This is a genomic window from Chlamydiota bacterium (assembly GCA_016178055.1).
In the GTDB taxonomy this organism is placed as follows: domain Bacteria; phylum Auribacterota; class JACPWU01; order JACPWU01; family JACPWU01; genus JACOUC01.
The window spans coordinates 1-50,578 of the sequence record JACOUC010000045.1 but is presented as its reverse complement, the minus strand read 5'-3'; the positions used below and the strand labels follow the sequence as shown (position 1 = coordinate 50,578).

The following is a 50,578-nucleotide window of genomic DNA, read 5'->3' as shown; positions in this document are numbered from 1 at the left end:
GAATATTTAAAATTTCTATCCGAATTAGAAAAGAAACTACCCAAAGAAGCAATGGCAGAAGTAATGAGGCATGTGTTGGAGCATCGATTAGGAAGAATGAGTGATGAGGAGCATTATCTTTATTTGAGACGATATCTAGAACCAAGACATGGAGAGAGGGTCTCCCCTCTTAATACCCCCTCTTTTTTTAAATTAGAAAAAGAGATTGAAAAGCTAGGGGATAGCGTAGAGCGTGCAACCTATCGAGGAAAAGCGAATGAGAAAGAAATTAAGAAACTTTTAAGGTTAGAAAAAGACTTTGCTCTCTTGAAAAGAATCATATCGATGGAGGGGAGTAGGGAAGACATTAATAAGCTCGAGGCTCGAAGCTCGACCCCAAGTCATCCGACGGGGCAGGGGCTCGAGGCAGAAGCAAAAACAAAACAAAAAGCAAAAACTGAAGAAGCGTTTACCTCGAGCCTCGAGCTTCGAGCCTCGAGCAAAGTATTATCCTCGAGCCTCGAGCTTCGAGCCTCGAGCAAAGTATTATCCTCGAGCCTTGAGCCTCGAGCTTCGAGCCAGAATATCTTTATCAATAACTTTCTCTCAAACCTTCAACGTATTGCAAAAGATCAAAATGTGGAATATGAACTTTCAGATTTCGGCAGCATCTTCGAAATTGCCCAAAAATTCTACGCAAAAGTTCTTGAACGGGAGCAGATCATCAGTGACAAATTGATAAAAGTTTTTGGGGAGAAGAAATTGAATGTTGGAGCATGCCTGATTGGAGGGTTTCACACCCAAGGGCTGAAAGATCGCCTCACTCAAGCTAAGATTGGTTACTGTGTGATTGCCCCTCATTTTGACCATCGCGATGATCGAAGCTCTTATTTTAGAAAGATGAAGGATTTTAATGAATTTCTTGCAGGCAATATTCGTGAAAATTTCATAGAGATGATGAAAAGATTAGGCCAAACGATGGTGGATTCAGCCTCCCTTGATGACAATCATTTTGATGAATGGATACGTCGAGCCCCCATTTTTCTATCCATTATTCAAGATTTGAGAATGAAATCAACTCCAGAGGGGAAACTACTAGGAGATCCTCAGTTGATGGATTTTGTTCGCAGAACCCGAAGTCTCCTTCTTCAAGGCGGCCTTACGGAAAAACTGACCCGAGGCTTTTTTAAAAAATCACTGGGAGAAAATAATGAAGATTTCGTTAAATTTATTGAGAAAAAAGATTCGAAGGACCCACCCTCTTTAAGCAAATTACTTCCCGCTACCGTCGGTCTCCATCAACAGATATCGGACTATGAAGCAGGAGTAACCTCTACGGCTACAGGAACCGGTTTTGCTCCAAATGCTGCTCCTGATGTTCGACCCGCTAGTGATAATGTAGCGATAGCCGCACTCGTTAGAAGTCGACGAATCTTTCAAATCGATATTGAATTGAGTTCGGATCCATTTAGGCAAGATCATAAGATAGGGCTAAGGGAAGTGGTGCAGACATCATCTGGGGTCGAACTGCAAGAGGCCCGAGCAAATAGTCATTTGGCTAGAATCATCAACTATCTTCGTAATCAAATTGTTTTTGATACGAGAGAAATTGAGGAAAGGTATCAGTCCAATACATCTTATACGATTCCCTCTATGCGTGTCATTGAGGGAGATGATGAGACGTTTGGAGTTCGAGACTCTGTGATTTGGATAGGCGAGGGCCTATTTAATCAGATTGCTGAAAAAGAACTTTCGTTACGTGAATTTTTTTCTTTGGATTCTTGGGAAGTTTTAGATTCAGAAGATGTTCGTCAGGAGATTGATCGGTTGAGAGGAAGAGCCCATTTAGAAAGAGACATGACCCCAAGACTTTTGGCGGCTTTGGAAAATGGCGAAGGCGTGGAGGGTCTAATTGAAGAAGATAAGAGTAAAGCTTCGGTCCTCTTAGCGAGAGTTGCGATGGGCCAATACGAAGCGAGCCCGCTTCAAATCGAGCGAGCCCGTTTCTCTGGAATCCCTCTTTTAATTGAAGCGATGGATTCTCGGATTTTGGGTGTAGGGCTTGAGCCTGATGATATTGAAAGGATTCGTGTCAACAGTCATGATTTTCAGGATTGGACTTCGGAAAGAAAACTTTTTTTCTTACGGACACTTGGTCCTGATTGTTCCAGACGATCTTTAGAAGGGGAAACATCTTTAAGAATTTTTCTAACAGATGAAGATTCTCAAGTTCGTACAGAAGGATTGAAAGTTCTAGAAGCATATTTTACCCGTTCTCTTAATAGAACCAACCGAAGGATGAGAATGAATCATCTTTATTATTTTCCATCTCCCCAGACCGTTCTCCTTTTATTGGATGGTCTTGAAGATTCTGATCCCGTGGTTAAGGAGAGAGCTATCAATCTCTTATGGCTCCTGGTGAAAAATGATCCATTTTATGTCATCGATGCTTTGGGTTTAAATTTTCTATCCTCTGCTGAGCAATTCAAAAGTAATAGGATGAATTCCATCGTCAGACTTCTAGCCTGGGATCCTTCTGAGATTGGGGTTACAAATGAAGCTAAAGTCGCTAGATTGAGGGCAAAGGCACGGGAATGTGCTGTTCTTCTTCTAGGCGAAATCGTTCGTTGGAGGGATGTACATGGTTCGCATTTGTTGCCTTCGGAAGATATTGAAAAAGTGGCAGATCTCTTTGTTGAAGAAATTCTCAAAAAAGATGATCATTTCTATCAGGCTCTCAGTGAGTATGCAAAACTCCAATTTCCGCATCGCATTGAAGAAGTGTTAACGGCCATAGAAGAACATTTTCCACAGTTATCTTCCATTCATCAAAGAGCTAGAGTCGTTTCCTTCTATGGTTCTATGGGAACTTGGGACGAGGTTTTTGAACCTATGAAAGCCAGGATTAATCAGTGGTTGAGGCCACTGATAGAATTAGGGAGAGCGGCAGAAGATGAAGAAATACAAGAAATTACCCTCGATGAAGGAACTCTAGTAAGGAAGGTCGATCCAGATCAGGATTTGTTTTTTAAAGAGCTTAGCGGGACTCTAAATGGAATTGGAGAAATAAATTTGCGTCAAGGCATGGAAGTCAGGATTGAAAATGGTTTTATCAATGGTCAAAAATTTTCCAAGTTAAGTGGACCTGTCAATCGAGATGGAAAGGCAGAGTATTCACTAAGGATTGGAGATTCGTTAGGGAGTGGTTTTTCGGGTTCCATTAATATTCAAATGGATGTTTCTGGAGGTCCTTTAAAAAGAGGAGAATCTCCTTCCTGGGATACACCTCTTCAAGGAACCATTTACAGTATAAGAATTTCCAGTATGAAAGATTTGAGGGCTCAAGATCGTGTTCATGTTCTGCGCCCCAGTGCAGTTATTATTCAGTCGGCTGTCGAAAATTTTAATTTTTCCTTAGAGACGGATGGCATTGATCTTATTCGTCCATTCTTGAGTTCTCTTCATCCTGGACTTCGAAGAAGTGCTATTGGGAGATTACGCACGAGTTTCTTGGAACAATACCCGGAATTTCGACGTGAAGTGATGGATCACGTTCTTGAACTTTGGCGTTCAGAAACCCATCCTCGTGTGTTAACCAGTCTTCTTTATCTGATCACGAATTGGGCCAGATGGATGGAGGGGGAGGACAGGGAGCAAGCCGGAAAATTATTGCGAGAGATGAGAGAGGAATATCGACGACGTCCAAAACAAGATATTCACGTCATGAATGAATTGAATAGTGAGGTTTTACTTCTTGAACCTGATGCAAAGGTCTATGCAAAGTTGTCGGAAGAGCCCATGTTGAAGCTCGCAGAAGAGCATGCAGAGCTTTTGCAAGAATTCATTGGTCACCTTAAAGATTATCTTCGAAGATATGACACCTTCATCGATACGACTGAAGATGAAGGGGTATTGGGTTTATCCACGTGTAATATTGTAAAAATGAATATTGGATTAAGAAACCTATTTGGCTTTGTAGGTACATTGAAGCATGAAGTGAGGCATCGTGCTGTAAAACTTACGAATGTTTCTTTGAAAAAGAATGAACTCTCTTCAAGAATTGAAGATGCACTCTGCGTCAAGGTTCTGGAGCGTCAAAGACTCTCTTTGACTTCTCCAAAAGATCAACAGTTTATAGATTTTAGAATTGCACAGACACGATCTAGCTTGGGGGGATTTGACAACGAAATTTATGGCCCGCTTTCTGATGAAATGAATCTTTTTCTGGAAAGAATTTTGAAGGTTGATGTTGGCCGTGAGGGCTGGATTGAGGAACTCAATCAAATTCTTCAAGAGGCTGAAGCTGTTATTGGTTTTTTTGTGCCGCCCGTAACGGAAAATGAAGTTACCTGGATGGATCAGGTGTTTTTAAGAGAGGAAATCGACTTAATCATTGCCTCGAGTCTGGACCCAGCCATGGTCCCTCTTTTTAAAACACTTGCTGAAGTATTAAAAGCCCATTTCAATAAATTTGCTCCTGAAATGGAACCATCTGAATCCCAAAGAGATCAGGTTCTAGCATTACAGACGATGATGATCAATTTTACAAGAATGCACATTCATCTAGAGGAGGATTTAAGAAATCGCTTGATGGAAATGGTCGCAAGTGAGCCGGCAAGAGGAGCAGTTTCTGAAGTTTTTCAACGAACCAGAACAGATGATACAGCGTGGAGCGGTGCGAAATTATGGGATGCTGCTTCAAAAGAATTGAGGAGTCATTCTTTAACTCCTGAAGAACGTGGCCAATTGCTTGTCAGACCCTTAGGGGTTTTTAGTGAACAATTAAGCCGATCAGACAATGGTTTTCGGGAGGTATCAGCCCATTTGCTTTCTAATCCTCGTTCTCAACTGTCATTGATCACCGCCACCATGCCCGGGACGTATCAATTAGTTGAAAAGATTTTCGAGTGGGTAGGGTTTGGTTTAGATGAGGCCAGCGATTTGTTGCGTAAATGGGGGCCAAAATTTGCCCCGGTTATTGAATTTTTTGGTTTACAGCTTATTTCTGAATGGTTGAGAGACGATATCGGTATCAAAGCAAAAATTTTTAAATCAGTTTTAATTTTTACTAGCTCGAATTTTGCTTTTTTTCTCTGCTCCATTATTCCAGGAATTGGAGGATATATTTATCTAGCCCTTTTTATTCATGCCTTTATTTTTGCGTGGCTGCATCGTGATGGAAAAAGGACACTCACAGATTTCGTTATTCTTTTCTTTGCAGATCTCGCGTTTAATATTCCCTTTATTTCTGTCATTCCAGGATTCAGTCGTAATATTTTTTCTGGATCCGGGGCTTTTTACTGGTCCATGATATTTCACTTCATATGGAACGGTGTTATTCAATGCTTGGAAAGTTTCTTTTATCATCGTGGGGATGAGGCTTCTTATCAACGGCTCATGCGCTTACGTGCGGTGATGGGAGATGAGAGTTCTCGGGTGGGTCAAATTCAATTTTTGAAGGAGAATGGACTGTCTAAAGCGTTTATTCCAATGACAGAGGAACTCGCTCAAGCGCTTTTAAAATATTTTAAGGCTGGTGGAGCATCGATCGCGGTCATGAATGGACCTCCTGGATTCACAGATTTGGTAGGCGTTGAAGGAGAAAATCTTGTTTTTAAAGTAGCAGGTAAGAGAGAGGAACGTTCTATTGTTGAAATTGTTCAGGGGAAGAGTCTCTTTGGTGTTCCTTTGGAATTTGTTGCTTCGAGTGTTTTAGATCGGTTGGTGAGCCAGCTGCAAGCTCGACTTACTGCGAAAAGTCAAAAAGGTCTTAAAAAGAAAAAAGAGGAAGAAAAAGTATTAAGGGAAGAGGAAGAAAGGAGGAGAAAAAAAGAACTCCGAAGAGAGAGTAAAGATGAGAGAATTACTAAGGTTATCGATAGAATAGAGCTTTTAATGGATACAGATTCATTTCAAGAATGGTATTTAAAGGTTGAAAAGCTTATTGAACCTTCGGTAAATCATTTAATTAACACTGTTCTTAAAAGAAGTCTTGCTTTTTTAAGAGTCTTAGATGTTAATTTCGTTAAAAGTACGCTTCGATATGGTTATCGCCATCGTCAAACGGCTGTAGAATTAGACCGATGGGATTCAACGGTTCAGGAAAAGCCTCAGCTTGAAAATGGGGGTCGTTCAGGTGATTTCTCTTCTGCTGAAACGGCGCATTTGCTCCAAATACTTCAGATATTTGACCATTTGATAGATCTTAATTTTGAAGCTTTGAAATTGATTTCGGGAGGACTTCAGACTACAAAAATACAGATTCGAAAGGCACTTGATCTGACGCGTGAAATGATCGTGTGCCTTGTTAAAATTGAAACAGGGGATACATCATTTCATCTTGCATCTGTTGATCCAAGAAAAGGTCCGTCGGATTTGCTTTTTAGCCGTTCAGTTGATCCAGATGTTATGAATAAGATGCAAGCATGGTTTCAGACATGGGATTTTTTGAATCAGGGTATTTATGAGCATATCCTTCAGTCTCGTTATATTCATACGGTTTCTCAAAAGGTTTTTCGGCGATGGTTAATGGATCTCTTCGATCTTCCGCCTGGAATCATTTCTCTTCAAGGATTGATTAATGATGTACATCAAAGAGCGATTCGAGCGATTGGAGAAGAGATAGATTCTTCTACTTATCGTCATAATTTTTCATTTAAGTATATGAAGGCGTTCAATATGCTTAACCTCACGGAGGGGACTCCAGAATATCGTCAGAGAATGGAAGATCGCATCTTGACTCTTTTGGATGAATCCATGCATGCCATGGGTCATTTGCAATCAGAGATTGGGGGAGGAGATACAGGCGCTGTGACTCTTCTGGTGATCAGAGGAAATGAATTTTGGCTTCATATTCCTATTTTCCAACATAGTGCACGCATGCATGTTAATTTAAATCCTCTGGCCGAGCGTGGAGAAATCAGACTCAATTATCAAGAGGGGGATGATGATGGAGGAAATCTAGCTCGTATTGATTTGTTTAGACGGATTCTTGAAGGTTTGGGTTTTAAGGTTTCTATACGCAGGGCCTCTTTTGAAGCTGTTCTAACGAAAGAGGAGGCTTCTTTTTCGGTAGAAAAAATGGAGCACTTGACAGTGCTGGTTCTGAGGATGATATTGCAAAGTTATAATCTCGATGTGGAGATTGGAAAAGTCTATCCCGTAGAAAATGAAGTAGGTCTTAATGATGCTCTTTCTAGAATGGCAGAAGTGTTTCGGGAAGAAGAAAGCCATCGATATTATGTGGGTAGTGATATGGATGATTTTGTGCAATCCACTCTGTTTTTGTCGGCCTATTTGAATGGGATAGGATCTGAAATGGAATTTTCAGGTGCCTTGCGCGACAAGCTCAATTATCAATTGGCATGTCTTGGATTGGCGCCTATTCCAAATCATGCTCACATGTCTCAGGTCGTTGTGGATCAGTATTACAATCAACCTTTGCTGCGGGCTTTTAAAGCGGGTTATGTCCAAATGGCTGATTTTATTTTGTTGGATCCTCGATCAGCCAAAAAAATGGCAGCCCGTTTTGCAAAACGCATTGTTGACCAAATAGATAAGGATCCTAAAGATGCAGTTGAAATGGGCTTGTTTTCAAGAGCGTTAGATGCTTATCTTGAATTTTACCCTGTTCTTTTGATGGGCCCTTATCTTGTTGAACAAGGACTGCTAAAATCTTTGCAGGGTGATGAATTTGTGATGATTCGTCTAAGGGATCCACAGACGAATGTTGTTTTATCTGCCTTGGCTTTTCGTGCCGTCTCCATTCCAAAGGATGGAACGATAGAGTGGACTTCTTCTAAACCTGTCTATTTAAATTCTCTTCATTTGGGCCGTATGACTGAAGAATTAAAATGGTCTATTTTGAAACCTGAAGAAGTCTCTCACCGTGAAATAGATGCAGTTTTGTCCTCTTTAACAAGTCGACCTCCTCCTGTACTGCTTCAAGACATGACCCCTATGGTTGTGATGGCAAGATCTATTCTTCCTTCTCGGTGGGGTCAAATTGTTTATCGTGATCAGGCTGATCAGGGAGGACGAGATTCCATTTTAGTTGTGCCATTCACGACCCCTTCAGATTTACCTTTGATAAAGAAAGTAGGGTCAATTGTGACAACCAATCCAAATGAGCTTTCCCATGCGGCTATTGTTGCACGAGAGCTGGGCACCCTGAGTGTAGCTGTTCAAGGGGAGTGGCGAGAAGGTAGGCTTTATCAGATTCGTTACGCTTGTCCTAGCAAAAATCATTCTACTGTGATCGTTAGAGGAAAAGAAGTTTCTGTTGCATGGGCCCTTTCAAGAGAGGAGATCCCCTGGGAAACAGGAGATCCCTTGTTGTTAGATGAGAATACAGGCTTCTATGTTCATATTTCTCAATACTCGCCTCAAATGTCGGTTTTAAATCAAATCGGCTCTTTACAACCTTCAGAAACTTTAATTCGGGGATGGTTGAAAAATCTTTTAAAGAATAAAAAAAATGAAGGCTTTCTTTTGATGTTGTATCTTTTAGATAGATCTTTAGACAAAACTTTGTGGCGGCTGATAGGAGAAACACTTGAAAAGGATTTAGAGGAATGGGGTCAAATTTCCGAGTGGGCAAGTATTTTTATGATGCAACATCGCAGTCAATGGCTTGGAAGAGTTTTTTATGAATTAAAAACGGCCCGTTCTCAAGAAGAATTTTTACTTAGATGGATTTCTTTTCTTCAAATAAGATTCTATATGGATGCCCTGGTATATGCCTTTATTGAAAATCCTTTTCCAGATGGAAATGAATCGGAACTTGTTCTTCTTGAGACTTTGGACCGATGGATGGATTTGGCTGTTCCTGCATCTGATGGAAAAATAGGATTAGGTGAGCCGAGAATTGAACACGCTCAAAGTCTAGATAAAGATGTTTTATTGTCAGAAGATATTCAATCTTCAAATCGTAACGTTTTGGGAGGAAAGGGGTTTCAGCTTTCGGAACTGGCTCATATTTCAGTGGAAGGTCAGATTTTGCCAACAGCCCCTTTTTTTATTGTGACTGCAAATGTGTTTTTAAAATTTTTAGAAGAGCAATTGTTGGGCCAAACTTTAGCCAGAACACTTCATTTGGGAAAATTGTCTGGACGTTCTTTGAAAGGGGTTCTATCAGAAATTCTGGGGAGCGAAAAATATGGAAAGGAATTATCCCAACGTTTAGCTTTGGCAAGAGAAGTGATTGAACGGACACAGTGGTCTGATTCTGAAGTGAGCGCTCAAAAGATTTTAGGGGCTTTTGATCATGTCATTGGAGAGGGTTCTTTGGCTGCTGTGCGTTCATCTCATGAGAATGAAGATGCCTCTATGCAATCTCATGCGGGACTTTATCGAACCGAACTGGGTGTTTCTCAGAGAGATCTTCTTTCAAATATTCAAAGAGTTTGGGCCTCTGCATTGAATGAAGAGGCCTTTGTGTATCAAGGAAGAAATTTGATATTGCCAGAGACGCTTCTTTCCCATCTTCAAATGGGTGTGGTAATACAGACCATGATCGCTGCAGATGCCTCAGGAGTGCTTTTTACCCAGGATCCTAATCAGCCTGAGAAACCTGGAGCGCTTGTCCGAGCCACTTATGGTCTAGGGGTAGGGGTTGTTGGAGGAGAGATTCCAGTAGATTCTTATCGCTTGAATCTTGAAACGGGGGAGCTTTCCCAAACAGCCCAGATTGCTCAAAAAAATCAAGCTTTTTACCTTCAGTCTTCAGGAGGTGTTGAAAATCGAGATGTTCCCATTTCCCAGCGGCATACATCTTCTTTGACTCAACAGCATCTTTTTCAATTAGCAAGAATGGCCCGTGCGATTAGAAATTATTTTAATCAAGAAATGGATATTGAATTTGCTGTTGTAGGAGACAAGGTTTTTATTCTCCAGGCAAGACCCATTACTTCATCTGTTCGTTCTCCCTTGCTGGGGCATCAGACTTTTAAAGATGAAAAGCTTTTGGACACTTTGCCCCTGAGCCCATGGTTTGAGCTTTTAGAGCGATATCCTTCATTTCAAATATTAATGTCTCCTTTAAGAAAGGCTGTTTGGAAAAAGGCTAAACATGTTCAAGCAGAGAGTGGAACATTTTTTGCAATTCGTGAAGGTGAAATCATTGTTGATGAAGACTGGCTTAATGAAATATCAGGTCAATCTCCTCATGAAAGCTTGGCTGTTGTTTCGCAATGCTTGAATTTAATCATTGCTTATCAAGTAGGGTCCTATTTGAAGGACGATGAAATCTTGAGGAATGTTCAAGCTTCATTGATGAAAAAATTTATTCTCTATGAGGAGCTTCGGAGAGGAAAAGGTCCCCTCAGAGTCCTTTGCGTGTGCTTGGGTAATTCTCATCGCAGTCCAACGATTCAGTATAGTCTTGAACATCAAAAGAGCATAGATCCTACCTTATCATCTTTAGAGATTTCATCAGCAGGCGTCTCAACGGGTGGGTCCAGGGATGGAAGTTCTCTAGAAGAAGAAATCATTAACATTGCTCATTCCATAGGCCTGGGCTCTTATTTTGTTCAACATAGACGTCAGCCTGTTACAAATGAGAGTATTCGTGACGCGGACTTGGTTATTGCGGCAGATGAGGGTATTTTGCAGGATTTGGAAAAAAAATATGCTGCTCATCCATCTAAAATACTCTTGTGGGGTGAAACGACAAATGCTCTTCCGGCTATTCTTTCACCAGATCTTGTTGATCCTGCAAGTGTTACTGACAAAATGACCCTTGTGATGCGGATGATAGATCGGCATATCAAGGAAGGATTCATTCCAGATCTTAAAGCGATTTTGGAAACGAGAAACGGTCATTTCTCTGGTAGCAAAGGTTTAGTGATGGCCGGGGAGCCGAATGAAGGGATGGTTTCATCCTTCGGGTCGTGTTTCTCTGAAAGTAGGCGTCGAACGCTAGAAGATGTTGTTCGGGACTCATCTTATACCGTTGACCATGTTCTTTTTGAATTAGGTCAAGCCCTGGAAGAATATCGAATGTCTTATCCAAAGCTTTATGGAAAAGAAATGGAACAGCATCAACTTCAAATGCTGATAGAAGAAGTCAGTGGGTTAATCGAAAAGGAAAGGGGAGAAGAGGTAAGAGGTATTGGGAGACGACTGGTGATAATTCAGACTTGCGCTGAAGTGGGTATCCCTATGGAAAAATTGAGAGAAATGAAGGAAGCTGCAAAAAATTTTGATGTTCATCAGACAGGGGTTGATTTTGAAGAGCATACAGTTCGAGAGGGAGATGAAGGAAAATCCGTTACGATAGATTCAGGTGTGTTAGAAGCGGTAGATGCTCAGACCTTGGGTTTGTCTGCTATTCTCTTCAATAGAAATGCTGCTGAAAAAACGTTTACAACAATGGAATTTATTGAAAACGCTATTGCTTATCCTGCCTTTGTCGAAAAATTAAGGAGAATGAAAAAAGGATTTATGGATCAAGTAAGCGGGTGGCTTGATAAGGATAATCGCCCTGTTTATTTCCCAGTGAGCTTGAAAATGTTGGAGGATCCAGATCGGGCTTTGGAAGTAATAAGAACTAAAAAAATATTGGAACAAAAATATAAAAATAAAGTGAAATTTATTTTCTTTGATGTGATAGGTAAAGATCGGTCTTTAACTTTACGGGAAGAGGCCAGAAAAAAATATGGTCTTGAAGAAAAAGATATTTTAGATGTTTCATCAGGAGAAGGGGAAGTTGGGGAACGTCTCATCGCTGCTATTAAAAGTTTTCATGAAAGGCTTTATTCAGGGCAATCTCTTGATATGACTCAGCAAATATTTGTTATTGGACATGAAGAGGATTGGGACCTTTATGGCCCTTATTTAAGGAGACCAGAGATTGGAGTTCATGCCGTCTATGGTGATAAAAATTTTGAGTTTGAACAGTTGCTCATGACGGTTTTATATTCTATGGATCGAGACGATTTTCTTCTAGCCATAAGAAATATTGGGATTTCTGATGGAGAGGCCCAAGCTTTATTAGATCAAAATGGAAGAGTCGTTCCACCTAAAGGATTTAAACCGGTCCGAAATAATTTTGAGAGTATCCGCCAAACTTTAGAAGTGACTGCAAATAGCATGTAAGCTTTTACCTAAGCGATTTTTTGATGATGAAGTGGAGTGTAATTCGGAAAGATCAATGTCCCTGGATGATTTATTTAGAAGGATTTTTTCCGGTGCAAAATTGGTCAATGGCGACTCGATCATTTTCAGAAATCTCGATATATTGAACAGCAATGTTATAGATTCCAGCTTTAAGCGCAGGTTCAACGCGGACGACACGACCTTTTAAATGAATGGGATCTTTGATATGAGGAAGAGAAAGATCGAACTCTATTTCTGAATTAACTGCAATGAGATCAGCGGATCGAAATAAAAGACCTCCCGCACTTAAATCGAGGGTGAGCGCAACTTCTTTTTTAGGAATCAGTTTCCCTAAAACTTTATATTCGATAAAATAACGTTCATCCTCTCCAAAGTAGCGTCTAAAATGTTTTCTACGTTCCTCAAAGCCCATGGGTTAATTATACTTGAAAAAAAGATATTTGAGGGTTTTAAATGCTCAATTTTGTGTTATATATTAGGAAGGAAAGGGTTAGAGATAAAATGAATAAAATTTTACGTTTCAAAGCTATTTTTTTTGATGCAGGGGGGACTTTAGTGGAGCCCTATCTATCCGTAGGAGAGATTTATTCTGAAGTGGCGGGTAAATATGGATGTAAGATAAGTTCAAAAGAAGTTGAGCAGAAATTTAGAGAAGAATGGGAAAAAAAAGATCATCTCACCACCTTTCGTGCTACCGAAGGTGGGGCCGGCTTTGCCGGACTGAACCATGGGGTTAACGAAAGGGGGTGGGACCATCATAAAGAGGGAGAGCATCATCCTCAAGAGCGGGAATGGTGGTATAAGTTGGTTTGGGATGTTTTTGAAACGTTTGGGGGTATCAAAAAATTCGATGTTTTTTTTGATGAGCTCCATGATCTTTTTGCACGGCCTCAAGTGTGGCGTGTTTTTCCAGAAGTAGAAGGGGTTCTGAAAAAATTGAAAGATCATGGATTTTTTCTTGGCATTGTTTCCAATTGGGATGAACGTTTGATTCCTTTATGTGAAAGACTAGGATTTGGGAAAATCTTTGATTTTATTCTCGCTTCGGGTTTAGTCGGTTCTTCAAAACCTCATGCTGGAATTTTTAAAGAGGCGTTAAGACGTTCAGGAGTCGAGCCTCATGAGGCCTTGCATGTGGGGGACAGCATCAAGGATGATGTCCAGGGGCCTACTCGACTTGGAATTCGAGCCGTTTTACTTGACCGTACAGGTCAGCGTAAATTTCCGATCCCTACGGTAAATTCTCTTTCTGAGTTGATACCACTGGTGTTGGGATAATCCTCTCTTATAGGGACGGTTCGTTCCTTCAATTGCAAAAAAATTGACTCATGTTAATATTACCTGTATTATAACTACGTGGTAATTAGATAATTAGGAGTCGTTACAGGTGGCCATTAGAAGTTTTAAAAATAAAAGGACAGAAGACCTCAACTATGGCCGACTCTCTAAAGATGCTTTAAGGCTATTGCCTCAATATTTGCATAAGAAGGCCCAAATTAAGTTAGCCCGTTTAGGCGCTGCTAGCAATATTAGGGATTTACGAGAGCTTAGAGGAAATAGGTTTGAATTCCTGAAAGGGGATAGACAGGGTTCTTGTAGTATTCGCATCAATGATCAGTATAGAATTTGCTTTAAGTGGATTGAAGAAAATGCGGATGATGTCGAAATTATTGACTATCACCGTTAGTTAAAAAAATGGAGGAGTTATGCCGGGTAAAACTTATCCTGTTACACCGATTCATCCAGGAGAGATTCTTCAAGATGAATTAGATGAGCTTGGACTGACCCAGGCCAGTTTAGCAGCACATATTGGGGTTTTGCCAAAAACAATTAATGAAATTTGCCGCGGGAAGCGTGGCATTAGTGCTGAAATGGCTTTCAAACTCTCTAAAGCGCTTGGAGGAAGTCCCCAGTTTTGGCTTAATACGCAAAATAATTGGGAATTGAGTCAAGTTGATGTAAGGGAAATTTCACATATTCATCCTCTTGCAGCTTAAACCCTAAAACCGAAATTGACTTTCTTTTTCAATTTCCTATCTCTGTTCTTGAAAATTACTTCTCCCTTGTTAATCCCCCTCTTTTTTTGTATTCTCTTTAAACTTTGAACTGTATTTTTTGAACTGTTTTTATGGAGTAAGAATATGCGCTTTGAAGTAACCCCTCAAGGATTTAAGCAGGATGGGAAACCTTTTTTTCTCATTTCTGGAGAAATGCATTATTTCCGAGTCAAGAAAAAGGATTGGCCAAGGCATTTGGAAAAAATGAAAAAGGTCCATTTAGATACCGTGACCACCTATATTCCATGGTCGTGGCATGAGGCGAAAGAGGGGATTTTTGATTTAGAAGGCAAGACAAAACCAGAAAAAGATATTGTTGGATTTATTGATCTTTGTCATGAGAATGGGCTTAAGGTGGTTGTGAAACCCGGCCCTTATATTTTGGCAGAGTATCAGGATCAAGGCATTCCTCGATGGTTGTTAGCCCGTCACCCTGAAATTCAAGTCGAGGATTCTCAAGGCAGGATCAATATGCCCTTTGTGTGTTCTTTTATGCATCCGATTTTTTTGGAATATGCGGCCAAATGGTTTGACCAGATTATTCCTGCCATTGCCCAGCGTCAGTCTTCTAAAAATGGGCCCATCTCGATGCTGCAAATTTGTAATGAGGTGGGCCTTCAGCATTGGTTGGCCGGCTGCGGGGATTATAATCCTGTAACCCTCAAATATTATGATCAATTTCTAGAGGGAAAATACCGTTCGATTAATATTCTCAATCAACTTTATTCAAAAAATTATTCTTCTTTTGATCAAGTCATTCCTCCTTCGGGTAATACGGAATGCCCGCAAGACATTGCCCGCTATCGTGACTGGCATACATTTCACCGTGAGTACTATTACATTTACTTGAAGTATCTGATGGATGATCTTAAGATACGTGGGATTACAGTTCCTTTTTATGAAAATGTTCCGGGGTGGGTTTATGGTCGGGCCAACGAATTTCCAGTTTGCATTACCCTATATTCTGAAGTGGTCGCCAAATGCCCAGATCTTCTTTTAGGATTAGATCATATTCCTGAAAATGTCGATTTTAGGAATTTTCATGATGCAGCCGTTATCTCTGAAATGACACGCTCTTTGCAAAATCGGTCCATGCCTCTTTATTCTGCAGAATTTCAGGCCGGATCACGAGAGCATTGTGTCAGGACCTATCCCAATGAGCTTGAACTTTTTTACAAGGCGGCTCTTTCCTATGGAACCCAGGGCTGGAATTATTACATGTTTTCTCAAGGGAAGAATCCTCCTGGGGAAGGGGTTTATGGCCCGATGTTTTATTGGGACACCCCTTTGGATGTGAAAGGAAAAGAAAATCCGCTTTATGATGTTGTTTCAAGGATTAATGGCTGGATTCGGGCCAATGAAGAAAATTTTCTTCCTTCTAAAAAGCATTCGTCGGTAGGAGTGGCTTTTTATAAACCCTATTATGAGACAGAATTTTTCTATCCTCTTTTTCTCAAAGATAAATATTTTAGACCCGAAAAAGTAGGTCTCACCTATGATTTTAAATGGGTACGGGACGCGTTTTATTTCGATGGATTGATCAAGGTTCTTTACGCTCTTAATTTTAATCCAGAGTTACCTGATTTAGAGGTTCAGTCCGTGGACGAACTTTTAGAGTACAAGCAGCTGTGGGTTCTTGCGATCGAACTCATGGATCCCAAGACTCAAGAGAAACTCTTAGATTTTGTGCGTCGGGGTGGACGAGCTATTTTTTATCCCAGTTTACCTAAATTTGATTTAGAGGGACGACCTTGCGATATCTTGAAAAAAGGCTTAGGTATCGAAGGGGATTCGATTTTTTGCCCGACAGAATCCAAAGTCCAGTTTTTTGATCATGAACTCGTTAATTCTTTTCCTGTGATGACGGTTTTTAACGGTGATGATGCTTCAGTCGTCGCCAAAGTTGGAAATAAGGTTTGTGGGTTTGAAAAGAATATCGGGAAGGGACGAGCGATTATTTTAGGAACACTTCCAAATTATCAAATTGCAGAGCATATGGACGTGTTTAAAGCATTTTTAGAACGAGATGGGCTTTTACCTCAAGTGGTTTCTAATGATCCCAATGTGAATTTTCAAATTCGTAAAGGTCCTCATGGCTCTTTTCTCTTTGTTCTTAATTTTCACCCCATCGAAAAAGAGATTGTGATAGATCTTTTAATTGATGGGAAAAAGATGAAACTTCCTTCACAGAGAAGGTTAGTGATTGGCCCAACATCGGGATTAATTCTTCCTTTTGATTGGGAGCTTTCTCAAGGGATCAAAATTATTTACGCAACTTCTGAACTTGTAGGGCAAGCGATAGAAGGCTCTAGGGTTAAACTCCAGATGAGGGGGCCGCAAGGAACGCGAGGTGAAATCGTTTTACAATTGGAAAAAGCTCCACAAAGAGTTTTGGTGAATGGAAAAGAAGTGGAATTTAAAAAAACTGAAGAAGGTTTTCTTGTTCAATATCGTCATGGTGCAAAAGAAATTTCCTTGGAGGTGGTGGGATGAAGAAAATAACAGAAAAAAAACTTTTTAAGAATGACTATGGCTATTTTAGCGAAGATGGAAAAGAGTATGTCATTACCAGGCCCGATACCCCGAGGCCTTGGGTCAATGTGATGAGCAATGGTCGCTACGGTGTGATTGTCTCTCAGACCGGGGGCGGCTACAGCTGGATGGACAATGCTCAGATCAATCGGATTACTCGATGGGAACAGGATTTAATTCGGGATGAATGGGGAAAATTTATTTTTTTAAGAGATGATGAAAAAGGAACAGGTGGATCTTTAACCTGGAAACCAACCTGTTCAAAATTTTCATCTTTTGAGTGCCGTCATGGGGTTGGCTTCACAACTTTGGAAGCGGTGTGGCAGGGAATTCGCGGAAAAATGACCCTCTTTGTTCCTCCGAATGAAACACATGAAATTTGGACTTTAGAGTTAGAAAATCTTGGGAAAAAGCAGAGGAAAATATCGGTTTTTACCTTTTTTGAATGGCTTTTGGGCCGGTGGCCGGATAGTCACCGGGAATTTCACCGTTTGTTTATTGAAACTCAGTATGATGAAAAGCTTCAAGGCATTTTTGCTGAAAAAAGATTTTGGGATATCCCAAATCAGAAAGGTCAGCTTTGGAATAATAGTTATTCCTATGTGGCCTTCCATGCTTGCAGCCGTAAACCTTCTGGTTTTGAATGTGATAAAGAAGAGTTTGTTGGGAAGTATGGAGCCATTGCTCATCCGAAGGCAGTTAAGGAGGGGAAATTAGGGAATCACGATGGCAAGTGGAATGATTCCGTTGCAAGTCTTCATCTTAAATTTAATTTGAAACCTGGAAAGGCAGAGTCTTGTGTATTTGTCACAGGTTTGGCGGAAAATAAAGAAAGCGTTCGTAAAAAAGTTTTGGCATTTTCTGATCCCGCAAAGGCGGCTCAGGCTTTTAAAGCGACTCAAGAATTTTGGAAAGAAACTTTGTCGGGTTTAGAAGTTGAAACACCGGATCCGGCTCTCAATATCATGACCAACACCTGGCTGAAATATCAGGCCATTTCAGGCCGGATTTGGGGGCGTACCGGTTATTATCAGGGGGGAGGGGCCTATGGTTTTCGGGATCAATTACAAGATAGTCATATTTTTCTTCCCTTAAACTCAGATCGTACAGCGGCTCAAATCAAACTTCATGCGGAACATCAATATGCCGATGGAACTGTTCAACACTGGTGGCAAAATTTGGCGCCTGAGGCCAGCGGTTCCCATCACTCCGATAATCTTCTCTGGCTTCCGTTTGTTTTAGTGAATTATCTAAAAGAGACGGCGCATTTTTCTATTCTCCACGAACAAGCCTCTTTCCTGAAAAATGAGGGAAGCGCTTCCATCTATGAGCATGCTAAGCGAGCCATTCTAAAATCACTTTCTCGTAAAAGCCCGCGTGGCATTCCTTTGATTTTGGAAGGGGATTGGAATGATGGGCTGAATGCCTGCGGCCGTGATGGGAAAGGAGAATCGGTTTGGCTGGGACATTTTTTATATGGAATTTTAAATGAATTTTCTTTTGTAGCTATGAAAGAAAACGACCTTGAATTTGTAGCATTGATGAAAAACGAAGCTCAAACTTTAAAGCAAGCCATCAATGAAGTGGGCTGGGATGGTGAGTGGTACTGGCGTGCAACGACTGATTCCGGAAAGGTTTTAGGAAGCCATGAATGTAAAGAAGGAAAGATTTTTATCAATGCCCAGACTTGGTCTTTGATTAATGGAGTTGCCGAAGGCGAGAGGGCAAAGCTCGTTAAGAAAATGATGGAAAAATATCTTTATAAAAATTATGGTCCGATTCTTTTTTATCCTGCTTATAAAAGTCCGGACATCGAAGTAGGATATCTTACGCGTTATCCAGCAGGGATGCGTGAGAATGGAGGACTTTATACCCATGCGGGAGTTTGGGGGATTTGGGCTGAATGTGAGATGAAAGATGCCGCCAAGGCCTATGAAACCTATCAGCGGGTCAATCCCATTTACCGAGGAGAAAATCCGGATCTTTATTGGTCTGAGCCCTATGTTCTTCCTGGAAATGTGGATGGTCCTGAGTCTCCGAATTATGGCCGGGGAGGATGGAGTTGGTATACAGGATCTGCGGCTTGGTGTTACCGAATTACAGGTGAGTGGATTTTAGGGGTTCGTCCGGATTACAATGGTTTGGTCATTGATCCCTGTATTCCTAAAAAATGGGATGGGTTTAAGATGACTCGCCGTTTTCGTGGCGATATCTACCAAATTGAGGTCAAAAATCCCAAACATGTTTCAGGGGGCATTTGGGAAATCAAGGTGGATGGATTCTCCATTAAGGGGAATGTTGTTCAGCCCGTGGGAGATGGAAAGGCACATAGTGTGGAAGTGATGATGGGAAAGTTATCTGGGGAGAAAGTAAAGTCTCAAAAAGCAGCTTTTGCCAGTGCATTCTAGCGGAAAACTTGTTATCATCACAGTGTATGCAAATGCGTGAGGTCTAAATATGAAGTGTGAACTTTGTGGCAAATCAGACGTACGCCTTTTGAATGTTGCTCGGACCTATGGTAAGGGAAAAGATCTTTTTATTATTGATCATATTCCAGTTATTTCATGTTTTTATTGTGGTGAAAGTTATCTTGATGCACATACCCTTCATGAAATTGAAAGAATAAAACTTCATAAGAAAAGTTTTTCGGTGAAGCGAACTGTTCCAGTCGCTCATTTCGCTTAATGTCAGTCTACCTCAATCGCATTGAAGCTGTTGTCCCTCCCTATGAAGGGCACGACGAATCGATTGGGTTTCTGTCAAAATTTGTCGCATCTTCCGATCAATATAAAAAATTTATTGCCATCGCAAATCGTTTAGGGATCGATCGGCGATATACCGTTCTCAAACATTTTTTTTCTGAGAATGGTATTCCCTCCGAAGCCTTTTATCATTCCAACCGATTTCCTTCAACTCAGGAAAGGATGGAACGCTATCAAAAAGAAGCTTTTCCACTCGCGGCTCAAGCCATCATCCCTCTTCAGACCCAAGAACTTTCTTCGGTGACACATCTCATTGTTACTTCCTGTACGGGGTTTTATGCTCCGGGTGTGGATGTTGATATTATCCAAAGATTAGGACTTCGTACGACTGTTCATCGAACTTTTATTGGTTATATGGGATGTTTTGCTGCGATCTCGGGGTTGAAGCTTGCTCGGGACATTGTGCGGGCCCAGCCAGAATCAAAAGTTCTGATGGTTAATCTTGAGCTTTGTACGTTACATTGGAGACGTGATCATGTTCCTTTTGATCAACTTATTTCTTTTCTTCTTTTTGCAGATGGATGTGCAGCCAGCCTTATTAGTTCTGAACCTGTTGGATTAAAGCTAAAGGAATTTTATTCTGTCATTATTCCCGAGAGTCTTTCTTTGATGCGCTGGACCATTGGGAATGATGGATTTTTTATGAGTTTAGATTCTCAACTGCCTTCTTTTATTTCTCAAGGAATTCGAAATGAAAAGAAAAAGATTTTAAATGGATTTTCTGTGAATGATTTTAATTTTTGTGCCATTCACCCCGGAGGAAGAACCATTCTAGAAGCGGTACAATCTGAGCTCGATTTAGAAGATTCTAAAATGAAACCGTCCTATGAAATATTGAGAAACTATGGGAACATGTCTTCTCCAACGATTATGTTTATTTTGAGAAAATTTTTGGAAGATTCTTCGTCTAAAGGTTTAGGATGTGGTATGGCTTTTGGACCGGGGTTAACCATTGAAAGTTTCTTGTTTGAAAAGTAAATGATGAGAGGTATCTCGAAAAGAGGTTGGTTAGATGAAAAAGAGTTTTGAACCTGAATGGATGGATCATTCAACTTCAAAAATGGATGTGGAGGGAAGCTTAAAAGATCTTCGCTGGATCAATCGCTATTTGGGCGGATATAAAACAATTCTTAAAAATATTGAAGAACAAGTTCGAAAACGAAAGATCAAAGAACTATCCATTTTAGATATTGCAACAGGTTCGGGCGATATTCCGATTGAAATGGTTCTTTGGGCTCGAAAACAGGGGATTACAACCAGTATCAAGGCTATTGATAAAAATCCTCAGATGATAGAAATTGCTCAGGGTAGGAGCATTTCTTATCCAGAAATTTCGTATGAAGTCGGAAATGTCTTTAATCTTCCTTATCAAGACGAGACATTTGATTTTTGTACGACATCCCTCTTTTTACATCATCTGGGTTCAAAGGATTGGCTTCCTTTTTTAAGAGAAATGTTGAGATTGGCTAAAAGAGCAGTTCTCGTGAATGACTTAATTCGGGCGTGGATTCCATATTATGGTTTTAAGTTTTTGGCGAGAGCGTTTAGATTCCATCCCATGACACGTCACGACGGGGCTGTTTCAGTGTTGAGGGCTTTTACAATCGATGAGATTGAGAAGCTTATTCGAGAAGGGGATTTTAAAGGGTGCGAAATTAGAAGGCATTTTCCTTATCGGTTTTGTTTAGTTTTAAATAAATGGGGTGAGGGGTCATTAATTTGAAAATCTAAAAATCAAATATCAAAAATCAAAATGACATATTAAAATTAAAAATATATCTGAGTCATTGCTTTAAGAATCATTTTAGATTTTGATTTGTCATTTTGCACTTTGCATTTTGATTTTTAAATTTATTTGGGTTGGTATCTACCCGTGAGTTACAACAAGGACTTCCAGATGAATAGTCACTCTAAACGCTACGACACCATTGTCATTGGTGCTGGACCTGCGGGAAGTTCAGCTGCAATTTTTTTAAGAAGGCAGGGTCAGTCCGTATTAATTTTAGAAAAATCAATTTTCCCTCGTGATAAAGTTTGTGGTGAGTTTATCAGTCCTCGTGCTTGGAAAATTTTCGAAGAGCTTGGAATAGGGGAACGGCTGCGTGAAAGTGGCTATCATCCTGTTCGTGAAGCTGTCCTTTATAGTTCATCTGGAAAGGCTATTGAAATTAAGTTTCAACCTGAACATGGATTGGCTTTGAGTCGAGCCAAGCTTGATCATCTTTTGCTTCGTCATGCACAATCCTTGGGAGTGGAGGTTGAAGAAGGGGTTCTCGTTTCCCACCGTGAAAAAACTCTAGACAGTTGGTTGGTTAGAAGTGTGGTTAAAGGTTCGCAGACGCTTCAAACTCTTGAGGCAAAGAGAGTGATTTTGGCGAGTGGAAGGCCTAGACAACCTGATTCAAAAAAACAAAAGCACCGTATGTTTGGAGTCAAGGCCCATTATGATTTGCTTCAAAATTTGAACGAGACGCTAGAACTTTATTTTCTAGATGTGGGTTATGGTGGACTTGTCGAGATTGAAGATGAAAAAGTAAATGTCTGTTTTCTTTTGGATATGAATCGAGTTCCTGTAGACTTAATTCCAAAAAGACCTGATGATTTTATGCAGTGGGTTTTTGACCGCCATCCTATCCTCAAAGAAAAAATGAAAAATGCTGTCCGCATCAATCCACTATTAACAACCCCACCCCTTCCTTTAGGGTTAAAGATGGAGGAACATCAGGAAAATGAGATTTGTATTGGGGATGCGTTGGGGGTGATAGATCCTTTTTTTGGAGAGGGGATTACCCTGGCTTTAGAGGCAGGGTGGCTGCTATCCCAATCTTCACAAGATCGGGCCTTTTATCGAGCGATCCACAAAAATTTCAAAACCCGATTTTTGCTCGGTCGTACGATGAGATTCTTTAGCTTTCATCCTTATTTGTTAAATGGACTTTCTTGGTGCCTATCCAAGATGGGCCCTATTCCTCAAGTTTTATTTCGCTTGGCACATCGATATTAAGTATTTTCTACCCCGCTGCAAAAACTTGCCAATCTTCTCTGTAGGGCGTTGTATTCAGAGTAGGGGGTGGAAGTTGTATTTTCTAAAAGTTTGTAAAGCGCATGACTAGGGCTCTCTTGAATGCCTTTTGGAATATCTGGAATATTAAATCCTAGAAAATGAAGACGGGGAGCGGCCATAAAAATTAGGAGCGCATGGACAGTACTGTAATTGCCTTCAGAAATATCCTTGAGCCCTTTACTGACCAACTCCCAGCCGGGAATATTTTTAAAATCACTTTTTTTCATGAAGAGAATCCTTAAACTAATTAGGGCTTAAGAATTTTTATCAATTTGGCAAAGACATTTTTAACCTGCTTTTTCATAGAAAGTTGCGTATTGATCTAAAACCTTTCGAATCAGTTTTTGATATTTTGTATGGTGGCGATTAGCTTCATGTTTAAAAAATTTGACACTTAATTCGCTTAAGGAGATAGTCACTTTAACATTTCTGTCAGGTAGGACAAGAGCTGATGGAGGAGGCAAAAAATCTCTTATTCTTGACAATTTTCCTAATGGCAGGACTCGATCAATTTTATTTTTGTTCATAATAGATTCTCCCTTTTCTCCATTTTCCTGCGCCAATGATTCGAATGAGATTTTCTCGATAAGTAAATCGAACCGTAAGAATACTCTTATCGACTTTCCCAATACAAAAGTATCTTTCTTCTTTAAGACTATGTTTTGAATCTACAAATATTTTTCTCTTAGGATCTTTGAAAGCTTTTGCCGCAGTAGAAAAGTTGATTTTGTGTTTTACTATATTAACGGCTTCCTTATCAGCATCCCAAATAAAACTGCCTGAAATGACATTCACAGAAAAACATCCTAAGTTTAAATATTAAAATCAATAGTATTATACATATAAAAATAAATTTTTTAAATAATTTTAACTTTTCAAAACCAAAAGTCTCAGTTCTGTCATTTCTTCAATGGCATATTTCAAGCCTTCACGGCCAAATCCGGAGAGTTTGGTTCCGCCGTAGGGCATGTGGTCAAGCCGGAAAGTGGGGACTTCATTGACCATGAGGGCTCCGACCTCGATATTTTCATAAGCATGAAGAATACGCCCGATATTTTGAGTAAAAATGCCAGCCTGGAGGCCGTAGGGGGTATCGTTCACAGCCCGAACAGCATCCTCAAAATGAGTATAACAAAAAATATTGACGAGGGGAGCGAAGGCCTCTTTATCACAAACCTTTGTCCCTTTGGGCACATTTTCAAGAACGGTGGGTTCAACAAAACTTCCAGTCCTTTTTCCTCCTGCTAAAAGTTTTGCACCTGCATGGATAGCTTCTTCGATCCATTCTTGGGCTCGAATGGCTTGATTTTCCCTGATCATAGGGCCCATATCCGTAGCTTCATCCATCGGGTTACCCGCTTTTAGTTTTTTAACGCCTTCAAGAAATTTTCCGACAAATCGATCGTAAATTTTTTCATGAATATAAATCCTTTGAACCGATATACACACTTGACCTGCATAGGCAAAAGCTCCCCTGAGAGAGCGACTTACTGCAAGCTCAAGATCCGTGTCTTCATGGATAATCACACCGGCATTTCCACCCAATTCAAGCGTGATTCTCTTGTGGCCACATCGTTTTTTTAAATCCCATCCAACGTCGGGGCTTCCGGTGAAGCTGATCATTTTTATGCGCACGTCAGTGACAAGTGCTTCACATTCTTCATGGAGAGATGGAATGACGCTGATCATTCCTGGAAGGGAGCTACACTCTTCAATGATTTGACCTAAAAGAAGACCACTGATGGGGGTCATCATGGATGGTTTTAAAATGACTGGATTTCCAACGGCAAGTGCAGGGGCAATTTTATGGGCTGCCAAATTAAGAGGATAATTAAAAGGGGTCATCGCTGTGAGGGGTCCTATGGGAAACCGCTTTAAAATTCCCAATCGACCTTCAGTATCTCTGCGAAGATCCATGGGAATTAATTCTCCCGGAATCCGTTTAGCCTCTTCTGCGGCAATCTCAAAAGTCATGACCACCCGATCCACTTCCATTCGACAGTCTCGAATGGGTTTGCCATTTTCTTCAACAATGGTGCAAGCGAGCTCTTCTTTTTTTTGAGCGATTTTCTCAGCGATCGCTTTTAAAATTCTTGCACGCTCGTAAGAGGGAAGGAGTCTAGATTTTTTAAAAGTCTCAACAGCACTTTCTATGGCTTTTTCAATATCTGATTTTTGGGCAAGAAAAACAGATCCGACAACTTCGCCATTAAAAGGATTGATCACCTCTTGCTTTTGGGTGGAGGTACAGGGTTTTCCTGCAATGAGAAAGGGATAGGTTTTCATAATTTCAAAAATCAAATATCAAAGACCAAAATGACAATGTAAAATCTAAAAATAAAACCACCCGCAAAAAATTTATTTTTTGTTTTTAATTTCGACTTTTGATTTGTCATTTTGATATGTCATTTTGATTTTTGACTTTTGATATTTGATTTTTCACCCTTCATATTTTTCCAACACGGCACTTCCTGAGACCCCACCTGCTGCACAGGCTGCTGCCAGCCCCAATTTACCCTTAGGAGATGCTTTTAATTCGTATCCAAGATTCAGAAGAATTCTTGTTCCTGATGCGGCGAGGGGATGCCCGAGGGCAATAGACCCTCCATAAGGGTTCACTTGACCCGCTTTCCATTTTTCTTGCCAGTGATGCCCAAATTTATTTTGTCCGACTTTAAAAATGGCCAGACATCCAGCTGCGAACGCCTCATGAAGCTCTAGGATGTCTAGCTTGTCAAAAGAGACTTTAGCCCTCTCAAGGGCCTTTTCTGTCGCAAATGTCGGTCCCACGCCCATGAGGGCTGGATTGACGCCTGTAAAGCCCCAACTTTTGAGTTCTGCAATAATATCGAGTCCAAGCTCCTTTGCTTTTGTATCTGTGGTCACAATCACTGCTGCAGCTCCGTCGCTTCGAGGGCAGGAGTTAAAGGCTGTAATCGTTCCGTGAGTTTTTCCATCGATATATTTTTTCCCTCTAATTTCATGGCCATAACTTGCCCAAAAATTTTTGAAGGGATAGGCCTCATTGTCAAACAGGGCAGGGGCCTTTTTAGCTTTTTCAGGGTCGAGAACAAAATTTTCTCGCTGTAGAGGATTCTCATCCTCGCTTAAAAGGACGGTTCCATTTTTAATCACTGGAGAAACATAGGGTTTAAAAACCCCTTTTCGAATACCTTCAATGGCCCGCCTGTAACTTTCAACGGCATAATGATCCTGCTCGTCCCTTGAAATATCATACAATTGGGCGAGGATTTCAGCGGTCTCAGCCATGATCATTCCTTTGACGGGGTCTCTTAATCCTTCTAGCATGCAGTCCCCAATCTCAATATGAGGATCTTCTAAAAGGGTATTCCAATTTTTCTTTACATCGTTGAGTGTTTTTAATCCACGATATCTTCGAGCCCCTCGAATGGTATAGGGGAAGGAACTCATGCTTTCTGTTCCTCCGGCGATAAACAGTTCTCCTTCTCCAACCAGAATTTGGCGGGCAGCCGAGGCAACGGCTTCAATTCCTGAAACACAATTGACATGAAGTGTGAAGGCCACAGACTGCTCTGACATTCCTGCATTTAAGGCACAAACTCGTGCAATGTTGGGGGCATTACTTAATTGTCCCACCCAACCCATTAAAACCCCGTCAACAAGTTTGGGATCAATTTTTGCTTTTTCTATGACTGAACGAATCGCCATTGTTCCCATTTCATCGGGCCTTAAATCCGCCAAGCTCTTATTGATATGACCAATGGGGGTTCTCATGCCACAGGCTAGTACAATTCGCTTTTTGATGATTTCCATGGTCGTCTCCTTAAAAACACAGTTTAAAGTTAAAAGTTAAAAGTTTAAAGTTCAAAAAAGCAAAACTCAAACGCAAGCCAAGGTTTTTTGAACTTTGAACTTTGAGCTTTGAACTTTGAACTGTGTTTCATGGTTCTCCATCCACTATTTTCCCTTCCGTGAGCTTTTTTGCAAAGGGCAAAATCTTTCCAAAAAACTTCTTGCGCTCAAGTTGTGCAATCAACACCTTCAATCGCGGCAGCACATTCCACGTAGCAATCTCGCCTCGCCGGATACATTCTTGGGCCTTTGAGAAATGCGCCCAACTGATATGTCCCACTTCAGGTTCAATGATAATATCGGCAGGGGAAATCTTCATTTTGCTCAGCTCATAGGCCTTAATGTTTTCCGCCTGAACTACAATATCAATCAAATTTCTAAATTTCTTTCGCTTTTTTACTTCTTTCCCTACATCAACAGCAATCACAATATCCATTCCCATGTCTTTTGCAACCTTGACCGGAATCGGTTCAATAATTCCTCCATCGGCCAGGAGTCGTCCATAGAGTTCAACAGGCTCCAGGGTTCCAGGAATGGCAGCGCTTGCAAGAATGGCTTCTTTTAATTTTCCATGTCCCAAAATAATTTTTTCCCCTGAATAAAGATCTGTGGCCAGGGCTACAAAGGGAATTTTGCAGGCATCAAAGCTCTCTTCGCCGACGAGCTCATGAATCAATTTTTCAACCAGAACAGAGTCAACAATCCACTTCTTGCTAGATCTTATTTTCCATAAGTAAATCTCTCGCAAGAAATTGGCAAGTCTCTTAAGACCTATATGGCGGGTATCCTCTTCGGTTTTGAGAAAAGTGGACTCCAGACGAAAGAGGGCTTCCTTTTCCAAAAATCCAAACAGTTTTTCTTCTAAGGTCTTGTGATTTGGATAAATAGCAAAAGTGCCTCCAATGATGGCTCCCATACTGGTTCCGGCGATTAAATGAAGGGGAATCTTGGCTTCTTGGAGTGCTTTTAAAACACCAATATGAGCCAAACCCCTTGCACCCCCGCCGCCCAGAGCAAGGCCGATTTTAATCTTTGTCGGTTTCTCATGAACATGCATAAGACCCATATCCAATATACTTCATACTTTAAGTCCCTGCAAATGAAATGGATGCATTTTTGGACTTGATTCCATGGGGATTGAGGTTCTATAGTGTCGCTCATGACAAAGCTAGAAAACATATCCATCGTTCTTGTTCACCCGCAAAACCCTGGAAATATTGGGTCTGTTTTAAGGGCGATGGGAAATGGGGGATTAACCCATCTTGTTTTGGTGGACCCATGCGATTTGAACAATCCTGAACTCAAAAAAATGGCGGTTGGGGATTTATCTATTTTAGGAAAGGCCAAAATTTATAGCGATTTAAAGGAGGCCCTTAAACCCTTTCGTTGGACGATTGCAACGACTCGAAGGCATCGAAGAAGATTTAATCAAACCTTATCCCCCCGCGAAGTTGTAGAAAAAATCAAGGGCGTTCATTCACAATCAAAAATTGCAATTGTGTTTGGCCCTGAAGATAAGGGCCTAGAAAATGCGGAGCTGGCGCTTTGCCAAAATTTATCGACCATTCCCTCGCACGCTCATTTCCCGTCTTTGAATTTGGCTCAGGCCGTCATGATTTATTCTTATGAAATCTATCGTGCTCGCATTGAAAAGTTTCAATCCAAATCGGAAGATTTTGTGGGGATGAAAGCTCTGGAAGGGATGTACGGGCATCTTGAAAAAACTTTATTTCAAATCGGTTATTTTACACGGGGGAAGCCTGAACGACTGATGGAATCCATTCGAAATTTTTTGGGTCGGGCTTTGCTTAGTGCAAGAGATATACGAATCTTGCGGGGAATCTGTTCGACCATTGAAAGAAAGTTAAAAGTGAAAAGTTAAAAGTGAAAAATTAATGAAGACAGAGTGAATGATGTATAAATCCGGTTACGTAGCAATTCTCGGGAAGCCGAATGTGGGAAAATCCACATTGATGAATCAATTGCTGGGTCAAAAACTTTCTATTGTCAATCCCAAACCTGGAACGACTCGTCATAAGACGCTTGGAATTTTAACGCGTTCAGATGCCCAAATTATTTTTGTCGATACGCCCGGCTTCCAAAAAGAGAAGAATGCTTTAGAAAAACATATGAGGGTCGCGGCCAAGAGTTCGTTGGAAGAAGCAGATCTTGTTCTTTTGATGAATGATGTTGATGGAGTTCGATCTCAAGATCAGGATTTTTTCCAATTGCTTTCAGGAATTTCTAAACCTGTCATAGGCCTCGTTAATAAAATTGATCTCATGAGAGAAGATGAAATTCCTTTGATGATAGAAAAATTTTCGAAGCTTCTTCCCTTTAAAAAAGTGATGGATATTTCTTGTCTGACGGGAAAGAACCTGGATGATCTTTTGAATCATATTCTTGAATATCTTCCGGAGGGCGAGCCTTATTATCCAGAATCGGATGTTTCGGATCGAAATGAGCGCTTTTTTATTGGTGAAATCATTCGCGAAAAGGTCCTTCTCTTTCTTCATCAAGAGGTTCCTCATGGAGTGGCCATCAAGATTGAAGAAATGAAGGAGAGAACCGAAAAGAATTTGTGGTATATCAAGGCCAATCTCTTTGTCGAAAAAGATTCTCAAAAAGGAATTTTGATTGGGGGAGAAGGGAAAATGCTTAAAAAAATAGGGGAGGAAAGCCGCAAGGAAATTGAAAAATTTCTCTCTACGAAAGTTTATTTAGATCTTTGGGTGAAAGTTTTAAAAGATTGGCGAAAGGATGAGCAGGCACTGAAGCGGTTGGGGTTTAATTTAGAACAATAAATTTCTAAAATGGAGCAGTTTCGTTCTTATAAAAAATATTCTTTTTCTAATATGCGTCCCCTCAACAGATTACACTTCTTGATTTCTGGCATGTAAAATGCTCTAATTCTTATCAAAATGTAGGAGGCATGTGAGAATGAAATTTTCCCTAACTCTGCTTGTTTTTTCGCTTATCATTAATCTAGCGGGTTGCCAAAAGGTCTCCTATCCAAAACTCTCTCTTGAATCCTCTTTTCAGGAAATTCTTAAAGAGGAATATGCCTTGGATGCTGAAGCAAAACTTCAAGGAAAGACGCTAGGAATCTCAGCTCATTTCAAAAAATTATGGGGTGAGGATGGTCTGGTTGATAAAAAAATCTGGAGCAATATTGGAAAGATTAAATTTGTTGCGACCCGGGTTCTCTTGAGCAGTGATGCCAATGTAGACTTTATTCGTTATAGGATCACCGGGGAAGATTCGAGAGAGGAATTGGATTATATTCGGACTTTTCAGGATGAAAAACTTTTGCAATATGAAGGAATTTCCGTCAATGAATATTGGTCGCGAGAGGTTTTAATTCGTAGAACATATGAAGGAAAAGAACCGCAGCTTGAAGAAGTCAAATGGGAAGATTTTTTGGTTCATCTCATTTCAAAACAAATTCGAGAAAAATATCAAACGGTTTTTAAAAAGAACTCTCAAGGCGCTCAGGGCCCCCAAAGAGACATCGATCGATTCTGGGGAATGTATTTTCCCAAAGAGGACCCTGAAAATCAATTAGGAGAAAATCTTTTTGCCTTGGTCATCGAAGCAAAGAAAGATCCAGAATCTCTCGACTGGTTAAAAGAGACCATTCAAGAGACAGTCAAAAAAGTTTGTCATACCTATAAAAAATTTCCTTTTGAGCATTTAAGAATTTTAAATGTTTCAACGAAAACCATTTTTGAAGTGAATGGTTAAAGTTTTTTCTTTAAGGGATGTTATCGTTGAAGCGAGAAGAGGTGATCATCGTGACACAGCTTTTGAGTAGAGTATTTACTAAAGTTGGAAAGCTTTCTGAAATGGAACAGAACGCGTTGGCCAAATGGTTGTTGGATGAGCTTTCGTCCGAGCATCGGTGGGACAAGGCTTTTGCTGATTCAGAAGAGATGTTAGAAAAATTAAGTAACGAAGCTTCAAGAGAACACCAGAAAAAGAAAACACAAACTCTAGATCTTGATCGTTTATGACTTCCCTACAACGGAGCGTTTTCGTAAAGCCTTCGCTAAATTGCCTAAAGAAGTTCAGTCTCAAGCTCGGGATGCCTATAAGCAATTTAAACAAAATCCCTTCTATCCTAGTTTGCGTTATAAGCGTGTTCATTCAACAAAACCTATATATTCTGTTCGGATTACTCTAGAATATCGGGCTATAGGTGTTCAAATTGAGAATGAAATAATTTGGTTTTGGATTGGTTCTCATGATGATGATGCAAAATTATTGTCTCGTCTGTAGAAAAAGTAGATTATTTTTGTTTTAAACGAGGTTCATTTAATGACCCAAGAAACTATTTTAGAAAGATTAAAAACCATTCACTATCCAGGTTTTAGCCGGGACATTGTTTCGTTTGGAGTGGTGAAGGAGGTTATTGTTGAATGGCCCCAAGTTAAAGTTGTTCTCGCCTTTACCTCTGAACCTGTTGAAAAGCGGCAATGGATTCAAAATGAATGTCAAAAAGTTTTATCCAGCCTTCAAGAAGTAAAATCCATTCAGTTTGAAATTGTTCAAGCGCTCGAGCGCACCAAAGCTGATCGTACCGTACTTGAAAGGCGAGAGATTCCAGGGGTTAAGAATTTGATTGCAGTCGCCAGTGGAAAAGGGGGCGTTGGGAAATCAACCGTGGCTGTTAATCTGGCTTGTGCCCTTCAACAATTGGGAAAAAAGGTGGGATTATTAGATGCGGATATTTATGGACCGAGTGTTCCAATGATGATGGGTGTTCAGGAAAAACCTCGGGTGACGGATCATAATAAATTGCTTCCGCATGTTAAGCATGGAATTTCAATGATGTCCTTAGGATTTTTCTTAGAGGGAGATAACCCCGTGATTTGGCGGGGCCCCATGGTGACAGGAGCTATTCGTCAACTCTTGAATGATTGTCAGTGGGGGGAGCTAGATTATCTGGTGGTGGATCTTCCACCAGGGACCGGAGATGCCCATATTTCCTTGGTTCAGCTTGCACCCCTTAAAGGGGCTGTGATTGTCACTACGCCACAAGATGTTGCTCTTCTCGATGCTAAAAAAGGGGTTTTGATGTTTCAAAAGTTGGAAGTAGAAATTTTAGGAATTGTTGAAAATATGAGCTATTTCATTTGCTCTCACTGTCACCATAAGACAGATATTTTTAGTCAGGGAGGAGGACTTCGAGAAGCAAAGCGCCTGAACGTTCCTTTTTTAGGAGAGATTCCCATTGATCCCGCGATTCGTTTGGGTGGAGATGATGGAATTCCCATTGTTGTGAGTTTACCTACTTCGGAAGTTTCAAAAGCTTTTTTAGAAATTGCTCGAAAAGTAGATGAAAATAGCGTATTAATTTAAAATTCAAAAGTCAAAATGCAAAATGACAACCTAAAATCCAAAATTTCTAATGCGATTGCAAAAGAGACATTTTAAATTTTAATTGTTTTCATAGTTGTTAAGTTTGTTTTGGTTTTGGTAAAGTGTTTCAAGAATTTGAGACTGCAGATGCTTTTAAAAATAGGACTATTTCAAAAATGAGGGGGGCTATTTTTAGATGGAAAAAAATACGAAGCAAAAGACAAATAAGTTAAGTTCTGCTAGTGCAATTGCCATCAAAGAAGATTTAAAGAAAAATGAGACCCTTTCGGTTAAAGAGCCTCCTCAACAGCTTAAAACGCCTGAAGTGTCTGAAACGGTTCAAGAAAAAATTGAGGATGCTAAATTTTTTGTCGGTCCGTCTTCGTATCCGCTAGCTCCCTCTGGAAAAGAATTGCCCGAAAAATATGACCGAAATTATATTACGCTTATGGTGGTTGATCCTTATTGGATTTACAGTTATTGGGAAGTGACGCCAGATCGTGTGGAAGAGGGTTTGAGGTTTTTAGGATGCAAAAAGAATGAGGCAAAGACCGTTTTAAGAGTTTGTGATGTGACGGGGTTAGAAGGGGGAGAGGGAGCGAATCAGTTTTTTGATATTGAGGTTCAGTTTTTTATTGGCAATTGGTATATCCATGTCAATGCTCCGACAAAATCCTTTCGGGTTGATATTGGTTTACTTGATGCGATAGGTCGATTCTTTTCTCTCGCCCGTTCAAATACCGTGACCCTACCCCGAGTTGGAGTTTCTGAGGTGGTCGATGAACATTGGATGAGTAGGGAATCTGAGAAAATGTATGCCTTGTCCGGTGGATTTAAAGTGGGAACAAGTTCTCATGAGTTAAAAGAGTTGATGGAGAAAAATTTTAAGGAAAATTTATCCTCGGGTGCTGTATCCAGTTTTGGAGGAAGTCCCGTTAATCCTATCAAAAAGAAAGAGAGATCGTTCTGGTTTGTGCTCAACACAGAATTAATTGTTTATGGAGCAACGGAACCTGATGCTGAAGTCACTGTGGGGGGGCGTTCCATTCCACTACGACCCGACGGAACTTTTTCTTTGCGTTTTGCTCTTCCAGATGGTCATTTCCCAATCCCTGCTACAGCTCGTTCCAGCGATGGGGTGGAAGAAAGAACGATCACTCCGGTGGTTCAAAGAAATACTGAGATTTCCAAACCTGTCTTAAAAACATAAGCTATTGCTTTACAGCCTGTTATGTTTTATTCCATCACGGAACTTCTTAATCAAATATATTTTGGACGAATAGGTAGAAGATGCTATCTTACTTGGGATATAGCCTCGGCCCTTAATTTTTTTATTTTTATTTTTACTTTTTTACATCAGAAGGTGTCTATCTTAGTAACCCGTGGTGTGATTTGATTCACCCTCATATTATAACAGTTATAACAGAACTGCTGATTCATATTAGGAATGCTATGCGCAAATTTGTTAGTAAAATAATTACTTTTGTCCTCTGCTTATCCTTTGTGTCTTACGACTGCACTTTTACTTTTGCTCAGGATTCAAATATTACTCAACCCATTGCAAAATCATCCCCGATTGAAATGAGTCACTGGGAGATTGATCAAGCCTCACCCGAATTAAATGAAGCTCTCGATCGTTTAAAAATCCCCAGTGATTTTGGAGAAGTCATTGAAAAAAATGTTTTTCCCGACCGACCGGTTCTTTTTCTGATTGAAGATATTCATTGTAACCCTGAAGCGCAGACGAGCATAAGGGGAATTTTAAGGATATTGCAAAAGCAGCTCGAGGCTCGAAGCTCGAAGCTGGAGGCAAAAACAAAAACTGAAGAAGCATTTACCTCGAGCCTCGAGCCTCGAGCCTCGAGTCAGCCTTTTTACGTCCTCTGCGAAGCAGCCGAAGGAAAGATGGATATGTCTTTTTTTGATACCTTCCCTGATAAAAAAGCCTTACAAATTGCACAAGAAAAATTTCTTCAGAGAAGTGATATTGATGCCGTGGAATCTTTCCTCATCACAGAGGGTCCGGACAAGGCACAAGGTCTTGGAGTCGAAGATTTATCGGTTTATGTCGACAATGTGAAGTGGATGGGGAAATTTTTAGAAGAAAAAGCCCTTCAAGATCATACTTGGCAGACATTAAAGGAGACGATGAGTGGGCTTGAAAAAAAGATTTTCTCTCGTTCAATCCAGGAATGGACTCAAAAGGTTAAAGAATATCGAGAACATAAAATAGATCTTCAAGTCTATTTTAATGAATTGCTTCAGAGATATGAGAATTCTTTTGGCCAAGACGTATCAGTCAATTTTCCAACGATGGGCTATTATGCGAAGCTTTCTGATTTAGAGTTTGGAATCGATCATCGAGCCTTGGAAAAAGAATATCTCCATTTTCTTGAAGTTCTTGAACAGAAACTTCCTAAGGACGAGTTGTCAAATGTGTTGCGACATGTTTTAGAGCATCGCTTGGGTCAGGAGAGTGACGGGGATCATTATCTCTTTCTAAGTCAATACTTAGAAAGGCTCGAGGCTCGAGGCTCGAAGCTCGAAGCAAAAGCAAAAACTGGAGAAGCATTTACCTCGAGCCTCGAGCCTTTGGCCTCGAGCGTTTTTTCCTCGAGCCTCGAGCCTCGAGCCTCGAGCAAAGTATTAGCCTCGAGCTATTCCAATCTCAAACTTCTCTTTCAGCAAATAGAGCTTATGAAACAAATTTCATGGGAAAAATTAGAAGGGGAAATGAAGAAGGCCGAGGAGAAAGTCACTCTTGCCCTTGTCAAAAATGATGATGAGAAAAATTTGTTAGAGCTTGAGAAGTCGTATCAGACTCTTGAGCGAATTTTACGGCTTGAGGGGAGTAGGGAAGACATTAAACAGCTCGAAGCAAAAGACGGGCTCGAGGCTCGAGGCTCGAAGCTCGAAGCAAAAGCAAAAACTGGAGAAGCATTTACCTCGAGCCTCGAGCCTTTGGCCTCGAGCGTTTTTTCCTCGAGCCTCGAGCCTCGAGCCTCGAGCAAAGTTGGTCCCAATGACTTTGTTGAAGGCTTTCTAATTCAACTTGGTAAGTTAGCCAAAAAGGAAGCAATAGACTATGAATCTCCCGACTTTGGCGAAAGCATTGAAATGGCGGGAAAATTCTATGAAAAGGTTCTTGAGAGAGATCAAATATTTCAGAAAAAAATTTCTAGCTTGCTTGAAGAAAAAAAGTTGACGCATGCAGCTCTCGTAGTGGGGGGCTTTCACACCGCGGGTTTAAAAGAATCCTTAAAGGAAGCCAAAATCGGTTATTGGGTGATTAGACCACGCACGAATCATGCCGATGATCGAAGTCTCTATTTTAGAAAAATGGAAGAGCAGTCTGGGTTTTTAGGTGGGGCGAGAGAGTCTTTAAAGGATATGTCGTTATCAGCAATGGCACAGGTTTTACCTGGCCATTTTAAAGAATTGCTTGAGCACTTAGGTTTCGAAATGGTTGATGATTCTAAAATGGACCATTCAGCCCTCGTCCAGGCTTGGAGTCAGGCTTTATCCGATCCAACTAAGAAAGAAGAAATAGGGCGCTTGGCGCAAACCATTGAAGATGTGGTTGAAGCACTAGAAGCCAGGATTCAATCAGAAGTTGAACGAGAACCTTCTCAACCTCAATCTGTTCAGCCACTAACCGCTGAAACATTTGAGCAGATGATGGAACTGACCTATCCTCAAATACGTGTTTTATTGGCGGATGATAGGACGCATGAGCTTGCAACTAGATATCTTGATGGTGTATTAGTTATCAAAGGCTACAGAGGGGAAAACGTAGATTCAAAGAATGTGCTTAAGGTATTGTTTAATTATAAAGAACCATCTTCTGTTACTCCTTCCGCCTCTGAAGAAGGAAGCCCCGCTCCTCAGGTAGCAATTAGAAGACCTCTTCGAGCATATTTTACTGTTGTAGCAACGGCTCTTCTAACCTTAATGGTCCTTTGTGGAATAGGCTGTCTTCCTCCTGATGGAACCGTTCCAGGTGCGGGTGACGACGATTCAAGCGAGATCGCCGGCGATGACGATGGATCATTGCCTGGTGATGATGATGTTACATCAGGAGACGACGATACAACTTCAGGGGATGATGATGTTACAGTAGGAGACGATGATGCAACTTCAGGGGATGATGATGATGTTACAGCAGGAGACGATGATGCAACTTCAGGGGATGATGATGTTACAGCAGGAGACGATGATGCAACTTCAGGGGATGATGATGTTACAGCAGGAGACGATGATGCAACTTCAGGCGATGATGATGCTACTGGAGTGAGTCCAACCCCTAGTGCAACTCCTATTCAGGGAAGTCCTTCTCCCACGCTAGCTCCCGATAGAGATGGGGATGGCTTGACAGACGCCGAAGAGGCTGAATTAGGTACAAATCCTGAAAAAGCAGATACGGATGGAGATGGTTTAGATGATGGAGAGGAAGTCAATACTTATGGGACGGATCCCTTAAATTCAGATTCCGATGGAGATCAAATGCCAGATGGCTGGGAAGTGGAAAATGATTTGCTTCCCAATGAACCTGACGCATCAGAGGATGTGGATGATGATGGGTTAACCAATGTTGAAGAATATGAAAATGAAACTGATCCTAACAACGAAGATACAGACAATGATGGGTTGAAGGATGGATTTGAATTAAACGAGTATGGAACAGATCCGGTTCTCGCCGATACTGATGATGACAATCTTGTTGATGGGGAAGAACAGGCGAATGGCACAGATCCGTTTTTACAAGATACGGACGGTGATGACCTTGATGACTGGTATGAAATTTATTTTTATTCCCAGTTTCATACTGGTTCTCACTATTATCCTGTAGATCCACTTGATGCTGATACAGATGATGACGGAATGAAAGATGGATATGAAGCTAAATATGGATTTGATTATTGCGACTCTGATGATGGAGGTTATGACACTGATAATGATGGAGTTAAAAATAGAGATGAAGCCAGCAATGCAACGGATCCACTATGGGACGATACGGATTTAGATGGAGATGGACTTTCAGATGCTTGGGAAGCAGCTTATGGAGTATTTGATCCCGACTCTGATGATGATTTAGATGGTGTACCAGCAAGTGAAGAATATAAGCAAGCTTTGAATCCAATAAAGCCAGATTCGGATAGTGATGGGATAAGCGATAGGTTTGAACTAGACTATAAGTTGGACCCCAGATATAACGATGCAAGCTTAGATCCTGACGGAGATGGTTTTACAAGTTTGCAGGAATATCAGTCAGGCACTGATCCAAGAGATCCAAATAGCCATCCGAGTTTAGCTAAAGCCAAGGGTGAGTCGGATAATAAAGGATCACTCATTGTTCCCTCCTCTAAAGGAAGTGGAGGAGGAACACCGTCCGGAAAGATTCAAATTTTTGGTTTAGGAGCTGTTCTTTCTCTTCTCTTTGCAGGTGCCATTTTAGCTTTAATAACGGTCCCCTCTTTACAAGTTATTCTTCTTCCTCTTTTGCCTTTGATTTTTATCGCTTCTAAATCTTTTAGACGCATGCCAAAATTTGCTCGAGCGACTTTATTAAGTCTTGCGTTATTGTTTATGTCGCATTTTGCTCAAGCTCAATCATCCACTCCAGCTCCCACACCCGCTCCTTCGCCTGTTGTTGAAGCTGCACCAGCTCCAGGAGCTCCAGGGAGTGCGACTGCGGCTTCTGCTCCTGTGGCGAAACCTGATGCAACGGCCCAAGCTCAAGATCAGAAAAATCCACCTCTTACCTTCACACTGCAAGCTGGAACTCCAGTTGGAGCTTTCGGGCTTAGCTCATTTGATTTTGGATTTGATAGCCTTCCTCTTAGGAGGATACGTCTCTCTCTTCACGGAGGAAGAGGCTTGGTTAATCCTATGGGTTCTCTGTTTGATGTTAACTCTCCTGTCTTCTCAGACTATTTGAGGCCTCAGGGTTTGGCGGATTTGCAATTGCTCCAAGTTCCTTATTCTGACATTTATGGGCATGGAGTGATAGATTTTGGGCTAGAAAGATTAAGATTGAGGATGATGTTTGGATTAGATGTTTTGAGTGATTCTTATTTAGATGGAGTGCATCCGTATTTTGGTACGGAAATAGGACGTGAGTTCCGAAAGTCTTTAAAAGGACGTCATCGTGTACTTGTTATTGATGTAAATGGAAGATTGATTTATCAAAAAGTCAATGGCGGTTTTTATGGATTGCCTTTTGATGCCAGTGAGTTATCCATTAATGCTGCTGCTGAAGATTGGATTTTGAAAGATTTAAAGGATAATAAAGATAAGATAATCATGCGTACTGGGGTTAGATACGCTTTTTATCCAGATTCTTATTTTCAAACATGGTTGGCGAGTGGGGGAAATGATGTTCTTCAACATCGTTTTTTGAATCCTCTCTATTTGGGATGGACGGGGCTTTTAGAAGTGGATCAGGATGGGCGGGGTGGATTGGTTATTCGTTCGATTTCTGACCCTCTTTTCTCTGTTCAACCCTATGCTCGTTTCGATAAGAAATCTTGGGGGATACAATTAGGTCTTAATTTTTTCGCTTTATCTTTTAGTCGCGAATTGATTTTTCCCTCTCTCGGAACTGATGGAAGAGTTACGCATCATTGGGGAGATTTATCGCTCTATGGAGCGCCTGTTCTTGAGGGATGGTATACCAGGGACAACCACCGAATTAATTTTGCCTTTCAAGGGCAGTCTCTTCCTATTCCTGCTCTTCCCGTATCTGATGGTGATCTTTCCGCCCGTGGGAATGTGAGTTATGAAATAATCTCTAGTAACCCAGCTTTGCCTCCTTGGTATGTTGAAGCGGGTTACGGATATTTCTCTCCTATTGGAGCGTGGCGCTTGAGTACACGGGTAGGGACAGGTGCACCCAATGCCCCTCCTTCTTTAGTGGGGGGTCCTTTGCAAGCAACATTTCAGCTTAGTTTTACTCCTGGTTCTGGAGTAAGGAGGACAGGTCCTGTATCTACTCCTACTGCTGAAATTCGGACAATTTCAATACCTCCAAAAGAAGAAAATGCAAAGTCAGGTGAGTTCACCCATGATCAAGTCGAACTCGTTCAGTTAAAATGCGAGCGGTTGTGGGCACGGGTGAAAGACACATTTAGCAAGTCTGTGTCAGGTGATGTTCAATCAGAGGATTTGGCTTTAAGACTTAAGGCCATCGTTCAAGCTCGGCAATTGAATTTTATTCAAACGGATGATGAAGCAAGAGAAATGATTTTAAAAGTTCTCGAAGCTTTAGAAATAACGCAAAAATTATCCTCTGATGGGTTTTTCTATGACAGTTATAGGGTTAATGAAACAGCGACTAGAACAAGCGATGCTACTTCGACTCAGACAAATACTGACATCGCTTTTGGGCTTATTACGGTCATGAATTATTTAATAAGTGTTGATTCTAATAATTCTATCTTACTCGGGCGAGCAAAGAAAATATTTAATGCTCAAAATTTTTATGCTTTGAGGCGAAGCCTGCTAAGCGATCACGGAGAAAATCCATATAACCTATTAGTAGTTCTGCTTGAACAAATTCAGGCAAAACCAGAACAATACAATCCGGACTGGATCGGTCTTTTACACACCCCTTCAGGCCCTCCCTCTCTCGAGACACTCCAAATGATTCTTATCTCGGGACTCAATGATCTTTCCCCTGCATGGGAGGTCTATGCCCATGGTATTGCTAAGGCTTTGCTTAAGTCTGCCTCTTTCAATGATGAGGATGCTTCTTTAACCCTTCGGTTGAGTCCTGATGGATCTGTAATGCGACTCAGAAAAGTGAACGCAGCAGATTTCAAAAATCCTTTGCGGGGACTGTTTGCCTTAGGAGAAGTATTAGCAAAATCAAAAGGTACTTCAAATATTCGAACCGCCGGTCAAGAGCTTCTTTCTTTTTTGATAAGGGAAGGAACACAAGATCGACTGCGTCCGATTCTCGAATTGCCACTGGCACAGCAGCCTGATTCTAGAACAAATGGCTCCAATGCTATTACCTTCTTTAATCGTCTTTCTCTCGTAAATACTCCTATCGCTGATGCGCCTTCGGGTCAGAGACCTATCGTTGAATTCAAGACAAATTATTCAGATTCCGAGAAAGGACAGGTTAGGCGTATAGGGTATGTATTTAATTCAGGGATGAAGGCTGGGGCTCAAGCGGGACTTAAGTATACCTTGTTGTCGGATGTAGATTTATCCAACTATCCTTACTTCAATTTTACGCGTAAACTGGGACCTAATTCAGATATTTCTGAAATTGTGATTATAATCAAAGATGGGAATGGAGTGGAGCGAACAGTTTCTTTGGGATGTGATCAGTGGGAAGGGGAGAGCATTGCTCTTTATCCCAGTGCAAAGTCCGTCGAAATTTTTGTTGTATTAAAGAACGATGCTACGCGAAAGATTGAAGGCTCTTTCCTGATTGAAGGAGAAAGTTTAAGTCAAAATCCTCTTCATCGTGTTCTTATTCCACCAGCGGCTGTTACTCTAACGCTTTCGCCAGCAGGGGGTTCGCCTGCTTTAGCAGAATCAGCAGTTGTAACTCCGGGAGCAGCAGCATCGTCAGAACCGAAAGTAGCTCCTGCGGCTCCTTCTCCAATACCGGCAGCATCAGCTCAAGCCACTTCCGCTGACAAAGCTCCGCTTACGGCAGAAGATATAGATTCTGTGAGAGGTAAGTTCAAGAGTGGATTCAGAGATATTAAAAGTTGGGTGGATACTTTAGCGGTTTTTAGAGGACCTGTTGCCTCATCAGATTTAGCAAATGCCCTCATGGCCGCCGTTTGGTACGCTCGATCGCAGCCCCTTGAAAAGACTCAAGCGGAAGCGATGATGGAGAATATCGATAAAATACTAACGCCATTAGAGAGAGACTCTTTTACTAAATTCTTTTACAATAAGTATAAAAGAGAGGGAAATAAGCTTGTTAAAGTCAGTGAGAGCACCTCGCTACGATCTAATGTTTTAATGGCCGTTGCGTTCATGTCAACCATGGAGTATTTAAGAGAGATCGATCCTAGTAACTATCGAACCAGTCCCCTTTACAAGAGTCTTCATGAAAAATTGCTTTCTATTAAATTTTTGAAATTATCGGCACAGAATAACGATCCGAACCCGTATTTTAGGTTAAGTGCCTTACTCCAATCGCTTTTGGAAGGGGATGAGGTCGATTTATCTAGAATATGGCAGGCTTTCCCTGAAAATCCTACACCAGACCAATTACGCGAAATGTTAGAAGTGGAAACCCTTTTAGAGATTGCTCGTCTTTCGCCTGAAGGGTGGGGAAATTTTTGGGACGCAAGGGCTGGTGATTGGGTTCAATCAAAATCACGCAAAAAACGGGAAATTTCTTTGACTCTCGCTTTGCGGCCTGAAAAATCTGCAAAAATTTTGTCTTCGGAAACATGGGATATTTTTGGGACAGCCTCTAAAGATTTCTTTCTCACTGTTGCTCAAGGAAGCGCCGCGTTGTCGGGAGGCTATACGCCACGGAGTGTCAGTAGAGACATTGAAAGTTTTTGGAGAAATGAAAATGCCGCGCAATGGCAGAAGGTCGTAGCATTTTTAGAGACGCATCCCCCAGCTGCTGCTGTTGCGCCAGCAGCTAGTAGCCCTAAGACGAGTCCCAGAAAAGCTCCAGGTAAAAAAGGAACTGGGAAGCCAAAGCGCATCGGTGGACGTCTTCTTCCTCGAACAGGTAAAAAAGGGGGTCGAAAATCAGACGATCGAAAATTAAGTGACTGGCTGAGTAAATTTTTAAGAAATAAAGGAGATGTTCAGACTAATTATTTTGGAGATAATCCTAGCGTTAATGACATCCTTTGGCAAATCGGAATTGCATCCAATGCATATTTTCGTTTTCATCCTGAGGCGTCCAGGGATGAAGTGACAGATCAATTAGCCCAGATCATTGTTGCCAGAAGGAACGGCCTTAACGGTAAACCCGTTAGCCTTGACCTTGAGGCAAGAAGGATTGTGGCTGAGGCGCGGCTTGACGAACGCGTTAAGGGGCTTCAAAATAGTCTTATTGACAATACACGCAATGGAAAGGACGCTTATGTGGTGGGAACACACGGGCAAGGATCTGTCAGCGTTTTAGGAGCCGAGTGGGGGACCGCTGGCGATGAGGAAAGGGACGCCAGTGCCTATGGCAGAGCCACCCATCAATTTGCAGTTTCTGAAGCACGCTATGTCCCTTGGGGAGTGGCCCGTTGGGTGCTTCAGGATAGATTAGCGAGTTTTCAAAACAGGGTCATTCAAATTGTTTCGGGTTTTTTTAGCAAGGCTGAGCAGCCCACACTCCTTTCAGTGGATATCGATGTTCTTCTGAACAACCGAGAGGGAATTGAGCCGGCTAAAGCATTAGCGGCACTTCGTTCTGAAAACAGTGCTGTCGTGATTGTGAGCCGAACTCGTAGCCAAAGCGAATTAGAAACTCTGGTCCGCTCGAAAAATTTAGGTATTGATTTATCTCGTGTTCTTTCTCTTCAAGGAGAAAATTCTAAAAAGGCTTTAGATAAAAAGGCTACAGAACTTCTATCTGGCAAATCGAACGTTCAACATTTATTGATAGCTCACCAGGATAACCAGACGTCGTATGATGAAATCAGGAGCGTCTTTGAAAAAATTCGCTATGGTCGTGAGCTCCTTTCACTTCTCATTGCCATCTGCGTTGGAGATCCCAATGCCCTTCGCGATGCGATTTTAGAGCTTAATAAGAAGGATGTAATAAAATTTAAGACAGGTGAATTGAATGAGCTTTTAGCCGATTCAGAAAGAGTCAAGCCTATCTCGGCTGAAGAGTCTTTACGAAAGTCAATACACCAATTTGGCGATAACGCTGAAATCACTCATTTACGCAACGTGCAGATGTAAGAAGGGTAGTACGTGCAACATAATCAAGTTTTTTTACCGTCTGATTCGTCAAAAAATTTTTCACCGCAAAATGTCGTCCATTGGTAGTCGCCCCATTTATGGGGCAATGCGCCCTGCATGGATTTGCCCGATAAATCGGGAGACTACAAGGATACTTTAGAAGTGCAGATGTAGTTTTTACCTCATTTGATGTATTGCCCATGCCAGAGATTTTCTAAAAAGAGGGTCCAAGGTAGAATGTGAATTCCTTCTACTTGACGAGGTGCTTTTTCTAGAGAGATCACAAGGGCTTGTTTTGGATGGTATTCTTCCTGAAAGGCTCTGATGCCTTTCAAATGATAGGGAAGAACGTTTTGAGTTCCTTTGACTCCGATCACAACCTCAGCTTCTCCTAGGACAAAATCGACCTCTAGACCTGACGATGTTCTCCAGTACGAAATAGGGTAGCGTAGACGTGAATAATGGGAATGGGCTGAAAGTTCCATGAAAATAAAATGTTCAAAGGCATGTCCAAAAGCTTCACTTCCAAAAATGATTTCTCCTCCACGACTCAAAAAGTTAGCCAGTCCTATATCAAAGAAATAGAATTTTGGGGCTTTGATCACCCGCCGTTTAGGGCGTAGAGCAAAAGACGGGACATGTTGACCGATCAGAGTATCTTCTAATATTTGAAAATATTCTTTTACGGTCACCGATTTAACGCCACACTCACTGGCAATATTTGTATAGTTGACAATTTGGGCATTGCTGAAAGAGGCCTTTTCTAGGAATTGACTGAAAGCCTGCTGATTTCTCACCAGGGCCTCTGCAAAAATCTCTTCTTTCAGGTAGTCTGCAACATAGGCATAAATCATTTCTCGAGGGTCATTTTCTAAATAATGACGGGGCAAAAGCCCGTGATTTAGGGCTCGAAGCAAGTCAAAATTTGGAATTTCTCGAAAGGTTAAAGGATGAAGTTCGTAGCGCAGGGCTCTTCCTCCCAAAAGATTTCCAGAGCCACGCCTCAATTTTCTGGCACTGGAACCACTCAAGATGAATTGCATCCCATGATTGTCGATGAGGAGTTGAACCACATCCAAGAGAGAAGGAATTTTCTGAACCTCGTCAATGATGACAGGCCCGTTCCCTACCGTCATCGCCAGAAGGCGTTCTTTCAATGCATTGGGGCTGTGTGTGAATTGGGTAAAAAGAAGAGGATCCAAAAGGTTAAAGCAGGGTTGGTGGGGAAAAAGCTGTTTCAAAAGCGTGCTTTTACCCACCTGACGGGCTCCCCAGAGGAAGCAGCTCAATTTTTTTAATCCATGAAACTGAAACAGGCGTTTAAGCATAATTAAGTTATAGTATTAAAATAACATGTTAAATTAATATATAAACTTAAATATGCAAATTCCGTCATGACAATTCTACCTATGTAAAGAGATCGATGGGATGCGACATGACACGGGTGCCTTAGACCATCGATTATCGTAGACAACACTCCTAATTTATCGTATATATTAGGAGTATGATCCAAAGATTGCTTCATCCATCGCTATCTCAGAGTTTTTTCCTTTTATAGAGCCCAAGCGTACTTACTTTGTCTGGCTGAAAGGACTCAAGCGATGGGGAAAGTTTTATGCCTTCCCTGGAGAGAGGGTATTGACTCAATTTTTTCATAAGTCTGAATTAAGCTGCGATTGAGATGACAGGGACAGAAATAGTTTTGATCACTTTACCTGAAGTACATGCAGCGTGATCAAGTTTTTTTACCGTTTGATTTGTCAAAAATTTTTCACCACATTGATTGCAAATTCCAACTGGAACATTTTCCATAATAAAAAGCTGGTCTTGATAGCGATAGTCAAGACGATCTAACTTTTCTAAAACCTCTCCTCCGCAATGAATACAATCACCATAAGGAATCATGTTTTGCTCCTTTCCGTTGGCGTTTTCCATTTAGGCATCCGTGGCTTATATACGGTAATAATGACTAAGCGACCCAATATGTTTTTCCCACAGACGATATGAACAGGACTGTTGCCTGATTTTCCATAAATCAAGCATGATGCTCCTCTTCGATCCCGTGGATATATTTCTAATATTTTCCCATTAAGAAGGGCTGAAGTAACTTCGTCCACTTTAAGCTGGTCATTTCGTCTTTCTTCATCAGCATGTAAACTCCATAAATACGTTTCAGTTCGAATTTGACTTTTGATCCATTCAATGTCCATACTCAAGCTAGTGTACCATAATTTTTTGCCTAAGAGGGGGATGGATTTTTAAAAACGCTTGATTTTAAGATTTGAGTGTTTAGAAATAAACAACTTACTATTTGAAGGCCTCTATAAGAGTTTCAAAAGAAAATCGGATATTAATAAACAAAAAACTCAAAAATCGGGGAGGAGGTAAGACGAATATGATGAAAAAATATCTGATGATTTTCCTGACAATTTTTATAAGTATGGAGTTAGGGGCGTGGGCTGCATTAAAACCCTCTGAATCTGATGAATTTAATGGCCAGGAGGCCCCCCTTTTTACATTTCAGTCATTGGGCGGCGATTCTTTATCACTTGAGGGATTTAAGGGACATCCTATTCTATTAAATTTTTTTGCCAGCTGGTGTCCCCCTTGCCGCCAGGAAGTTTCTGAACTCATGAAACTGCACAAGAAATATTCGCCTGAAGGCTTGGTGATCATTGGGGTAGCCTCAGATTCTAAGTTAATCCCGGAGACTTCAAAGGACAAAGAAAGAAGTGATGTTGTACAACTTTCAAAATGGTTAAGCATTCCTTATCCTATTGAGAGTTCTGTCACAGTGCATTTTTGGCTGGCCCTTTTTCTTTTTGCGATTACATTTTGCCGTTTCCTGATGCGATGGTGGAAAGGGTCAGAGGCTTTGCAAGGGAGACGTGCTTGGATTTATGGACTTCTTTCTTTGATAGGTATCTGGAGCCTTTTTGCTATGAGTTATGTGGGCGGTTTGGTAAGTCATAATTAAACCCAGAAATTGCAATAGGATCATGGAATTCGACAAAAGATCTTGGCGATCTTGGCTTTCAGAAATGCTCGACATACATTAACATGTATGTCTGTGCTTTCTTCAACCCAATCTCGCTCAAGCTGTTTCGTCTCGGTTCTCATGCCTATTGCAATTTCTGGGTTAAAAGAATGAAAGGAAAGCATATGAAAATGGTTCGTCTATCTAAAATTATTTTATTGTTTTTGTTCTTTGGATTTTCTGGGAAACAGGAAGTTTTTTCGGCCAACGAGAGTCAAGGCAAACTCGACACCCAAACCCTTTTTAAAAAAATCGAAGACCTTACAGGGGCCAAGGGGAAATTTGATGAAAAGGAAAATGTCTTTAAAGTCAGTTTCCCCCGTTCTGATTTTTCAATTGATGTTGCCGGGATCAAATTGGTTCCGTCTCAGGGCCTGACGGTGTGGGCCGCGTTTAAAATAATGGGAAGCGAGGCCATGATGATGGGAGACATGGTATTGCTTGAAGAACAAGTGAATCCTGTCATGAGTGTAGCTTTGGAAAACGGGTTGGAAGTGACGGCCTTACATAATCATTTCTTCTGGGATTCCCCCAAGGTGATGTTTATGCATATTGGAGGAACAGGAGACGCAGAAAAAATAGCGGGTGCTGTTGGAAAGGTCTTCGCAAAAATTAAGGAGAAACCAGAGTCTCGTCCGCACTACACATTGGATTCTAAAAAACCACCTCTTGATCCAAAAATCATTGAAGACATTTTGAGCGCAAAGGGTGAAATGAAAGATGATATTTATAAGATTGTTTTTGGCCGATTAACCATAATGAATGGACATGAAATGGGGAATGCGATGGGTGTCAATACCTGGGCGGCTTTTGCCGGCAATGACGACCAGGCTGTTGTGGATGGAGATTTTGCGATGCTGGAATCTGAGGTTCAAGGTGTGCTCAAGACCTTGCGCGGAGCTGGAATGAATATTGTCGCGATTCATAATCATATGACGATGGAAAATCCAAGAATCATTTTTTTACACTTCTGGGGAATGGACTCAACAGTTAATCTGGCTAAGGGGATCAAGAAGGCTCTCGAGATTCAAAATATTAAACAAGGTGAGGTGGAAAAATGAAACAGGCCATGCTACTTTTTGTGGGGGTTTTTATGACGACAAGTTCATTTGCTGAAACGGTAAACTTTGACAAAGTAAAGTCTGGGGCATTGCCATCCGGATGGATTTCAGGTGTGACCGGCAAGGGGTCTCCCTTATGGAATGTTGAGGCTGATTCAGGAGCCCCCAGTGGCCCAAATATTCTCAAACAATCTGGCGAGGGTAATTTTCCGTGGTGTGTGAATAAGGAGGTGAGCCTCTCGGACGGATTTGTAGAGGTGAAATTTAAATCCATTTCTGGAAACGAAGATCAAGCAGGAGGCATTGTGTGGCGTTGGAAAGATGGTGACAATTATTATGTCGCGAGAGCGAACGCCTTAGAGAACAATGTCTCATTGTATTACACCGATCACGGACAGCGGATAACGATTCAATATGTGGATGCTCCAGTTTCTCCAAATCAGTGGCATACGCTAAAAGTCACATTTTCTGGAAAGCATATCACCGTTGCGCTCGATGGAAAAAACTACATTGATGCGGATGATGCCCATATCTCGGGCGCGGGTGCCATAGGTGTTTGGACCAAGGCGGATAGTGTGACGGCGTTTGACGATTTTAGTCATGGGACGCAAGAAAATCATGACTGAAAACTCTCTGACTCAAAAACCTGTCTACTCGTTGCGCCAACTCGTTCTTTATGCCCTTAAATTGGGAGCGACCGGTTTTGGCGGGCCTGTCGCCCTGGTTGGTTATATATTTAAAGATCTTGTTGAAAAGAAAAAATGGATTTCAGAATCCGATTATAAAGAAGGCCTCGCCCTAGCCCAATTAGCTCCAGGCCCTCTGGCGGCACAGTTGGCTATTTATCTGGGATACGTGGATTATCATATTTTAGGAGCGACTTTGGTTGGACTCGCTTTCGTTCTTCCCTCTTTTTTAATGGTTGTAGCATTGGGATGGGCTTATCAAGCCTATGGAGGGCTCTCCTGGATGCAGGCCATTTTTTATGGGGTGGGATCTAGCGTAATCGGGATTATTGCTTTAAGTGCTTATAAGCTGACAAAGAAGACCATTGGAAAAGACAAATTGCTTTGGGGTATTTATCTTGTCTCAGCCGCATTCACCGCGATCACCGAGTCCGAGCAAATCTTGTTAATTTTGGGCGGAGGCTTTCTCGTTTGGTTTGTTGAACATCCTCCTTTCAAAAAAAATCATCGACTCTCTATTTTTTTTGCTCTCCCTATTTCAGCAGGAGCTGCAACAACAGCCGTTTCAAATGGAGTGCTATGGCATATTCTCACTTTTTTTACGAAGGCGGGTGCATTTGTATTTGGAAGTGGGCTGGCCATTGTCCCCTTTCTCTATGGCGGCGTCGTCAAAGAATATCACTGGCTCAATGATCATCAATTTCTTGACGCGGTCGCGGTGGCGATGATTACACCGGGTCCTGTGGTGATTACAGTAGGCTTTATTGGCTATCTCGTCGCTGGGTTTCCGGGGGCTTGTGTGGCCGCATTAGGCACATTCCTACCCTGTTATCTTTTCACAATTATTCCCGCTCCCTACTTCAAAAAATATGGAAAGAAACCCGCCATTCATTCATTTGTAAATGGGGTCACGGCCGCAGCCATAGGAGCCATTACAGGGGCCGTATTTGTAATTGGAAAAAAGTCGATTGTAGATATTCCGACCGCTTTGATGGCCCTCGTCACCGCCGGAATTCTCTGGAAAACTAAAAAAGTTCCAGAACCTCTGATTATTTTTGTGGCGGCAATATTGGGTTTAATTTTAAAATTTAATTCTCTTAAACCCTAAAGATGGACGAGCCGTTGTCTCATCTCGATGAGGAGTTAGCAAAAGTGCTGGTAGAAGAAATTTTGAAACTTCAGAAAGAATTTCACCCCATCCTTATCTATACAACACATAACCGTCAAGAGGGAAGTTTTCTGGCAAGTCGCATTGTCACAATGGATGAGGGTGTGTTAGCAAAATGCGAGCACTCCGCCTGAAAAATTTGAGGCCTCTAAAAGTGGGACAGGATTCTTTTTATTCAATTTCCCTCAAAAAATTTTGGAATCACGCTTTTTTATATAAGAATTCTGGCAAAAATTTCATGAGCCAGGCAATGAATTGCCATCGTTTGGTAATATAAACATGTTGTTTTTTCTGACCAATGGCTTCGTAAATTTGAAGAGCCGCTTTTTCAGGAGAGCTAACCCAAAATTTTAAGGCGTCTTTAACCATGGCTGTATCCACAAATCCAGGACGAACATCCGTCACAAAAATAGGTTTTTTTAATTTTACTGCCTGTGTCCTCAAGCCTTTCATATAGTTGAGTTCAAAGGCCTTGGAGGCAGAGTAAGCTGGGGCTCGGCCGCTAAATTTTAAAGCTGCAATCGAAGAAATTCCAACAAGGTGTCCATGATTTTGTTGCTTAAAATAATTGAAAGCAACATTGGCCATGGCTGCAAAACCTGTGACATTAGTACTAATGGTTTGAAATTCTTCTTTCCAATGAAGGGCATCATTGAAGAAACGAACCCCTGCATTGATCACCATCAAATCCATCCCACCCATTTCCTGAATCAATTCTTGTAAAATCTTCATGGCCTCTTCATATTGTGTCACATTCATGCGTTTGATGAAGGTGGGATTGGGTAACTCTTTTTTAAGTTCATTCAAAAGCTCGACTCTTCGCCCAGTCAAGCCTAATGTATACCCTTTTTGGGAAAGGTGCTGGGCTAAGGCCTTTCCAATTCCAGAACTGGCGCCGATGATGATAGCTTTGAGCATAACATCCTAACGATATAATTTTTCTAAGACGAAATTTTTAATAATCATAGCTGCATCAAATGCCTCTTCAGCCATTTCCCATGAAAAGCTTGTAATGTCAATGTCTCCAGGATAACGGGTACCGATGTAATAGCGATTTAGAAGGACCATTTCTTCCGTTAATTCCTTTACAGTTTTCTTAAAGTAAGGTGTGGTGAGTTCTGCAAGTTGTCCGAGGTCATGAACCTTTGGATGTTTTCCAGTCAACTTTAATAGAAGTGCCTTGAAGTGTTTTTCGGCCATTTGTTGAGACAAAAAACAAACGACAGCAGACGTCCCGTCTCTATGTTTTAAAATAGAACGTATATTGAGTTCATCGTCATAGGCCCTTTTAAGCCACTCGTCGACGAGGTCTGGATGGGGAAGGTCTTGCTTCATAAAGGACTTTTCCTGACTGGAGAATTTTCTTTAGAAAAGGGTCGCCCATACAATAACGTTTTTTGACTTGAATAGGTGTATAAGCCAGAATATCAATCGGAATGGTACGACCCAGGAGAATTCGGTCAATATCTCTCATCATATCAAGAGAACTTTTTCTGCCTTTTTTTATGATAAACAAATCAACATCGCTGTCTTTTTTAGGTTTGCCCCAAGCCCATGAACCAAACAGAATAATTTTTTCTGGATGATAATACTTCGCGACTTTTAGGGCCATCGAATTGATTTTATCTTTTATGACAAGTTTCTTTGAAGAGACCATAATGTATCCTCTTTAGCTGTCTAAATTCTAAGGTATTAGGAGTCTTATTTCAATGAAATCTAAATTCTAATCATTCCGCAATTGGCACTGGCTACGCATCGGTGCTTTCACATCTCCCCTCAAGTCCCCCTTTTTTTATTTATGCGAGGGGGAATCCTTGAACTTTGAGTATTAAATTTTGAACTGTATTAATGGGCGAGGGGAGACTTGGCGCCTACACTTAGTTTTGTCTTGCTTCAATTTATAACTCATTTCATGGGGACGGGGGGAGTTGAACCCCCACGGTTTTACCCATAGGCTTCTGAGACCTACGTGTCTGCCAGTTCCACCACGTCCCCTCCCCATTTTGTCCGAGCAAAGCGAGGTTACA

36 protein-coding genes and 1 tRNA gene are annotated in these 50,578 nt (G+C 41.2%); 23 read left to right on the top strand and 14 right to left on the bottom strand.

Translation table 11 applies throughout. The features are described 5' to 3' along the window. On the top strand, positions 1-12,075 hold a 12,075-nt coding region (locus HYS07_06870; GenBank protein MBI1870896.1), incomplete at its 5' end, for a hypothetical protein. 70 nt (positions 12,076-12,145) lie between these two features. Here the strand turns inward: HYS07_06870 and HYS07_06865 are convergent. Beyond that, positions 12,146-12,508 (bottom strand): PilZ domain-containing protein, encoded by a 363-nt coding sequence (locus tag HYS07_06865; GenBank protein MBI1870895.1) that lies wholly within the window; start codon positions 12,506-12,508, stop codon positions 12,146-12,148. A gap of 89 nt (positions 12,509-12,597) precedes the next feature. Here HYS07_06865 and HYS07_06860 point away from each other — a divergent pair, with 89 nt between their 5' ends. From HYS07_06860 to HYS07_06820, 9 genes are all read left to right on the top strand, one after another. Then, positions 12,598-13,374: an HAD-IA family hydrolase gene (locus HYS07_06860; GenBank protein ID MBI1870894.1), complete on the top strand. Its 777-nt coding sequence runs from the start codon at positions 12,598-12,600 to the stop codon at positions 13,372-13,374. A gap of 115 nt (positions 13,375-13,489) precedes the next feature. Next, positions 13,490-13,783 (top strand): type II toxin-antitoxin system RelE/ParE family toxin, encoded by a 294-nt coding sequence (locus HYS07_06855; GenBank protein ID MBI1870893.1) that lies wholly within the window; start codon positions 13,490-13,492, stop codon positions 13,781-13,783. A gap of 19 nt (positions 13,784-13,802) precedes the next feature. Continuing rightward, a complete protein-coding gene (locus HYS07_06850; protein ID MBI1870892.1) occupies positions 13,803-14,093 on the top strand; it encodes a HigA family addiction module antidote protein in 291 nt (96 codons plus the stop codon). A 144-nt stretch (positions 14,094-14,237) separates the two neighbouring features. Then, positions 14,238-16,646 carry a beta-galactosidase gene (locus tag HYS07_06845; protein MBI1870891.1) on the top strand — a complete coding sequence of 803 codons (2,409 nt, stop codon included), beginning with the start codon at positions 14,238-14,240 and terminating at the stop codon, positions 16,644-16,646. Continuing rightward, positions 16,643-19,093: a glycosyl transferase family 36 gene (locus HYS07_06840; GenBank protein MBI1870890.1), complete on the top strand. Its 2,451-nt coding sequence runs from the start codon at positions 16,643-16,645 to the stop codon at positions 19,091-19,093. Before HYS07_06845 ends, HYS07_06840 begins: the two co-directional genes overlap by 4 nt. A 49-nt stretch (positions 19,094-19,142) precedes the next feature. Next, positions 19,143-19,370 (top strand): type II toxin-antitoxin system MqsA family antitoxin, encoded by a 228-nt coding sequence (locus HYS07_06835; protein MBI1870889.1) that lies wholly within the window; start codon positions 19,143-19,145, stop codon positions 19,368-19,370. Beyond that, on the top strand, positions 19,370-20,425 hold the full coding sequence (locus tag HYS07_06830; protein ID MBI1870888.1) for a type III polyketide synthase: 1,056 nt from the start codon (positions 19,370-19,372) through the stop codon (positions 20,423-20,425). The genes HYS07_06835 and HYS07_06830 overlap by 1 nt, the downstream gene beginning before the upstream one ends. Positions 20,426-20,459: 34 nt before the next feature. After that, positions 20,460-21,170: a methyltransferase domain-containing protein gene (locus tag HYS07_06825; protein ID MBI1870887.1), complete on the top strand. Its 711-nt coding sequence runs from the start codon at positions 20,460-20,462 to the stop codon at positions 21,168-21,170. A 174-nt stretch (positions 21,171-21,344) separates the two neighbouring features. After that, positions 21,345-22,451: an NAD(P)/FAD-dependent oxidoreductase gene (locus tag HYS07_06820; protein MBI1870886.1), complete on the top strand. Its 1,107-nt coding sequence runs from the start codon at positions 21,345-21,347 to the stop codon at positions 22,449-22,451. Here HYS07_06820 and HYS07_06815 read toward each other — a convergent pair. The 6 genes from HYS07_06815 to HYS07_06790 form a co-directional block, all read right to left on the bottom strand. After that, complete coding sequence (locus HYS07_06815) at positions 22,448-22,738, bottom strand: hypothetical protein (protein ID MBI1870885.1); 291 nt, start codon at positions 22,736-22,738, stop codon at positions 22,448-22,450. The two genes, HYS07_06820 and HYS07_06815, sit on opposite strands and share 4 nt — an antisense overlap. Before the next feature lie 60 nt (positions 22,739-22,798). Beyond that, on the bottom strand, positions 22,799-23,038 hold the full coding sequence (locus HYS07_06810; protein MBI1870884.1) for a CopG family transcriptional regulator: 240 nt from the start codon (positions 23,036-23,038) through the stop codon (positions 22,799-22,801). Beyond that, positions 23,025-23,297 (bottom strand): BrnT family toxin, encoded by a 273-nt coding sequence (locus HYS07_06805; protein MBI1870883.1) that lies wholly within the window; start codon positions 23,295-23,297, stop codon positions 23,025-23,027. Before HYS07_06805 ends, HYS07_06810 begins: the two co-directional genes overlap by 14 nt. An 81-nt stretch (positions 23,298-23,378) precedes the next feature. Further along, positions 23,379-24,797, bottom strand: a complete 1,419-nt coding sequence (locus HYS07_06800) for an aldehyde dehydrogenase family protein (protein MBI1870882.1) — start codon at positions 24,795-24,797, stop codon at positions 23,379-23,381. Positions 24,798-24,950: 153 nt separating this feature from the next. Then, entirely contained in the window at positions 24,951-26,306 is a 1,356-nt protein-coding gene (locus tag HYS07_06795) for a thiolase family protein (GenBank protein MBI1870881.1), read from the bottom strand. 127 nt (positions 26,307-26,433) lie between these two features. After that, the gene (locus HYS07_06790; GenBank protein ID MBI1870880.1) at positions 26,434-27,411 is read right to left on the bottom strand and encodes a patatin-like phospholipase family protein; all 978 of its coding nucleotides are present in this window, start codon (positions 27,409-27,411) and stop codon (positions 26,434-26,436) included. Between the two features lie 93 nt (positions 27,412-27,504). Here HYS07_06790 and HYS07_06785 point away from each other — a divergent pair, with 93 nt between their 5' ends. From HYS07_06785 to HYS07_06750, 8 genes are all read left to right on the top strand, one after another. Continuing rightward, positions 27,505-28,227, top strand: a complete 723-nt coding sequence (locus HYS07_06785; GenBank protein ID MBI1870879.1) for an RNA methyltransferase — start codon at positions 27,505-27,507, stop codon at positions 28,225-28,227. A gap of 28 nt (positions 28,228-28,255) precedes the next feature. Further along, a complete protein-coding gene (era, locus tag HYS07_06780; protein MBI1870878.1) occupies positions 28,256-29,149 on the top strand; it encodes a GTPase Era in 894 nt (297 codons plus the stop codon). Between the two features lie 136 nt (positions 29,150-29,285). Beyond that, the gene (locus HYS07_06775; protein MBI1870877.1) at positions 29,286-30,089 is read left to right on the top strand and encodes a hypothetical protein; all 804 of its coding nucleotides are present in this window, start codon (positions 29,286-29,288) and stop codon (positions 30,087-30,089) included. Positions 30,090-30,139: 50 nt separating this feature from the next. Then, entirely contained in the window at positions 30,140-30,358 is a 219-nt protein-coding gene (locus HYS07_06770) for a hypothetical protein (protein ID MBI1870876.1), read from the top strand. Continuing rightward, a complete protein-coding gene (locus HYS07_06765; GenBank protein ID MBI1870875.1) occupies positions 30,348-30,623 on the top strand; it encodes a hypothetical protein in 276 nt (91 codons plus the stop codon). The genes HYS07_06770 and HYS07_06765 overlap by 11 nt, the downstream gene beginning before the upstream one ends. 39 nt (positions 30,624-30,662) lie before the next feature. Beyond that, positions 30,663-31,706, top strand: a complete 1,044-nt coding sequence (locus HYS07_06760) for an Mrp/NBP35 family ATP-binding protein (protein MBI1870874.1) — start codon at positions 30,663-30,665, stop codon at positions 31,704-31,706. 196 nt (positions 31,707-31,902) lie between these two features. Beyond that, complete coding sequence (locus HYS07_06755; protein ID MBI1870873.1) at positions 31,903-32,916, top strand: DUF4912 domain-containing protein; 1,014 nt, start codon at positions 31,903-31,905, stop codon at positions 32,914-32,916. A 242-nt stretch (positions 32,917-33,158) separates the two neighbouring features. After that, positions 33,159-42,599 carry a hypothetical protein gene (locus HYS07_06750; protein ID MBI1870872.1) on the top strand — a complete coding sequence of 3,147 codons (9,441 nt, stop codon included), beginning with the start codon at positions 33,159-33,161 and terminating at the stop codon, positions 42,597-42,599. 182 nt (positions 42,600-42,781) lie between these two features. On the opposite strand, the gene HYS07_06745 is transcribed toward HYS07_06750, so the two are convergent. The 3 genes from HYS07_06745 to HYS07_06735 form a co-directional block, all read right to left on the bottom strand. After that, entirely contained in the window at positions 42,782-43,927 is a 1,146-nt protein-coding gene (locus tag HYS07_06745; GenBank protein ID MBI1870871.1) for an ATP-binding protein, read from the bottom strand. A gap of 337 nt (positions 43,928-44,264) precedes the next feature. Further along, entirely contained in the window at positions 44,265-44,504 is a 240-nt protein-coding gene (locus tag HYS07_06740; protein MBI1870870.1) for a YgiT-type zinc finger protein, read from the bottom strand. Further along, on the bottom strand, positions 44,501-44,809 hold the full coding sequence (locus tag HYS07_06735; protein MBI1870869.1) for a DUF4258 domain-containing protein: 309 nt from the start codon (positions 44,807-44,809) through the stop codon (positions 44,501-44,503). Before HYS07_06735 ends, HYS07_06740 begins: the two co-directional genes overlap by 4 nt. Before the next feature lie 185 nt (positions 44,810-44,994). Here HYS07_06735 and HYS07_06730 point away from each other — a divergent pair, with 185 nt between their 5' ends. From HYS07_06730 to HYS07_06710, 5 genes are all read left to right on the top strand, one after another. Next, entirely contained in the window at positions 44,995-45,576 is a 582-nt protein-coding gene (locus tag HYS07_06730; GenBank protein ID MBI1870868.1) for a TlpA family protein disulfide reductase, read from the top strand. Between the two features lie 185 nt (positions 45,577-45,761). Next, on the top strand, positions 45,762-46,697 hold the full coding sequence (locus HYS07_06725) for a DUF1259 domain-containing protein (GenBank protein MBI1870867.1): 936 nt from the start codon (positions 45,762-45,764) through the stop codon (positions 46,695-46,697). Then, entirely contained in the window at positions 46,694-47,323 is a 630-nt protein-coding gene (locus HYS07_06720) for a hypothetical protein (protein ID MBI1870866.1), read from the top strand. Before HYS07_06725 ends, HYS07_06720 begins: the two co-directional genes overlap by 4 nt. Continuing rightward, positions 47,316-48,491, top strand: a complete 1,176-nt coding sequence (locus HYS07_06715; GenBank protein ID MBI1870865.1) for a chromate transporter — start codon at positions 47,316-47,318, stop codon at positions 48,489-48,491. The genes HYS07_06720 and HYS07_06715 overlap by 8 nt, the downstream gene beginning before the upstream one ends. 14 nt (positions 48,492-48,505) lie before the next feature. Beyond that, positions 48,506-48,685, top strand: a complete 180-nt coding sequence (locus tag HYS07_06710; GenBank protein MBI1870864.1) for a hypothetical protein — start codon at positions 48,506-48,508, stop codon at positions 48,683-48,685. A gap of 67 nt (positions 48,686-48,752) precedes the next feature. Here HYS07_06710 and HYS07_06705 read toward each other — a convergent pair whose 3' ends face one another. The 4 genes from HYS07_06705 to HYS07_06690 form a co-directional block, all read right to left on the bottom strand. Continuing rightward, positions 48,753-49,469, bottom strand: a complete 717-nt coding sequence (locus HYS07_06705) for an SDR family NAD(P)-dependent oxidoreductase (GenBank protein MBI1870863.1) — start codon at positions 49,467-49,469, stop codon at positions 48,753-48,755. Positions 49,470-49,475: 6 nt separating this feature from the next. Beyond that, a complete protein-coding gene (locus tag HYS07_06700; protein MBI1870862.1) occupies positions 49,476-49,886 on the bottom strand; it encodes a HEPN domain-containing protein in 411 nt (136 codons plus the stop codon). After that, a complete protein-coding gene (locus HYS07_06695; protein ID MBI1870861.1) occupies positions 49,840-50,208 on the bottom strand; it encodes a nucleotidyltransferase domain-containing protein in 369 nt (122 codons plus the stop codon). Before HYS07_06695 ends, HYS07_06700 begins: the two co-directional genes overlap by 47 nt. 256 nt (positions 50,209-50,464) lie before the next feature. Continuing rightward, positions 50,465-50,546 (bottom strand) — tRNA-Leu (locus HYS07_06690). Positions 50,547-50,578 lie beyond the last annotated feature (32 nt).

What these genes read in the sequence shown, in the direction of transcription:
- HYS07_06865 (MBI1870895.1), bottom strand. Translation starts at nt 12,508, where the DNA reads ATGGGCTTTGAGGAACGTAGAAAACATTTTAGACGCTACTTTGGAGAG.
- HYS07_06860 (MBI1870894.1), top strand. Translation starts at nt 12,598, where the DNA reads ATGAATAAAATTTTACGTTTCAAAGCTATTTTTTTTGATGCAGGGGGG.
- HYS07_06850 (MBI1870892.1), top strand. Translation starts at nt 13,803, where the DNA reads ATGCCGGGTAAAACTTATCCTGTTACACCGATTCATCCAGGAGAGATT.
- HYS07_06845 (MBI1870891.1), top strand. Translation starts at nt 14,238, where the DNA reads ATGCGCTTTGAAGTAACCCCTCAAGGATTTAAGCAGGATGGGAAACCT.
- HYS07_06840 (MBI1870890.1), top strand. Translation starts at nt 16,643, where the DNA reads ATGAAGAAAATAACAGAAAAAAAACTTTTTAAGAATGACTATGGCTAT.
- HYS07_06835 (MBI1870889.1), top strand. Translation starts at nt 19,143, where the DNA reads ATGAAGTGTGAACTTTGTGGCAAATCAGACGTACGCCTTTTGAATGTT.
- HYS07_06830 (MBI1870888.1), top strand. Translation starts at nt 19,370, where the DNA reads ATGTCAGTCTACCTCAATCGCATTGAAGCTGTTGTCCCTCCCTATGAA.
- HYS07_06825 (MBI1870887.1), top strand. Translation starts at nt 20,460, where the DNA reads ATGAAAAAGAGTTTTGAACCTGAATGGATGGATCATTCAACTTCAAAA.
- HYS07_06820 (MBI1870886.1), top strand. Translation starts at nt 21,345, where the DNA reads ATGAATAGTCACTCTAAACGCTACGACACCATTGTCATTGGTGCTGGA.
- HYS07_06815 (MBI1870885.1), bottom strand. Translation starts at nt 22,738, where the DNA reads ATGAAAAAAAGTGATTTTAAAAATATTCCCGGCTGGGAGTTGGTCAGT.
- HYS07_06810 (MBI1870884.1), bottom strand. Translation starts at nt 23,038, where the DNA reads ATGAACAAAAATAAAATTGATCGAGTCCTGCCATTAGGAAAATTGTCA.
- HYS07_06800 (MBI1870882.1), bottom strand. Translation starts at nt 24,797, where the DNA reads ATGAAAACCTATCCCTTTCTCATTGCAGGAAAACCCTGTACCTCCACC.
- HYS07_06795 (MBI1870881.1), bottom strand. Translation starts at nt 26,306, where the DNA reads ATGGAAATCATCAAAAAGCGAATTGTACTAGCCTGTGGCATGAGAACC.
- HYS07_06790 (MBI1870880.1), bottom strand. Translation starts at nt 27,411, where the DNA reads ATGGGTCTTATGCATGTTCATGAGAAACCGACAAAGATTAAAATCGGC.
- HYS07_06785 (MBI1870879.1), top strand. Translation starts at nt 27,505, where the DNA reads ATGACAAAGCTAGAAAACATATCCATCGTTCTTGTTCACCCGCAAAAC.
- era (MBI1870878.1), top strand. Translation starts at nt 28,256, where the DNA reads ATGATGTATAAATCCGGTTACGTAGCAATTCTCGGGAAGCCGAATGTG.
- HYS07_06775 (MBI1870877.1), top strand. Translation starts at nt 29,286, where the DNA reads ATGAAATTTTCCCTAACTCTGCTTGTTTTTTCGCTTATCATTAATCTA.
- HYS07_06760 (MBI1870874.1), top strand. Translation starts at nt 30,663, where the DNA reads ATGACCCAAGAAACTATTTTAGAAAGATTAAAAACCATTCACTATCCA.
- HYS07_06755 (MBI1870873.1), top strand. Translation starts at nt 31,903, where the DNA reads ATGGAAAAAAATACGAAGCAAAAGACAAATAAGTTAAGTTCTGCTAGT.
- HYS07_06750 (MBI1870872.1), top strand. Translation starts at nt 33,159, where the DNA reads ATGCGCAAATTTGTTAGTAAAATAATTACTTTTGTCCTCTGCTTATCC.
- HYS07_06745 (MBI1870871.1), bottom strand. Translation starts at nt 43,927, where the DNA reads ATGCTTAAACGCCTGTTTCAGTTTCATGGATTAAAAAAATTGAGCTGC.
- HYS07_06740 (MBI1870870.1), bottom strand. Translation starts at nt 44,504, where the DNA reads ATGATTCCTTATGGTGATTGTATTCATTGCGGAGGAGAGGTTTTAGAA.
- HYS07_06735 (MBI1870869.1), bottom strand. Translation starts at nt 44,809, where the DNA reads ATGGACATTGAATGGATCAAAAGTCAAATTCGAACTGAAACGTATTTA.
- HYS07_06730 (MBI1870868.1), top strand. Translation starts at nt 44,995, where the DNA reads ATGATGAAAAAATATCTGATGATTTTCCTGACAATTTTTATAAGTATG.
- HYS07_06725 (MBI1870867.1), top strand. Translation starts at nt 45,762, where the DNA reads ATGAAAATGGTTCGTCTATCTAAAATTATTTTATTGTTTTTGTTCTTT.
- HYS07_06720 (MBI1870866.1), top strand. Translation starts at nt 46,694, where the DNA reads ATGAAACAGGCCATGCTACTTTTTGTGGGGGTTTTTATGACGACAAGT.
- HYS07_06715 (MBI1870865.1), top strand. Translation starts at nt 47,316, where the DNA reads ATGACTGAAAACTCTCTGACTCAAAAACCTGTCTACTCGTTGCGCCAA.
- HYS07_06705 (MBI1870863.1), bottom strand. Translation starts at nt 49,469, where the DNA reads ATGCTCAAAGCTATCATCATCGGCGCCAGTTCTGGAATTGGAAAGGCC.
- HYS07_06700 (MBI1870862.1), bottom strand. Translation starts at nt 49,886, where the DNA reads ATGAAGCAAGACCTTCCCCATCCAGACCTCGTCGACGAGTGGCTTAAA.
- HYS07_06695 (MBI1870861.1), bottom strand. Translation starts at nt 50,208, where the DNA reads ATGGTCTCTTCAAAGAAACTTGTCATAAAAGATAAAATCAATTCGATG.